The sequence below is a fragment of the Lacicoccus kunmingensis DSM 17847 genome (assembly GCF_059568765.1).
In genome coordinates, this window is record NZ_JCANUC010000002.1 from 172,400 (window position 1) to 230,070 (window position 57,671).

General features: G+C 42.2%; 58 protein-coding genes, 9 tRNA genes and 1 riboswitch (2 of these 68 running past the window's edge). Of the genes, 30 read left to right on the forward strand and 37 right to left on the reverse strand.

From position 1 onward, the window contains the following. Positions 1–445, reverse strand: the 5' portion of a protein-coding gene (locus BO48_RS03370) for an ABC transporter ATP-binding protein (protein ID WP_496366147.1). The gene continues 326 nt to the left of window position 1, outside the view; 445 of the gene's 771 nt are visible here — the first part of the coding sequence; the start codon lies at positions 443–445; its stop codon lies beyond the left edge, outside the window. Positions 446–548: 103 nt separating this feature from the next. Here BO48_RS03370 and mnmM point away from each other — a divergent pair, with 103 nt between their 5' ends. Continuing rightward, entirely contained in the window at positions 549–1,112 is a 564-nt protein-coding gene (gene mnmM, locus BO48_RS03375; protein WP_496366032.1) for a tRNA 5-(aminomethyl)-2-thiouridylate-methyltransferase MnmM, read from the forward strand. Between the two features lie 210 nt (positions 1,113–1,322). Here the strand turns inward: mnmM and BO48_RS03380 are convergent, their stop codons facing one another. Continuing rightward, the gene (locus BO48_RS03380; RefSeq protein ID WP_496366033.1) at positions 1,323–2,123 is read right to left on the reverse strand and encodes an alpha/beta fold hydrolase; all 801 of its coding nucleotides are present in this window, start codon (positions 2,121–2,123) and stop codon (positions 1,323–1,325) included. A gap of 82 nt (positions 2,124–2,205) precedes the next feature. Here BO48_RS03380 and BO48_RS03385 point away from each other — a divergent pair, with 82 nt between their 5' ends. Continuing rightward, positions 2,206–2,718, forward strand: coding sequence for a gamma carbonic anhydrase (locus tag BO48_RS03385; protein ID WP_496366034.1), 513 nt, complete (start codon positions 2,206–2,208; stop codon positions 2,716–2,718). A 102-nt stretch (positions 2,719–2,820) separates the two neighbouring features. Further along, positions 2,821–3,807, forward strand: coding sequence for a proline dehydrogenase family protein (locus BO48_RS03390; protein WP_496366035.1), 987 nt, complete (start codon positions 2,821–2,823; stop codon positions 3,805–3,807). Between the two features lie 48 nt (positions 3,808–3,855). On the opposite strand, the gene BO48_RS03395 is transcribed toward BO48_RS03390, so the two are convergent. Both BO48_RS03395 and BO48_RS03400 read right to left on the reverse strand, forming a co-directional pair. Then, entirely contained in the window at positions 3,856–5,265 is a 1,410-nt protein-coding gene (locus BO48_RS03395; protein ID WP_496366036.1) for an FAD/NAD(P)-binding protein, read from the reverse strand. A 98-nt stretch (positions 5,266–5,363) separates the two neighbouring features. Beyond that, positions 5,364–6,269, reverse strand: a complete 906-nt coding sequence (locus BO48_RS03400) for a nuclease-related domain-containing protein (protein ID WP_496366037.1) — start codon at positions 6,267–6,269, stop codon at positions 5,364–5,366. A gap of 360 nt (positions 6,270–6,629) precedes the next feature. Here BO48_RS03400 and BO48_RS03405 point away from each other — a divergent pair, with 360 nt between their 5' ends. Next, positions 6,630–6,872 (forward strand): hypothetical protein, encoded by a 243-nt coding sequence (locus BO48_RS03405; RefSeq protein ID WP_496366038.1) that lies wholly within the window; start codon positions 6,630–6,632, stop codon positions 6,870–6,872. Positions 6,873–6,935: 63 nt separating this feature from the next. Here the strand turns inward: BO48_RS03405 and metK are convergent, their stop codons facing one another. After that, positions 6,936–8,117, reverse strand: a complete 1,182-nt coding sequence (gene metK, locus BO48_RS03410; protein WP_496366039.1) for a methionine adenosyltransferase — start codon at positions 8,115–8,117, stop codon at positions 6,936–6,938. Positions 8,118–8,204: 87 nt separating this feature from the next. Then, a riboswitch (SAM riboswitch) is annotated at positions 8,205–8,307 on the reverse strand. A 76-nt stretch (positions 8,308–8,383) separates the two neighbouring features. After that, positions 8,384–9,181 (reverse strand): Ltp family lipoprotein, encoded by a 798-nt coding sequence (locus BO48_RS03415; RefSeq protein WP_496366040.1) that lies wholly within the window; start codon positions 9,179–9,181, stop codon positions 8,384–8,386. A gap of 318 nt (positions 9,182–9,499) precedes the next feature. Here BO48_RS03415 and pckA point away from each other — a divergent pair, with 318 nt between their 5' ends. The 5 genes from pckA (at position 9,500) to BO48_RS03440 (ending at position 16,319) form a co-directional block, all read left to right on the forward strand. Beyond that, positions 9,500–11,074, forward strand: coding sequence for a phosphoenolpyruvate carboxykinase (ATP) (pckA, locus tag BO48_RS03420; protein ID WP_496366041.1), 1,575 nt, complete (start codon positions 9,500–9,502; stop codon positions 11,072–11,074). A gap of 229 nt (positions 11,075–11,303) precedes the next feature. After that, positions 11,304–13,124: an oligopeptide ABC transporter substrate-binding protein gene (locus BO48_RS03425; protein WP_496366042.1), complete on the forward strand. Its 1,821-nt coding sequence runs from the start codon at positions 11,304–11,306 to the stop codon at positions 13,122–13,124. Positions 13,125–13,500: 376 nt separating this feature from the next. Beyond that, on the forward strand, positions 13,501–14,541 hold the full coding sequence (locus BO48_RS03430; protein WP_496366043.1) for a quaternary amine ABC transporter ATP-binding protein: 1,041 nt from the start codon (positions 13,501–13,503) through the stop codon (positions 14,539–14,541). Continuing rightward, positions 14,531–15,370, forward strand: a complete 840-nt coding sequence (locus BO48_RS03435) for an ABC transporter permease (protein ID WP_496366044.1) — start codon at positions 14,531–14,533, stop codon at positions 15,368–15,370. Before BO48_RS03430 ends, BO48_RS03435 begins: the two co-directional genes overlap by 11 nt. A 25-nt stretch (positions 15,371–15,395) precedes the next feature. Continuing rightward, positions 15,396–16,319: a glycine betaine ABC transporter substrate-binding protein gene (locus tag BO48_RS03440; RefSeq protein WP_496366045.1), complete on the forward strand. Its 924-nt coding sequence runs from the start codon at positions 15,396–15,398 to the stop codon at positions 16,317–16,319. Between the two features lie 386 nt (positions 16,320–16,705). Here BO48_RS03440 and BO48_RS03445 read toward each other — a convergent pair whose 3' ends face one another. Continuing rightward, positions 16,706–17,167 (reverse strand): NUDIX domain-containing protein, encoded by a 462-nt coding sequence (locus BO48_RS03445; RefSeq protein ID WP_496366046.1) that lies wholly within the window; start codon positions 17,165–17,167, stop codon positions 16,706–16,708. A gap of 78 nt (positions 17,168–17,245) precedes the next feature. Between BO48_RS03445 and yidD the strand changes: the two genes are divergently transcribed. After that, on the forward strand, positions 17,246–17,494 hold the full coding sequence (yidD, locus tag BO48_RS03450) for a membrane protein insertion efficiency factor YidD (RefSeq protein WP_496366047.1): 249 nt from the start codon (positions 17,246–17,248) through the stop codon (positions 17,492–17,494). 14 nt (positions 17,495–17,508) lie between these two features. Here the strand turns inward: yidD and menE are convergent, their stop codons facing one another. The 5 genes from menE to BO48_RS03475 are packed head-to-tail and all read right to left on the reverse strand — an operon-like array spanning position 17,509 to position 23,558. Beyond that, positions 17,509–18,888 carry an o-succinylbenzoate--CoA ligase gene (gene menE, locus BO48_RS03455; RefSeq protein WP_496366048.1) on the reverse strand — a complete coding sequence of 460 codons (1,380 nt, stop codon included), beginning with the start codon at positions 18,886–18,888 and terminating at the stop codon, positions 17,509–17,511. 42 nt (positions 18,889–18,930) lie between these two features. Further along, positions 18,931–19,752: a 1,4-dihydroxy-2-naphthoyl-CoA synthase gene (gene menB, locus BO48_RS03460; protein WP_496366148.1), complete on the reverse strand. Its 822-nt coding sequence runs from the start codon at positions 19,750–19,752 to the stop codon at positions 18,931–18,933. 11 nt (positions 19,753–19,763) lie between these two features. Further along, positions 19,764–20,537, reverse strand: coding sequence for a 2-succinyl-6-hydroxy-2,4-cyclohexadiene-1-carboxylate synthase (gene menH, locus BO48_RS03465; protein WP_496366049.1), 774 nt, complete (start codon positions 20,535–20,537; stop codon positions 19,764–19,766). Between the two features lies 1 nt (position 20,538). After that, a complete protein-coding gene (menD, locus tag BO48_RS03470; protein ID WP_496366149.1) occupies positions 20,539–22,158 on the reverse strand; it encodes a 2-succinyl-5-enolpyruvyl-6-hydroxy-3-cyclohexene-1-carboxylic-acid synthase in 1,620 nt (539 codons plus the stop codon). Positions 22,159–22,196: 38 nt separating this feature from the next. Beyond that, positions 22,197–23,558, reverse strand: coding sequence for an isochorismate synthase (locus BO48_RS03475; protein ID WP_496366050.1), 1,362 nt, complete (start codon positions 23,556–23,558; stop codon positions 22,197–22,199). Between the two features lie 127 nt (positions 23,559–23,685). Here BO48_RS03475 and BO48_RS03480 point away from each other — a divergent pair, with 127 nt between their 5' ends. The 3 genes from BO48_RS03480 to BO48_RS03490 all read left to right on the forward strand — a co-directional run bounded on the left by BO48_RS03480 (position 23,686) and on the right by BO48_RS03490 (position 25,913). After that, positions 23,686–24,609, forward strand: a complete 924-nt coding sequence (locus tag BO48_RS03480; RefSeq protein ID WP_496366051.1) for a 1,4-dihydroxy-2-naphthoate polyprenyltransferase — start codon at positions 23,686–23,688, stop codon at positions 24,607–24,609. Between the two features lie 209 nt (positions 24,610–24,818). Continuing rightward, the gene (locus tag BO48_RS03485) at positions 24,819–25,523 is read left to right on the forward strand and encodes a DUF5067 domain-containing protein (RefSeq protein ID WP_496366052.1); all 705 of its coding nucleotides are present in this window, start codon (positions 24,819–24,821) and stop codon (positions 25,521–25,523) included. 126 nt (positions 25,524–25,649) lie between these two features. After that, positions 25,650–25,913, forward strand: a complete 264-nt coding sequence (locus BO48_RS03490) for a hypothetical protein (protein ID WP_496366053.1) — start codon at positions 25,650–25,652, stop codon at positions 25,911–25,913. 75 nt (positions 25,914–25,988) lie between these two features. Here the strand turns inward: BO48_RS03490 and BO48_RS03495 are convergent, their stop codons facing one another. Both BO48_RS03495 and BO48_RS03500 read right to left on the reverse strand, forming a co-directional pair. After that, positions 25,989–26,465 (reverse strand): hypothetical protein, encoded by a 477-nt coding sequence (locus BO48_RS03495; RefSeq protein WP_496366054.1) that lies wholly within the window; start codon positions 26,463–26,465, stop codon positions 25,989–25,991. Positions 26,466–26,490: 25 nt separating this feature from the next. Then, positions 26,491–27,597, reverse strand: coding sequence for a D-TA family PLP-dependent enzyme (locus BO48_RS03500; protein WP_496366055.1), 1,107 nt, complete (start codon positions 27,595–27,597; stop codon positions 26,491–26,493). A 168-nt stretch (positions 27,598–27,765) separates the two neighbouring features. Between BO48_RS03500 and BO48_RS03505 the strand changes: the two genes are divergently transcribed. The 4 genes from BO48_RS03505 to BO48_RS03520 are packed head-to-tail and all read left to right on the forward strand — an operon-like array spanning position 27,766 to position 31,198. Continuing rightward, a complete protein-coding gene (locus tag BO48_RS03505) occupies positions 27,766–28,911 on the forward strand; it encodes a betaine/proline/choline family ABC transporter ATP-binding protein (RefSeq protein WP_496366056.1) in 1,146 nt (381 codons plus the stop codon). Next, positions 28,908–29,543 carry an ABC transporter permease gene (locus BO48_RS03510; RefSeq protein WP_496366057.1) on the forward strand — a complete coding sequence of 212 codons (636 nt, stop codon included), beginning with the start codon at positions 28,908–28,910 and terminating at the stop codon, positions 29,541–29,543. Before BO48_RS03505 ends, BO48_RS03510 begins: the two co-directional genes overlap by 4 nt. A 21-nt stretch (positions 29,544–29,564) precedes the next feature. Continuing rightward, the gene (locus BO48_RS03515) at positions 29,565–30,506 is read left to right on the forward strand and encodes an osmoprotectant ABC transporter substrate-binding protein (protein ID WP_496366058.1); all 942 of its coding nucleotides are present in this window, start codon (positions 29,565–29,567) and stop codon (positions 30,504–30,506) included. Next, entirely contained in the window at positions 30,503–31,198 is a 696-nt protein-coding gene (locus BO48_RS03520) for an ABC transporter permease (protein ID WP_496366059.1), read from the forward strand. Before BO48_RS03515 ends, BO48_RS03520 begins: the two co-directional genes overlap by 4 nt. Before the next feature lie 46 nt (positions 31,199–31,244). On the opposite strand, the gene BO48_RS03525 is transcribed toward BO48_RS03520, so the two are convergent. Next, on the reverse strand, positions 31,245–32,462 hold the full coding sequence (locus BO48_RS03525; RefSeq protein ID WP_496366060.1) for a thermonuclease family protein: 1,218 nt from the start codon (positions 32,460–32,462) through the stop codon (positions 31,245–31,247). 238 nt (positions 32,463–32,700) lie between these two features. Here BO48_RS03525 and BO48_RS03530 point away from each other — a divergent pair, with 238 nt between their 5' ends. The 5 genes from BO48_RS03530 (at position 32,701) to BO48_RS03550 (ending at position 36,661) form a co-directional block, all read left to right on the forward strand. Further along, entirely contained in the window at positions 32,701–33,321 is a 621-nt protein-coding gene (locus BO48_RS03530) for a flavodoxin family protein (protein ID WP_496366061.1), read from the forward strand. A 33-nt stretch (positions 33,322–33,354) separates the two neighbouring features. Further along, positions 33,355–34,314: a TIGR03571 family LLM class oxidoreductase gene (locus tag BO48_RS03535; RefSeq protein WP_496366062.1), complete on the forward strand. Its 960-nt coding sequence runs from the start codon at positions 33,355–33,357 to the stop codon at positions 34,312–34,314. An 86-nt stretch (positions 34,315–34,400) separates the two neighbouring features. Then, on the forward strand, positions 34,401–34,613 hold the full coding sequence (locus BO48_RS03540; RefSeq protein WP_092986582.1) for a hypothetical protein: 213 nt from the start codon (positions 34,401–34,403) through the stop codon (positions 34,611–34,613). A gap of 198 nt (positions 34,614–34,811) precedes the next feature. Beyond that, complete coding sequence (locus tag BO48_RS03545; protein WP_496366063.1) at positions 34,812–35,306, forward strand: helix-turn-helix domain-containing protein; 495 nt, start codon at positions 34,812–34,814, stop codon at positions 35,304–35,306. Between the two features lie 41 nt (positions 35,307–35,347). Then, a complete protein-coding gene (locus tag BO48_RS03550; protein ID WP_496366064.1) occupies positions 35,348–36,661 on the forward strand; it encodes an MFS transporter in 1,314 nt (437 codons plus the stop codon). A 65-nt stretch (positions 36,662–36,726) separates the two neighbouring features. Here BO48_RS03550 and BO48_RS03555 read toward each other — a convergent pair whose 3' ends face one another. The 5 genes from BO48_RS03555 to BO48_RS03575 all read right to left on the reverse strand — a co-directional run bounded on the left by BO48_RS03555 (position 36,727) and on the right by BO48_RS03575 (position 39,329). Beyond that, the gene (locus BO48_RS03555; RefSeq protein WP_496366065.1) at positions 36,727–36,945 is read right to left on the reverse strand and encodes a helix-turn-helix domain-containing protein; all 219 of its coding nucleotides are present in this window, start codon (positions 36,943–36,945) and stop codon (positions 36,727–36,729) included. 10 nt (positions 36,946–36,955) lie between these two features. Further along, positions 36,956–37,438, reverse strand: coding sequence for a DUF2975 domain-containing protein (locus BO48_RS03560; RefSeq protein ID WP_496366066.1), 483 nt, complete (start codon positions 37,436–37,438; stop codon positions 36,956–36,958). 130 nt (positions 37,439–37,568) lie between these two features. Further along, positions 37,569–37,639, reverse strand: a tRNA-Thr gene (locus BO48_RS03565). Between the two features lie 105 nt (positions 37,640–37,744). After that, positions 37,745–38,935, reverse strand: coding sequence for an MFS transporter (locus BO48_RS03570; RefSeq protein ID WP_496366067.1), 1,191 nt, complete (start codon positions 38,933–38,935; stop codon positions 37,745–37,747). A 7-nt stretch (positions 38,936–38,942) separates the two neighbouring features. Beyond that, complete coding sequence (locus BO48_RS03575; protein WP_496366068.1) at positions 38,943–39,329, reverse strand: MarR family winged helix-turn-helix transcriptional regulator; 387 nt, start codon at positions 39,327–39,329, stop codon at positions 38,943–38,945. Between BO48_RS03575 and BO48_RS03580 the strand changes: the two genes are divergently transcribed. Then, positions 39,309–39,680: a flavodoxin family protein gene (locus tag BO48_RS03580; protein ID WP_496366069.1), complete on the forward strand. Its 372-nt coding sequence runs from the start codon at positions 39,309–39,311 to the stop codon at positions 39,678–39,680. The genes BO48_RS03575 and BO48_RS03580 overlap by 21 nt on opposite strands. 114 nt (positions 39,681–39,794) lie before the next feature. On the opposite strand, the gene BO48_RS03585 is transcribed toward BO48_RS03580, so the two are convergent. The 13 genes from BO48_RS03585 to BO48_RS03645 form a co-directional block, all read right to left on the reverse strand. After that, entirely contained in the window at positions 39,795–40,979 is a 1,185-nt protein-coding gene (locus BO48_RS03585; RefSeq protein WP_496366070.1) for a thiolase family protein, read from the reverse strand. Positions 40,980–41,013: 34 nt separating this feature from the next. Continuing rightward, a complete protein-coding gene (gene fadB / locus BO48_RS03590; protein ID WP_496366072.1) occupies positions 41,014–43,272 on the reverse strand; it encodes a 3-hydroxyacyl-CoA dehydrogenase/crotonase FadB in 2,259 nt (752 codons plus the stop codon). 50 nt (positions 43,273–43,322) lie between these two features. Continuing rightward, positions 43,323–44,528 carry an acyl-CoA dehydrogenase FadE gene (gene fadE, locus BO48_RS03595; RefSeq protein ID WP_496366074.1) on the reverse strand — a complete coding sequence of 402 codons (1,206 nt, stop codon included), beginning with the start codon at positions 44,526–44,528 and terminating at the stop codon, positions 43,323–43,325. Positions 44,529–44,580: 52 nt separating this feature from the next. Further along, the gene (gene fadD, locus BO48_RS03600) at positions 44,581–46,092 is read right to left on the reverse strand and encodes a long-chain-fatty-acid--CoA ligase FadD (RefSeq protein WP_496366075.1); all 1,512 of its coding nucleotides are present in this window, start codon (positions 46,090–46,092) and stop codon (positions 44,581–44,583) included. Positions 46,093–46,116: 24 nt separating this feature from the next. After that, complete coding sequence (gene fadX, locus BO48_RS03605; RefSeq protein ID WP_496366077.1) at positions 46,117–47,676, reverse strand: fatty acid degradation protein FadX; 1,560 nt, start codon at positions 47,674–47,676, stop codon at positions 46,117–46,119. Between the two features lie 656 nt (positions 47,677–48,332). Further along, positions 48,333–48,420: transfer RNA gene (locus BO48_RS03610), tRNA-Ser, on the reverse strand. A gap of 39 nt (positions 48,421–48,459) precedes the next feature. Next, positions 48,460–48,531 (reverse strand) — tRNA-Glu (locus BO48_RS03615). Positions 48,532–48,536: 5 nt separating this feature from the next. Continuing rightward, a tRNA-Asn gene (locus tag BO48_RS03620) sits at positions 48,537–48,608 on the reverse strand. A gap of 12 nt (positions 48,609–48,620) precedes the next feature. Beyond that, positions 48,621–48,691, reverse strand: a tRNA-Gly gene (locus tag BO48_RS03625). A 14-nt stretch (positions 48,692–48,705) separates the two neighbouring features. Then, a tRNA-His gene (locus tag BO48_RS03630) sits at positions 48,706–48,778 on the reverse strand. A 15-nt stretch (positions 48,779–48,793) separates the two neighbouring features. Continuing rightward, positions 48,794–48,866 (reverse strand) — tRNA-Phe (locus BO48_RS03635). Positions 48,867–48,887: 21 nt separating this feature from the next. Continuing rightward, positions 48,888–48,963: transfer RNA gene (locus tag BO48_RS03640), tRNA-Asp, on the reverse strand. Between the two features lie 16 nt (positions 48,964–48,979). Further along, a tRNA-Met gene (locus BO48_RS03645) sits at positions 48,980–49,053 on the reverse strand. 240 nt (positions 49,054–49,293) lie between these two features. Here BO48_RS03645 and BO48_RS03650 point away from each other — a divergent pair. After that, positions 49,294–50,268, forward strand: a complete 975-nt coding sequence (locus BO48_RS03650; protein ID WP_496366078.1) for a tRNA dihydrouridine synthase — start codon at positions 49,294–49,296, stop codon at positions 50,266–50,268. A 19-nt stretch (positions 50,269–50,287) separates the two neighbouring features. After that, positions 50,288–50,830, forward strand: coding sequence for a DUF1697 domain-containing protein (locus BO48_RS03655; RefSeq protein WP_496366079.1), 543 nt, complete (start codon positions 50,288–50,290; stop codon positions 50,828–50,830). A 16-nt stretch (positions 50,831–50,846) separates the two neighbouring features. On the opposite strand, the gene BO48_RS03660 is transcribed toward BO48_RS03655, so the two are convergent. Next, positions 50,847–51,575 (reverse strand): MerR family transcriptional regulator, encoded by a 729-nt coding sequence (locus tag BO48_RS03660; protein WP_496366080.1) that lies wholly within the window; start codon positions 51,573–51,575, stop codon positions 50,847–50,849. 142 nt (positions 51,576–51,717) lie between these two features. Here BO48_RS03660 and BO48_RS03665 point away from each other — a divergent pair, with 142 nt between their 5' ends. The 4 genes from BO48_RS03665 (at position 51,718) to BO48_RS03680 (ending at position 54,359) form a co-directional block, all read left to right on the forward strand. Then, positions 51,718–52,302 carry a thermonuclease family protein gene (locus BO48_RS03665; RefSeq protein ID WP_496366081.1) on the forward strand — a complete coding sequence of 195 codons (585 nt, stop codon included), beginning with the start codon at positions 51,718–51,720 and terminating at the stop codon, positions 52,300–52,302. Positions 52,303–52,428: 126 nt separating this feature from the next. Continuing rightward, on the forward strand, positions 52,429–52,797 hold the full coding sequence (locus BO48_RS03670) for a GntR family transcriptional regulator (RefSeq protein ID WP_496366082.1): 369 nt from the start codon (positions 52,429–52,431) through the stop codon (positions 52,795–52,797). Further along, entirely contained in the window at positions 52,790–53,671 is an 882-nt protein-coding gene (locus tag BO48_RS03675; protein WP_496366083.1) for an ATP-binding cassette domain-containing protein, read from the forward strand. The genes BO48_RS03670 and BO48_RS03675 overlap by 8 nt, the downstream gene beginning before the upstream one ends. Then, a complete protein-coding gene (locus BO48_RS03680) occupies positions 53,658–54,359 on the forward strand; it encodes a hypothetical protein (protein WP_496366084.1) in 702 nt (233 codons plus the stop codon). Before BO48_RS03675 ends, BO48_RS03680 begins: the two co-directional genes overlap by 14 nt. A 174-nt stretch (positions 54,360–54,533) precedes the next feature. Here the strand turns inward: BO48_RS03680 and BO48_RS03685 are convergent, their stop codons facing one another. Further along, complete coding sequence (locus BO48_RS03685) at positions 54,534–54,875, reverse strand: winged helix-turn-helix transcriptional regulator (protein ID WP_496366085.1); 342 nt, start codon at positions 54,873–54,875, stop codon at positions 54,534–54,536. Positions 54,876–55,004: 129 nt separating this feature from the next. On the opposite strand from BO48_RS03685, the gene BO48_RS03690 reads away from it, so the two are divergent. Then, positions 55,005–55,850: a VOC family protein gene (locus BO48_RS03690; RefSeq protein WP_496366087.1), complete on the forward strand. Its 846-nt coding sequence runs from the start codon at positions 55,005–55,007 to the stop codon at positions 55,848–55,850. 265 nt (positions 55,851–56,115) lie between these two features. On the opposite strand, the gene BO48_RS03695 is transcribed toward BO48_RS03690, so the two are convergent. Beyond that, positions 56,116–57,543 carry a Na+/H+ antiporter NhaC family protein gene (locus tag BO48_RS03695; protein WP_496366088.1) on the reverse strand — a complete coding sequence of 476 codons (1,428 nt, stop codon included), beginning with the start codon at positions 57,541–57,543 and terminating at the stop codon, positions 56,116–56,118. Positions 57,544–57,659: 116 nt separating this feature from the next. Beyond that, on the reverse strand, positions 57,660–57,671 hold the 3' portion of the coding sequence (locus tag BO48_RS03700; RefSeq protein ID WP_197272174.1) for a hypothetical protein. The gene runs 144 nt beyond the window's last position; 12 of the gene's 156 nt are visible here — the last part of the coding sequence; the start codon falls outside the window, past its right edge — the gene reads right to left on this strand; it ends in the stop codon at positions 57,660–57,662.

Genomic DNA, 57,671 nt, shown 5'->3' on the forward strand with positions numbered 1-57,671 from the left:
GCATCAGAGCACCGGTAATTACAAGCTTCTGACGCATCCCGTGGGAATATTCCTCAACCAATGTACCGAGCGCGCCGCTTAAATCGAACAGTTCCAGCAACTCTTTAGATTTGTCCTCATAATTTTCCTGAGAGATTTGATAGACGCTCGCCACAAAATCCAGATATTCCTTGCCTGTCAGTTTCCCCATGATATCCGGCGTATCCGGAACAAAACTCAATTCCCTTTTTAGTGAAACACTGTTTACACCCGGCTGTTGCCCGAGTATTTCAATATCACCGGAAGATTTCTCAGTAAGACCCATCAGCATTTTTATCGTCGTCGATTTACCGGAACCGTTCGGTCCTAAAAAGGCAAACAGTTCACCCTCATTCACTTTGAAACTCAAATCGCGTACCGCATGTTTATAGCCGTATGTTTTCGTCAAATTGTGCACTTCAATCATATTCACGTTCAACTCCTAACCTATTATATAAAATGATATATCCCTTGTGTCCAATTCACAATGCATATGGTAAAATTCTTTTATAAAGAAGAGGTGCACCATTATGCTTAAAAGAATTCTGCCGAAGGCAAAATCCCTGATAGAAGAAATCACAGTAGAAAATGATAATTTGATAGATGCTACGTGCGGCAACGGTCATGACACTAAATTCTTGGCAGCACTCACAGGGCCTTCCGGGAAAGTGTACAGCTTTGATATTCAGGAAGAGGCAATTAATAATGCAAAAAAACTGACTCGGGGCTTGACCAACATACAATTCATACAAGATTCTCATGCCAATGCCGAAAACTACATAAGCAGCAATGTGAAGGCGGCAATGTTCAACCTCGGTTACCTGCCCAAGGGCGATAAATCCATTACGACCAAAAGTGAATCCACTTTAAAAGCGGTCTCCCGGATTTTTGGTTCACTCGTCCCCGGCGGCAGAATCGTGATTGTCGTCTATCACGGGCATCCAAACGGCAAAGAGGAAAAAGATGCGCTGTACGATTTCTTATCCGATCTGCCCCAGGACAAAGCGAAAGTGCTCGAATACCGCTTTATCAACCAGCAAAACAATGCCCCATTCATATTCTGTATAGAAAAAGCTCATACTGCCGAATCGTAAGCCGGCAGCATGAGCTCTTTATTTCTATCATAAATATAATTATTTGTGTTATATGAATTCTGATTTTAATGTTCCATTATGTACCTTCAATCACTTTTTAGTCAGAATTACTCACTGATTTCTGCAGATTCAAACTCCCATGCCATTTCTGAATCCATGTTCTGACTCAAAGGGGCTGCCCACATCAGATTGGATTACATGCCCATAATTTTATAATAAACCGATTCTGAAAAGTTGTGAATCAAAAAACTTTTCCAGATAATAGTACGGTATTTCGGTGTCTTCCCGCTGAAATACACTGTGATCTTCACTGTCCAGCATGATGACCTGGAGTTCTTTACTCATTAACTTTTTAATATAGTTTGAAGAGATGAAAGGTTCTATGATTTCATTTTCATTGCTGAAAATGGATAAGACCGGGACATCAGGAAGTTCATCTATATTTTCTGTTGTCGTTTTCATCTGGTTGATGACGGTCTTATACCAGTGATAACTCACTTTCTTTACGAGTAATTCATCATTTTCATAACGTTCAAGATAGTTTTTATCTGAAGTGAAATACTTCATTTTGATTCCCGGGTTAAACTTTGTCTCGTCACTGGTCGTCCTTACACTTGTCATCAACGTATTCTTTCTGTTCATGAATGACTGCTTGAACGACAGCAGCGGGTTCAACAGAATGACCCCGTCTATATTTATATTATGCTGTTTAATCAATTCAAGCGCAATCAGTCCGCCCAGTCCCTGGCCGATGACGAAAGTCGGCAAATGGTATTCTTTTGACATCTCAAACCATTCCATCACTCTGTCCACATACTGATAGAAGTCGGTAATATGCCCTTTGTGCACTCTTGTCGTCTGACCGTGTCCAGGAAGGTCACCGGTGATGACATGATAACTTGAACTTCTTAACTGACTGATTAAACCGTTGTAATACTCATGGTGTTCGAGCATATCGTGAATGACCACAACGACCCCTTTTGGCTCATATTCCGTTTCCCATTTCCACATTTAAGGCAAGTCTCCTTCAATCCTTTTGTAATTCTCTATGATACAATTATTATAACAACAAAATTGAGAAAGGATAGTGAAAATGAAACTGGATTACAAGGGAATTACGCCAGAGATACATGAAAGCGCTTTTGTAGCGCCGAATGCGACTGTCATAGGAGATGTAACCATTGATGAGTATGCATCAGTATGGTTCGGCAGTGTTCTACGCGGAGATATTGCACCCATTAAAATTGGTAAACATAGCAATATACAGGACTTGTCGATTTTACATGAAACACCTGACATGCCTCTTATTATAGAGGACTATGTAACTGTCGGGCATAAAGTGACGCTGCACAGCTGTACAATCAGAAATAATGCATTGATAGGAATGGATTCGACAATTTTAGACGGTGCCGAGATTGGTGAAGGTGCTTTTATCGGTGCAGGCAGCCTGGTCACACCCGGCACGAAAATACCGCCGAAGGCCCTTGCGTTTGGAAGACCGGCAAAAGTGGTAAGAGACTTAACGGAAGAGGATATTAAAGAAATGAAAAGAATTAATAACACTTATACGAATCACATTCCTCATTATAAAAATGATAACAACTAAAAAATTCAAATTATATCCATAATTTTCTAAAAGTGATTGTCCACCTTTTATATAAAAGGGTACAATATAAATGTTGAATATTATTAGAGTAGGAGAGGTTTTATGCCAGTATTAAGAGATATTTTCATACATCTTTCAGAGAACAAAATTTTAAATGACACTACTAAAAAAATAGGCTTGAGATTTGGCGCCGATAAAGTAGTCGGCGGTATTAAAGTGGAAGATACAATCGAGCGTATTAAAGACATTAACAATCAGGGTATGAGTGTCACATTTGATAACCTCGGTGAATTCATCACAGAGAAATCCGATGCACTATGGGAAAAAGGCAATATCATCGAAATGATCAAAGCAATCGACGAGAATAACCTGGATGCGCATGCATCGGTAAAATTATCTCAAATAGGACTGCATATCGATCATGATTTCTGTCTTGAAAACACACGTGAAATATTGACCGTGGCAAAGCAGGCAAATATGTTCGTCAATATCGATATGGAAAACTATGCTGCATATGACGATACAATCCGTCTGATTGACACAGTATTGGAAGAGTTCGATAATGTCGGGACTGTCATTCAGTCATACTTATTCAGCTCAAGAGAAGATGTCATCAAGTATAAAGACCAAAGACTTCGTCTTGTAAAAGGCGCATACAAAGAAGTACCGGAAGTTGCTTTTCAGGATAAAAGAGATATCGATGCTGCATATTTAAGATTAATAAAAACACATTTACTCGAAGGCAAAGGATTCACTTCCATCGCAACCCACGACCATAATATAATTGAAGAAACGATTGATTTCATCAAGGAAAACAATATTCCGAATGATCAATTTGAATTCCAGATGTTATACGGATTCAGAAAAGACTATCAGAGAAATCTGGTTCAACGCGGTTATAATACTGTTGTATATGTGCCATTCGGCTACGACTGGTACGCATACTTCATGAGACGTCTCGCTGAACGTCCTCAAAACCTCAACCTTGTTATCAAAGGCATCACAAAAGACAAACGTTTCCAGGCCGGCACTGCAATTGCCGCCGGTGCAGCTGTCTTGATTGGTGCTTATCAGCTGTTCAAGAAATAAAATTATCCCCTCCTGCCCGGCTCATTCCGGACGGGAGGGGGTTTTTAATTAATTCTCCATAATACTATCAACCATTAACTTTGTGTTTTTCACTAAAATATTTACCGTGTTCGACATGTAATCTGAACTGAAAGTCAAATGCCCGATTGCATACATATGTCTAAGAGTCCCGTATCTTGGACTGATTACTCTATGTTCTTTATCCACGATTAAACCGCCAAGTCCGCTCGATGCTATCAACATCCGGTCCACCAGATTCACTATTAAAGGCGCTGATTCTTTATTGATATCTTTCAAAGGGCCGGTTGCATTGATTAAATAATCCACTTTGAACGATTCATTACTTTCAGTCATCACTTCAAATTGTGCGTCCGCTTCCACTTTTTCTATGCCGTCGATGATGACCACCCTGCCCGCTTCAGCCCACTCTACGAGCTGACGGGCGACCTCGAGCGGCATCGGAGAATAATTTTTATCAATCAGTGGATGAATCTCTTTCATAAATCTGCGTTTATCCGATTTAGAAAAATACGGGAATACTCTGCTGAACAACGGATTTACTGCAATAATCAAATATTGGAGCTTTCCGACCTCATCAACATGATGGATGTCATATTTCAAATCATCCAGTGTACTTTCAGGATGGCGGTAGAACAGCTTTTCATCCACACCCTGTGCCGACATTTCCTTCCTGAACAGTTCTATAATCTTATCAAGGGAAATCAGGTCATTTTCTATGTAAGCATCCACCGCTTCTTCAGTGAAATATTGTATTTTCAGATTATAACTCGTCCCTCTGACTGACGGCATATCACCGCTTCTTGAAAAAAGGCGGACACCATCAATCGACTGCTCCATTATCAAGTATCTGACACAATCGATGGCGGAAAGACCGGTACCGATCACCCCGACCGAATCATCAATTTCTCTAAGATTATGATTCAGTGGATAAGGGTTATGAAAATAATTCTGAATTCCTTTCAACTGATAAGGATCACCATAGCTTAACTGCCCAACGGTCAGGAACACAGCATCATATTCCTCTGTCTTATATTCGGATGTGACTGCATAGCTTTCAATCGCTTCATTATATACAACGTCTGTCACTTTATCATTTATCAACTGTACATTGGAATGCATTCCTGCAGTCCTTCTGAGCATATCCGCTGCATAATCACCAAAATGCTTCCGTGAATTGTAATTATGAACAGGTATATTCTCAGACTTCAGCCATTCGATAAAACTGTATGGCGCATTAGTAATCGACATTTCCTCTGAGGGAATATTCAGCAGCAGCACTTCACTGTCATCGATATACGGTTTCCCGCGGCCCATACGCTCATTTGAATCGAAAATATCAATTCTGAGTGATGCATCAAATTCGGGGTGGCTGACCACATGGTGCAAGATGGCATTGCCGCCGATCCCCCCGCCAATAATCGCTATTCTCTTCTTCATTACTCCGCCTCCGATATTCTTCCAGTGCTGGATTTTTATAAAATAAAACCCCATACATTAAGTATAGGGTCATAAAAATGAATCTACAAAGTATAAGTCTAAGGGTTAAGTGTCAAAATAGCATCTTCGATTTCAGCCAGGTCTTTGACCGTGTACTGGAATCTGCCGTGGAAAATATATTTCAGGAAAAACTCTTCCAGTTCATCTTTGCCGACCAGTACTTTGATATTATCATCTGAATAGTTGGCAATGGAGTAATTTCCGCCATCTTTAGGATTGAAATATATAAGAGGCACAACATCATATTGTAACTTCAGTATATTCTTCAATTTCTCCGCAGATAATTTTGTCTCATCAATAATCGGATTGTAGTGGTTTACTGAGATATTTTCAGAATCAGACTTATCGAATATAAGTGTCTGTTCCTGTGTCTTATCCAAGTTTAACAGTTCGAAGAAAGATTCGATATATGGCAGTTCTTCAAAATTATTTTCGTTAATACCGTGAAGTATATGACCGCTCCAGTATTTCGAGTCGATCAGGTACATACCCGTTCGTGTCAGTACTAAATGATCAATTTTTCTGGTATTTGTAAAGTTACGGCTTGGAAGATATACATTCGACAATATCAACATATCAGAATCACGAATTTTTCCTTCATCGACAAGCTTTTCCTTGAGTTGAATCAAAGCCAGATCTGTTAAATACTCTCCCTTATCGACAGTGAACTGATGTAAGCTGGAAAGCTTATTGTTCAGTAGATTAGTATCATTATGATATTTTTCATTGAGAGACGAAACTTCCTTCTTATGAGTGAGATGTTCCTCTTCCCGTTCATTCTCATATTTATCAATCAGGCTTTGTTTCTCTTCATTATATGAGTTTTCAACTTTTTTGACATCATTACGATGTCTAAAATAATACACTAGAAATACAATAACCAGAATTAATAATACAGCTGCTACAGCTATAAAAATCGGATTTGTAAAAATATCTGTGTTCATACGCATATCTCCTATTCCGTTTGTATTTTCGATATCTTTCTCCTTTAATATTATAACAAGACTGTGAAAAGTTATCGATGAAAAAGAAAAATTAATTTCAGCAAAATTTTCCCTTTAAGTATTTATAATCAACGGCAAAGCACAACCCCCTGACTAGACAGCATCCCATCCTTATCGAGTAAATATTTACACTTTTTTATTTCTTATATTTATGCCTTATCGTTTAAAATTTTTAAGTATATATGTTTTAATGACACACATATGGGTAAGGTAAGTGTAACTTGCTAGATAGATATAAAGCGTTAGCAGGTGTTACCCATTAATATTATATTAGGAAATTAAATTTAGGAGGCTTTTACTATGGAACTGAAAAAATATCTATTAGCAGGCGGCCTTGCATCCGTAATGGTACTTGGTGCATGCGGCGGCGAAACAGAAGAAGATCCAGCAGCAGAAGATCCGGCAATGGAAGAAGGCGCTGAAGATCCAGCAATGGAAGATCCAGCTGCTGACGAAGAAGAAGAGGAAGAAGAAGAGGATCCAGCAATGGAAGAGGATCCAGCAGATGATGAAGAAGAAGAGGAAGACGACGCAGGAGCGTAACTTTCAACCCCAATTTAATAACAAAACCCGGAGCAATTGCTCCGGGTTTATTTTTGTCTGATTTTATCGATTTAAAAATGTTTTAATCTGATCCACCTTATCCAATGCTTCCCAAGGCAGGTTGATATCTTCACGTCCAAAGTGTCCGTAGCTTGCTGTGTCTTTATAAATCGGACGCTTTAAATCCAGCATTTTGATAATACCGTCCGGAGACAGGTCGAATAATTCTCTGATGGCCTCTACTACCTTGTGTTCTTCAACTTCTGATGTTCCGAATGTGTCCACAGAAATTGAAACGGGCTGGCTGACACCGATCGCATAGGCGAGCTGAATTTCACATTTATCCGAAATGCCGCTTGCAACGATGTTTTTTGCGATATATCTCGCAGCATATGCAGCGGAACGGTCCACTTTAGTCGGATCTTTACCGCTGAATGCACCGCCACCGTGTCTTGCATAGCCGCCGTAAGTATCAACTATGATTTTTCTGCCTGTCAAACCTGCATCACCCTGAGGTCCGCCAATGACAAAACGCCCCGTCGGGTTAATGAAGTATCTCGTCTCCGCATCCAGCAGTTCTGCCGGTACAACCGCTTCAATCACATGTTCAAGCAGATCATCGTAAATCTGTTGTGTAGAGACGTCTTCGCTGTGCTGGGTGGAAACGACTATAGTATCCACCCTCTTCACTTTATTATTCTCATCATATTCAACAGTGACCTGTGTTTTACCGTCAGGTCTCAAATAATTCAACGTATCATTTTTTCTGACTTCCGAAAGACGGCGTGACAGTTTATGCGCAAGTGATATCGGCAGAGGCATTAATTCAGGTGTTTCGTTGGAAGCAAAACCGAACATCAATCCCTGGTCCCCTGCACCTGTTGTAATTTCATCTGTTGTTCTCGTCTCTATAGCATTATCCACCCCGACTGCAATATCTTCAGATTGTTCATCTATTCCGGTCAAGACGGACATTGTTTTATAATCATAACCGTATTTTGCATCGATGTAGCCGATGCCTTTAACCGTTTCTCTGACAATTTTAGGGATGTCTACATAAGTTTCTGTGCTGATTTCACCGACAATCATTGCAAGTCCTGTATTCACTACAGTTTCACAGGCAACGCGTGCATCTTCATCCTGTTTGATGATTTCATCCAGGATGGCGTCTGAAATCTGGTCTGCGATTTTATCTGGATGTCCTTCTGTCACCGACTCTGATGTAAATAAATTCTTCTCACTCATTCTTTATATATCTCCTTTAAGTTATTTGCTATCTCTTAAAACAAAATAAAGCCTTCTCTCTGACATAGAGAAAAGGCTTCGCTCTTCCCCTTATCGCTCAGAATAATCTGCATTCTTTAGCACCTTTCTTTAATAAAAGAGGTTGCTGGGCTTCGACGGGTTTGGTCCCTCCACCAACTCAAGATAAGAGATAACTTAAATTTAAATATACTAGACTCCCGGTGACAATTCAAGATGTTAATGACTGAGTTTCAGCCTTTTCCCTCTTAATCCAGATTATCGACCGCATACTGTGCTTCTTCAGCTGTAAATTGCTCACCATATTCGGACACCAGCTGATCATAAACCGCGGCGTTCGACATACTCATCATATCTCGGTAGGTCTCTGCAGATTCAAGTGCATTGGCCTTCCAATCCCACTCTATATTATCCACTGCATATTGCGCCGCTTCAGGCGGGAAGTTTTCTCCATACTCGGAAACAAGCTGGTCGTAGATTCCTGCTTTAGACATCGACATGATTTCTGCATATGTGTAGGCACTATCCAGTGCCAGCTCCCACTCTCTCGGGATGTCCCCATTGTCAGCAGTATCCGCCTCTGCTTCATTAACATCCTCTTTTGCAGTACCTTCTTCCTCATCAATATTTTCTTCAGCGGTATCTGCTTCCGCTGTCTGTTCTTCAGATTCCGTTTCAATGGAGGACAGTTCTTTCTCCATGTCTGAAACCTGATTGTTCAAATCTTCATTCTCATTTTTGACCTCATTGTTTTCCTCTTCCAGCGTTTCAATTTCAGATTGCAAGGCCTCATTTTCTTCCTTCATACTTTCTATTTCCAGTTCGAGTTCCTCTGCAACATCTCCATTGCTTTTTTGTGACTCTAATGCCCCATTTTCTTCCTTTAAATAATTAACTTCTTCTTCCAGTTGCTCTTTATCGGATTCAAGCTGTGAAACTTGTTCCGATAATTCATCTGATGACACAGCATCAGATTCCTCTTCTCCGCCGCACGCACCGACAACCAGCACTAAAGTAAAAATAACAGCAACCAATAGTCTCTTCATTATACTTACTCCCCTTCTATATATTTACATATGATTATATATGATTTTCATGTAAACATAAGATAATAGACTACAATTTTGATAATATTTCACATTTGATATATGAATCGTTTATAATCGGGGTAACTTCCGGTTTTTCATGATGATTTTTAATGTGTAAATTAACCCGTTTAACAAAGACGGACCTTAACATTTTAAAAATCAGATAGTATCATTATATTAAAGTAAAATTGTATTGATTTAATGTGTTACCTTATTTCTTAATGTGTTATACTATTTGCAATTAGTACATTAAAATAAATCCCTGGAGGCATTCAAATGGTCAACCATTCCGATTTAATCTCAAATTTAGTATCCAAAGATACAACAGAAGTACAGCTTTCTGCTCCACAGCTTGTTACGGCTTCACTTAGAAGAGGAGAAGGCGCTCTGACAGATACAGGCGCTCTAAGAGCAGAAACCGGCAAATACACAGGACGCAGTCCAAAAGACCGCTTCATAGTGGAAGATAACGTATCCAGTCATAAAATTCACTGGAGCGATGTAAATCAGCCGATTTCAGAAGAGATCTTTGATAATCTTTTTGAAAAAGTGATTGATCATTTAAATTCTAAAGATGAGACCTTTGTGTTCAAAGGTTATGCCGGCGCTGACGAATCCACACGCCTGGACTTGCAGGTTGTCAATGAGTTCAGCTGGCACAATCTTTTCGTTCAAAACCTGTTCATCCGCCCGGAAACTAAAAAAGAGGCGCTTGGCATTGACCCGCAGTTCACTATCGTATCCGCACCTACATTTAAAGCTGATCCTGCAGTTGACGGAACGAACTCCGAGGCATTTGTCATCGTTTCACTGAAAAAAGGAGTCATTTTAATCGGCGGTACAGAATATGCGGGAGAAATGAAGAAGTCCATTTTCTCCATTATGAACTACCTGCTGCCTGAAAAAGGTGTAATGAGCATGCACTGTTCCGCAAACGTCGGCGAAAATAAAGACGTTGCTTTATTCTTCGGTCTGTCAGGTACAGGAAAAACAACTTTATCAGCAGATCCGCACCGTGACCTTATCGGTGATGATGAGCACGGCTGGAACGATGATGGTGTTTTTAACATCGAAGGCGGATGCTATGCGAAAACGATTGATTTATCTTCAGAGAAGGAGCCTGAAATCTTCAGTGCCATTAAATTTGGAACAGTACTTGAGAACGTCGTTCTGGATGAAGAAGGTACACCTGACTACGAAGATAAATCACTCACTGAAAACACTCGTGCTGCCTACCCGCTTCATCATATTGATAATGCACGTATTCCTTCAGTGGCAGGACACCCTAAAACGATTGTATTCCTTACAGCAGATGCGTTCGGCGTTCTTCCGCCAATCAGTAAATTGGACAAGGACCAGTCCATGTACCACTTCCTGAGCGGCTTTACATCGAAGCTTGCCGGTACGGAAAGAGGCGTTACAGAACCGCAGCCTGTATTCTCTTCATGTTTCGGTTCACCGTTCCTTCCATTGGATGCAACGGTATACGCTAAAATGCTCGGCCGTCTGATTGATAAGCATGATGTCAACGTTTACCTTGTTAATACAGGGTGGACCGGCGGCGGATACGGTGTCGGCAAACGCATGGACCTGACACATACACGAACGATGATCCGTCGTGCAATCAGCGGTGAATTGGAGCTTGGTGAATTTGAAAAGGATGATACATTCGGACTGAATGTTCCAGTTTCCGTGACAGGTGTACCTGATGACCTGCTGATGCCTAAAAACACATGGCTCGATAAAGACGGTTATGATGAGAAGGCGAATAACCTGAAAGAGCTGTTCAAGGAAAACTTTAGTAAGTTCGGTGAACAATCTGCAGAGATTGCTCAAAAAGGCGGATTCTAATAGTTTAATAATTACAATCAACCTTCCATTTAATCTTATTTAAATGGAAGGTTTTCCTTTCTTACTGCCCAGAAATAGGATTCTCCAATAAGATATCAAAGTCTTATAAGCTTTCACCCCCTATTTTTATCTCTTTAAAATTATTAGAAAATTTGAAATAATAGTGTACTTTACATGATTTTGTGATAACATTTATATGAAAGCGATTTCAAAACAAGGGGAGAATTACATGAAACAAGGATTCAGTATTAGAATGCTGCTTTTATTTTTTACAATGAGCCTGCTTCTTACAGCATGTGGTGACGATCCGCCTGAGCCTGAGACTGGTGATAATGCCGCCGCTGACGATGAGACTGTAGAAAACGATGAATCGGATGGGAATGAACTGTTTGACTATGAGGACTTTCCGCAGACTGTGTCGAATACCGGGGATCCCACAGGTGAAGGTACACTCAATATCGGTTATTCATCCAGTACACCTTTTGAAGGTACGCTGAATTATAATTTTTATACTGGTACACCAGACATGACTATGCTTGGGTTCTTTGATGAATCAGTGTTCACTTCAGATGAAAATATGCAATTTACAAATGAAGGTGCGATTCATTTTGATATGAATGAAGAAGACAGCACTGTAACCTTCACCGTTGCCGAAGACGTATACTGGCATGATGGAGAGCCTTTGACCATCCAGGATTATGTCGCTTCGTACGAAGTAATAGGTCATCCTGATTATGACGGTGTAAGAGGAACAACAGACGGGTTCACTCTTATTGAAGGATATGACGAATATAAATCCGGTGACGCGGATGAAATCTCAGGAATAGAAGTGATTGATGATGACACCGCTGTGTTTACATATAAGGAACTTGCACCATCCCTCACTTCGGGTGGTTTCTGGTTTTATGCTTTCCCGGAACACCACTATGAAGGTGTCGATATTGAAGATATGGCTTCAGCACCTGAAACAAGGAAAAATCCAATCGGTCTCGGACCGTATAAAGTGGATTCAATCGTGACAGGAGAAACGATATCACTGACCAAATTTGAAGATTACTGGAGAGGTGAACCACAGCTTGACGGTATGGAAGTCAGTGTGATTCCGCCCTCCTCCATTGCCAATGCGATGGAAAGTGGTGAAATTGATGTCGCTGCCTCATTTCCTTCAACACAATTTCCTGATGTACATGACATGGAAGGTGTCGAATGGCTGATGCAGCTTCAGAACTCTTATGGATACATCGGTTTCAAACTCGGAGAATGGGATGAAGAAAATGGACAGGTGGATTATAAACCGGATGAGATGAAAATGGGAGATGTCAATCTCAGACGTGCCATGTGGCATGCGATTGAACTTGATGCCATGGGAGAAAATTTCTTCAACGGACTTGCTTGGAAAGCATCTTCAGTAATGTCACCTGTTCACAAAGGATTCCATAAAGATGATCTTGATGTTCCAGAATACGATCCTGATGAAGCAAACCGTATTTTGGATGAAGCCGGCTATGAAGACATAGACGATGACGGATTCAGGGAGACACCTGACGGAGAACCGCTTGAAATCAGCTATCTTGCAATGTCAGGCGGTGATGTCGCAGAACCATTTGCAAACTATTTGATGCAGTCCTGGAGAGCTGTAGGCCTCCATGTCAGACTTGTCGATAACCGGTTGACAGAATTCAACACTTTTTATGATATGGTGGAAAACGACGATTCAGATATCGATATTTACGAAGCATCATGGAATGTCGGTACTGACGTAAACCCTGACCAGTTCTACGGTGCCGATGCCCCATTCAATTACACACGCTATGAATCAGACGAAAGTACAGAACTTTTGACTCAGGGTAACTCACAGGAAGCACTGGATATAGATAGACGGATTGAAATTTATGATGAGTGGCAGGAACTGATGATAGAAGAAATTCCGGTGATACCAACGCTGAATTTCTCATACGTCACACCCGTGAGTGAGGATGTAATGAATTGGAGTGAAGAAACAGGATTTGATGAGGAAACACACTTATACAGAGTAGGATTCAGTGAATAGGAATAAATCATACTTTCCTAACATAACTGAACCGCTGCCCTTCAAGTAGACACTAAAATAATAAAACAATTATGCAACAGCCTGTACCCGAAATCATACCGGTGCCAGGCTGTTTAATTGTTGTAATCGTTTGTGGTTATAGAAGTCAATATACTGCGCGAAATCATAACAGCATTAAATGGAAAATTTTTTATAATAAGTAACCACATTTGCACGGTTACTTTTAAATAATAATATATAAATGTTAACTAACAATTTTTTACTAAGCTCGTTTGATTTATGTATTTCACTGTGTTACGTTAAATAAGGTCAAGAATTAATCACAATATATGTTCATTGCACATAAATCTAATCATCAAGTAAGGAATGAGTAATTTTGAGTGTTATTGAAATTAAGGATGTTACGAAGGTCTTTGGGCCTTACACCAAAGAAGTTGAAGAACTGTTACATAAAAATAAATCTAAAGATGAAATCTTAAATGAAACCGGCTCGACTGTCGCAGTAAAGTCAGCAAATCTGACGATTGAAAAAAGTGAAGTTTTCGTTGTTATGGGACTTTCAGGCAGTGGGAAATCTACCTTGATACGTTTAATCAACCGCCTGATAAATCCAACGGACGGTGACTTGATGGTTAAAGGGAAAAACGTTTCAAAGCTTAGTAAGACTGAATTAAGAGAATTCAGAAGAGAAAACTTCAGCATGGTTTTCCAAAGTTTTGCCCTCTTCCCTTTCAAAAGTGTATTGGATAATACCGCTTTCGGTCTCGAAGTCAGAAACGTTCCAAAGAAGAATAGAATGGAAAAAGCTGAGCATGCGCTGAAACTGGTCGGACTGGATGGCTATAAAAATCAAAAGCCAAGCCAGCTTTCCGGCGGTATGCAGCAGCGGGTCGGCCTTGCCCGGGCGCTTGCCAATGATACGGATATTCTGCTGATGGATGAAGCCTTCTCTGCACTTGATCCTCTAATCAGAAAAGAGATGCAGGATGAACTGCTTCAGCTGCAGCAGAAAATGCAGAAAACGATTGTCTTCATCACTCACGACCTGGATGAGGCGCTGAGTATCGGCGACCGCATCGCTTTGATGAAAGACGGAGAAATCGCACAGGTCGGTACGCCGGAAGAAATCGTTACAAATCCTGCAAACGACTACGTTAAAGCATTCGTTAAAGATATCGACCGCTCGAAAGTACTGAAAGTGAAACATATTATGCGGCCGGCAAATCCCCAGGAAAACACCGATGCCAACCCTGCGATTGATTCTGAAGATCTTTTATACAAGTCATATGAATCATTTAAAAACGGCATCACAGAATTAACAGTGAAGGAAAATGACGAAGTTGTCGGGATAGTGGAGTTTAATAAAGTATTCGAAGTTCTTGCTGTTGGAAATGAGGTGGAAGAAGATGTTAGATAACATACCTCGCCTGCCTTTGTCCGAATGGACTTCAGACTTTGTCAGATGGGTTACAAGTGCGTTCAGTTTCATCTTCGACCCGATCAATAATTATCTGGGCACTTTAATGAATTGGATAATCAGTGGACTGGAGTTTATTCCGCCTGTACTTTTCATTCTCATCATCATGGCACTGTCAGCAATTTTCATGAAGAAAAGAGTGCTCTCCCCTATTCTTATCGGTATTGGACTATTGTTCATATATAACCAGGGATTATGGGAAAATCTGATTGATACGATGACGCTCGTCATCATTGCCGGGTTGATTTCAATCATCATCGGTGTGCCGCTTGGAATTTTAATGTCCAGGAGCAATACTTTTGAGATGATTATGAAACCCATACTCGACTTGATGCAGACGATGCCTGCTTTCGTATACTTAATACCGGCAGTGGCATTTTTCGGTATCGGTATGGTGCCGGGTGTATTCGCATCTGTTATTTTCGCATCGCCGCCGACCATCCGTTTGACAAATCTGGGTATCAGACAGATTTCGGAAGAATTGATTGAAGCCAGTAATTCATTCGGTACAACACCGATGCAGAAATTACTTAAAGTACAGCTTCCTCTTGCCAGGCCGTCAATTATGGCAGGAATTAACCAGACGATCATGCTTGCACTTTCCATGGTTGTCATTGCATCAATGATCGGTGCGCCAGGACTGGGCACTGAAGTATTGAGTTCACTACAGAGAGCTCAAGTAGGACCGGGATTTGTTGCCGGACTGGGAATAGTTATCTTGGCAATTATCATAGATAGATTTACCCAGACCAGCAATTCAAATAAATAATATATTTTATAGGAGGAGTTTATTTATGAAGAAATGGCATCTATTATTTTTAACGGCCGTTCTTTCACTTGTGCTGGCTGCTTGCGGCGGCGCAGACGAATCTGACAGTGGTGAAGAAGGCACTGATGAAAGTGCTGAGTCTACAGAGGAAAATGGTTCAGAAGGCAGCAGTGACTTAGGTGAAGAAGACATCACTCTATCTTACGTTGAATGGGATACAGAAATTGCTTCCACTCACGTAATGCAGAAAGTATTGGAAGACGAAGGGTATAACGTTGAAATTACACCGCTTGATAATGCTGTAATGTGGCAGTCAGTTGCGACTGACGAAGCAGACGGCATGGTGGCAGCCTGGTTGCCGCTTACACATGGTGATCTTTATGAAGAGTACGAAGATCAGATTTTAGACCTTGGTCCAAACCTTGAAGGTGCAGCAATCGGTATGGTCGTCCCTGAAGATTTCCCTGTTGATTCAATCGCTGACTTAAGCGATGAAGCAAACCAGACAGTTACGGGTATCGAGCCAGGTGCTGGTGTGGTTCAGGCAGCTGAACGTGCTGTAGGTGAAGATTACGATAACCTCAGCGATTGGGAAGTTCAAACTTCATCATCAGGTGCTATGGCGACAGAGCTCCGCTCTGCAGTAGAGAATGGCGAAGAGATCGTTGTAACAGGTTGGTCACCCCACTGGAAATTCCAGGAGTTCGACCTAAAATACCTTGAAGATCCGGAAGGTTCTTTCGGTGAAGCTGAAACAATCAACACTGTCGTCAGACAGGATTTAGAGGCAGACAGCCCACATGCTTACAGCGTTCTTGATAACTTCTTCTGGGAAACAGAACAAATGGAAGAAGTAATGCTTGAAATCGAACAAGGTGCTTCACCTCAGGAAGCAGCAGAAACTTGGGTTGAAGATAACCAGGATGTAGTGTCAGAGTGGACTGAATAATTCAGTTATCACCGGTAATATTAGTCTTAACAGACTTTTATTACCGGTTTTTTATGCCTTTTATTGCAGTGTATCGCTTACAAAAAAGCACCTCTCATATTAAATGATGAGAGGTGCTTTTTTGATTGTATATTTCGATTTGTGTGGCGGTTTTACAGCACTCAAATCGTTTTTTGATTGGCTTTTCGATTTGCATCTCCAATTCTGCAGCTTCAAATCGTTCCCCACACCCTATTCCGATTTGAACATCGATTTCAGAGGGAACAAATCGGATTCCAGGTCCTTATCCGATTTAGGGATGGGTTTCGTCATGCTGAAATCGTTTTGTGACTGGCCTCTCAATTTGCAGCTTGATTTAAACCAGTCCAAATCGAAATCATACTCTGCTACCCACTAAAAAACTCATCTGTCTTGCTCATCTCATACAAATAGTGGATACACTCATCATCAAGCAGTACACTTCTGTCTTCTTCGGGTATTTTTTCAGCATCATCAAACACTTCAGGGCCGTGTGTTTCGAGATACTCACATTTAAAGAACAGATCTTTCACATCTATATAAAAGACCGCTTTGCTAAATGGTTTTTCTGCATGGACGGTGTACGTTCCGACAAATTTCAGACGTTCGGCAGAAGCACCTGTCTCTTCAAACAGTTCTCTCTGTACCGCTTGTTCCAAGGTTTCATCAGCTTCCACTTTACCGCCGGGAAATTCGATCCCCCGTATTTTATGACGGGTAAATAAGTATTGATGATTAAACTTTGGAATTGCCAGCACATGTTTTGTATTTTCTATATGGTCTTTTTCAAATGTCACTTTTCTGCCTTCGAAATCCGTAAACTCTTTCATTTCATCAACATCCTTTGTTTGCTTAATCTCAATTTACCCGATATCATATGTGTAAATTAATTAAAACTTGGTGAAATTATGAAAAAGATCTTAATATTATTATTCCGCTTCTATCAAAAAGTCATCTCTCCGATGTTCCCGCCTTCATGCAGATTCAATCCGACATGCAGCAATTACGGCATCGAAGCAGTCCAGGAACACGGCGGGTTAAAAGGCGGCTGGATGGCGATAAAACGTATACTTAAATGTCATCCGTTCCATCCGGGCGGCTATGATCCTGTGCCTTTGAACCCTAAAAACTATACGGATGAAAATAAAGAACAATAGCTCACATTGCTGGGCTATTTTTCTTTTATATAATACTCAAAGTTCTGTTGCCTGGACACCTTCCCGGTCGAGGTCATTATGATATCTTCGACAAAGTGGACGGCTTTCGGCATTTTATACCGTGCAAGTGTCCGGTTCAGATGATTCAATATCTCTGCTTCAATATTTTCATCCCCCTGCACAAGAAGCACGGGCGCCTCACCCCACTTCGAATCTTTCACTTTAACCACCACACAGCCCTCGACACCGGCGACTTCGTGTACCCTGTCTTCAATCTCTTTCGGATAAATATTTTCACCGCCGCTGATTATCAAGTCTTTGCGACGATCCAATATATATAAATATCCTTCTTCATCGATATGTGCAAGGTCGCCGGTTTTAAAGTAACCATCCAACTTCTCCATCGGTGCATTTAAATAGCCCGGCGTCACATTATCCGCCTTAACCAGCAGTTCATCATCACCATCGACTTTTATATTCACATTTTTCAATGCTTTACCGACCGTGCCATCCAATATCTTTTTATCCAGATATGAAATGGAGACAATCTGTGAGCACGTTTCTGTCATGCCGAATGAATTATATACAGGCAGCCGGTGATCCAGCGCTTCCTTCAATACCTTTTTCGTCACACCGGCACCACCGAGTAGAATGCCTTTCAGATGACTGCCGAAATCATTGCTGACGGCGAGCAGCCTCTCGAGCATGATCGGTACCAGACTCGTATGTGTGACACCATTCTTTTTTAATAAAATAAAGATCTCTTCTTCATCGAATTTATCCACCAGTATATTCGTACATTGTGCAATCACTGTTCTGAGTACAATTGACAGGCCGGAAATATGAAATATCGGATTGATCTGCAGCCACACACTGTGCGTATCATATCCAAATCTGCTTTCACAGCCTTTAGCGGATGCGTAATGGTTCAAATATGTTTGTTTGACGGCCTTTGCACGGCCGGTCGTCCCTGAAGTGAACATGATGGACAAAGTATCATCCTCTTCGACAGGACCAGTTTCAAAATCCACAGGTTCCAGCTGATCAAGTGCATCAAATCCTATGACTCGAAAGCCCTCGATGTCCAATGGTTTTGTTGCAATGATCGTTGAGACCCCGACATCTTCCAGCTGCACGGTGATTTCACGACGCGTCAGCCTTGTATTGATGAAGACGATTTCCACCTGCGCCTGCATGAGCGCATGAATCAGCTTCAATGATTCGGGCGAGTTGTAAATAAAGACCCCGGCCCGCCTCAGTCCCAGGGTCTTTATTTTCCCGGCAAGAGTATATGCCTCTTCATACAGCGTTTTATATGTAATTATTTCCTCACCGTATTTTACCGCTGTCTTTTCAGGCACTTCCTCATAAGCTTTCTTCAGCCAGTTTTCCATGTTCTACACCTCAAAAAACCCATCCGGAAGATGGGTTTGATATTATGGGAATTTCGGGAATTGATCGAAATCCGGTTTTCTTTTCTCTTTGAATGCATCGCGGCCTTCTTTTGCTTCGTCCGTTGTATAGTAAAGGAGTGTTGCGTCCCCTGCCATCTGCTGAAGACCTGCAAGTCCGTCCGTATCAGCGTTCATCGCTGCTTTTAAGAAACGGAGCGCTGTCGGTGAGTGTTCCATCATTTCCTCACACCACTGAACTGTTTCGTCTTCCAGCTTTTCCAGTGGTACCACTGTATTTACAAGACCCATTTCTTCTGCTTCTTTTGCGTCATACTGACGGCATAAGTACCAGATTTCACGCGCTTTTTTGTGGCCCACGATGCGTGCGAGGTAGCCGGAACCGTATCCTGCATCGAATGAACCGACTTTAGGTCCAGTCTGTCCAAATCTCGCATTATCAGCAGCGATAGTCAAATCACACACGACATGCAGTACGTGTCCTCCGCCGATCGCGTAGCCTGCGACCATCGCAACAACCGGTTTAGGAATGACACGGATCAGACGCTGAAGATCCAGAACGTTCAATCTTGGAATCTCGTCTTCTCCGACATAACCGCCATGTCCGCGTACAGACTGGTCGCCGCCTGAACAGAATGCAAGGTCTCCCTCGCCCGTCAATACGATGACGTTGATATCCTGATTATCACGGGCACGCGTAAATGCATCGATCATTTCTGCCACTGTACGCGGTGTAAATGCGTTTCTTACTTCCGGACGGTTGATTGTAATCTTACCGATACCATTGTAAAATTCATACTTGATTTCTTTATATTCCTTCAGTGTTTCCCACTCTCTAGCCATAATTAGACTGCCTCCTATTTTAAGAACTCTGTTATTATTATATCAAACTTTTCTGCTGACTCTAAATGAATATTATGCCCGGCATCTTCCACTATTTTCAATTGCGCATTTTCGATTCCACCGGCCATCTTTTTATTGATTTCGACAAACTTCTGATCGTCCCTGCCGACAATGAGAAGCACCGGCATTTTAAGGTTTTTCAGGCTGGACCAGTACGATGGTTGGACACCTGTGCCATACTTGAGCAGGCTGTCAGCCACTTCTTCCGGCTGCTGTGCTTCCCGCATTTCCCTCTGCTCAGTGAATGCCTCCGCAGAGAGGGTCTGCTGGCTTTTAAACAGTCCCATACTTTCCCATTCTTCAAGGAATTTCGGATAGTCCGCCGTAATTTTTCCGGCCCTCTTTTTATCAATGGCCAGACGGTCCGCTCTTTCATCACTGCCTGAAATACCGGGTGAGGCACTTTCAAGTATCAATGAAAGGACTTGTTTTGGATAAAGTATGCCGAACGACAGGGCAGTTCTGCCGCCCATCGAGTAACCGAGCACATGCACCGTCCCGAGCTTCAACCGTTTTAGTATCCTGCTGATACATTCCGAGACATCTGCCATACCGTAGTCATACTTCCTGCTCCGTGACCCGCCGAAACCCGGCAGGTCCACATAAAGTATGTTGTATGAATCATTTAATCTGTTACCAATACTTCTCATGCTTGCCGAGTCGGACATGAATCCATGCAGCAGAAGCACAGTTTCAGAACGGTCTTTATTTTCAAAATAAAAGTTCATATCAAGTGTCAAAGTGCTTCACCAACTGAGCAACTTCCGCTTTCAATTTCTGATGTGAATCCAGATTGTCTGTCCGGTCTGTGATGATTTCGATGATGTGTCTGCCTGAATCCGGCATTTCAAAATCATTCAGATCGTCCATCGATTCTATTTTTGAATAGGTGAAGTCGTAAAGCTTTGCGCTGTATTCAAAATTCAGATCGAGCGGTGTGCCGAACAATCGTTCAAAGTGATCTTTATTTTCATATTGCGGCAGAAAATTGAAAATTCCGCCGCCATCATTGTTAAAGACTACAACGTTGATATCAATATCGTTCAGCTTCGACATGATCAGTCCGTTCATATCGTGATAAAGTGCAATATCCCCGATGACGAGCGTCACTTTGTCTTTTGTAGCCATGGCAATTGCTGTCGAAACCACGCCGTCTATACCATTGGCGCCGCGGTTCGCATACACCCGTTTCACAGGCAGTGTGTCATAGCGCTCGACATCACGGATCGGCATGCTGCTGGATGCAAAGATGATGTCGTCGCCGGTGCGTCTGAGCACTTCATACATGAAGCGCCCTTCGTCGTTGTAGGCATCAATATTTTCATCTATATAACTTCTGACTTCTTTATCCAGTTTGATGAACCAGTCTTTCAAATTGTCTTCATCACCGCTGCCGACCAAATCTTTCAATGTTAAAGCGATGTCACCGATATATGCTTCATCCGGTGATACAGGGAATGTCTTGATCACTTCAAATTCACTGAGCAATACTTGTTTGGCCGGTGAATTGCCTAAAAACCGGTTCGTCAGTTTGGACGTCAGCGGCTCGCCCACCCGGATGATGTAATCGAGGTTTTTATTGATGAAATTCTGCTGCTCATCTGTCAGACATGAAAAGATCAGGTCATGTGCGGTAATTACATTTTCACTGTTAATACGGACATGTTGGCGCGGATCAGCGATAACGATGACATTCGGCTGGCTGAATAGATCGTCCAGGTGATCGAGTGAAGCATCCGTCTCGCCTAAAATGATCAGTATATTTCCGTTAAGCGGCTGGACATCATAATGGATGGTCGCCTCTTTCACTTCAACTCTTTCTCTTGTGAATAAATCCGTACGTGACAAGTCCGGCATTAACGGTTCACGGATCGGTATATTGAAATGGACCGGGCCGAGGCTTGTGCCGGTGAAATATTGTCTGGCCTGCTTCACTTTTGCACCGATCAGACCTGTATAGTCCTGGGTCCCTTCAGCGACCGGCAGTTCCGTATAGTAAGAAACGTAGTTCCGGTACATATTCCCCTGATCTATTGCCTGGGGCGCACCGATGTTTCTGAGTTCCGCCGGTCTGTCGGAAGTCATTATTATTAAAGGGATGTGACTGAGTCCCGCTTCCGCCACTGCAGGTGTGTAGTTCGCCGCCGCTGTTCCGGAAGTACATATGAGCCCGACCGGTCTTTTATCCTTCTTGCTCAAGCCGAGTCCGAAGAAGGCGGCACTTCTCTCGTCAGGATGAACATATGTTTTTATATGCGGATGGATTTCAGCCGCAAGTGCAAGCGGTGTCGACCGCGACCCCGGTGAAATGACCACTTCATCCATGCCCTTTTCATACAGACTGTCCATCAGAGTGAATACTTGAATCGTCAGTGCTTCTTGGTGATTCACGATTCCACCTCCAGAACATTCATCATTGGCGTAAATTTGACATCCGTCTCTAAAAATTCCTTATCGGATGAAGAGCCTTTGACGATGCCGCATCCTGCAAACAGCGTCGCACTTGTCCTTGACAACAGCATCGAGCGCAGACTCACCACAAATTCAGAGTCATTATTTTCATGAATCAGTCCGATCGGCGCAGCATAGAGGCCGCGTGTACCGTATTCTTGCTCTTTAATATAGTTTTTCGCAATTTGCTTAGGCAGGCCGCCGACCGCCGGTGTCGGATGTATGGCCTTCAATATTTCGAAAATCTCTATATCATCATTCAGTCTCATCTCAATCGGCGTGTGCAAATGATAAATATATTTGTTCTGTAGAATTTCAGGGACGTTATCATATTTGATGACTGAGCTGTAAGGCTTCAGGTCTTCCACTATCGACTGTCTGACAAGCTCGTGTTCATAACGGTTTTTCTCATCATTCAACAAAAAGTCCTGCTGATACATATTCTCCGCTTCATCCAGTGTACGCGGCGCCGAGCCCGCAATCGCATTCGTCCACAGGTAATCATCCCTGATTTCAAACAGACGCTCGGGCGATTTGGAAATAAAGGCACTGCTGCCTTTTTCATAATAAATCGTATAAGTGCCTGTCTCATCTTTCAGACGTTCGAGCAGATATAAAGGGTCCAGTGATGATTTGAATGTGATCAGACGCTGTCTTGCCAGCACCACTTTCATGAATGTCTCATCATCGAGTACTTCCACTGCTTCGTCTACAAGTTTTTTCCATTCTTCCGGAAAAATATCTTTGATGATATTGACCTGTGCACCTTCGTAGGTATCCGGTTCTGTATCCGACAATGCACTGAGCGTTTCAAGCAGTTCTTGAAACATTTCTGATAATTTCTGTGAATTTTGAGGAATCGTATAAAACAATTCCTGTCTGACCAGGTCAAACTGAAATACAGGCAGATGGAATTCCGCCATTGAAAAGTCAGACCATTCATCGGTAGTATCCTTATCGTCAAACTTCACTCCGCCGAACAGGCTCAGACGTGCAGTCAGATCTGCTGTCAAAGCCACTGTCTGGATGTTGTCATATAGGTTTTTCTTTTCGTCACTCAACAGTTCCACTTTAAACCGGTCACGAGCGATGCTTGCCCTGTATCCGATACCGACGTTATCAAATTTATTATCTTTGGACTGGAACCAGTAGCGCTGCCCCAGATAATCTTTAAAATAAGTGAATATTTTTGCATGACTGATATCATATTCACTGATCGGTATATGTAGTGTTATGTATTTTTTATCAGAATCGATGATCACTTCATCGATTGTTTTTTGATATTCTGTCAAACTCATTGATTTACACTTCTTTCTACATAGATACTCATATTTTATCATTTATTCGCGATACTGTGTATCTTGAGTTATCAATTCCCCCATCAAATATGATAAAATTAATGAGTCAATATAAAGTTAAAGGAAGATGATTGTGCAAGGTCCAGATACTCATACAGGCTTTAAAAAATATATCAGCTTGACCAGACCCCATACATTGACGGCAAGTTTCGTTCCCGTACTCGTCGGAACGTTCAGTGTTCTGCTGTTTGCCCCGATACGGTGGGATATGTTCATTGCCATGCTGATTGCCACATTACTGATTCAATCTGCTACAAATATGTTCAATGAATACTTTGATCATAAAAGAGGACTCGACACCCATGATTCAGTCGGCATCGCCGGGGCCATCGTGCGTAATGGCATGTCACCGCAGTCCGTCTTTAATTTCGCAGTCACATTTTATGTCATTGCGGCACTGATCGGATTGTACATCGCTTTCAACTCATCATTATGGATACTCCTCATAGGGATTATATCAATGGCAGTCGGTTATTTATATACCGGCGGGCCATTTCCCATATCGTGGACGCCGTTCGGCGAAATATTTGCAGGATTATTCATGGGCACCGTCATCGTCATGATCACATTTTTCATCCATACCGGTACACTGCACTACTTTCCGCTTCTGATGTCTGTACCTGTTGCGATCACGATCGGACTGCTCAATATGGCAAACAACATCCGTGACCGGAAAAAAGATAAAGAAAGCGGCCGGAAAACTTTTGTGATCATGGTCGGAAAACCTGTGGCCGTCATGACCTCAGCGGTACTGCTCGCATTCTGTTATTTATTTTTAATATGGATTACATTTTTTGAATCGATCGGCTCGATCTTTTTACTGCTGCCGCTGTTATCTGCACCGGTCGCTTATAAGACAGTCGTAAAATGGAAAAAAGGCGACACACCGATTGACCTGATTCCCGCCATGGCTTCCATGGGCAAATTGAATACGATGTTCGGCATGCTGTTATCCATGGGACTTCTTATCTATGGACTGACAGGCATATGATTACCGGCTCCTCTCTTATACAGAGGGGTCTTTTTTATAAATGTAACAAATAATATGGCTTTATCATATGTAAAAGGAATGTTTTAGTGTATATAATAAAAAATGTAGAATATTAATACTTTTTACTTCAAATTCCGAAATAAAAATTGATTATTTGTCAAAATATTATTATAATTGTGATGTATCTATATAATTAGGGGGAACTACAAATGAGTTTAAAGAAATATTTACTTGCAGGTGGACTTTCTACAGTTCTGCTTCTTGGAGCGTGTAACGGGGATGACACTTCTACAGAAGAAGAAACTGATGATGCTGCCACAGAAGAAACTGATGACGCGGCAACTGATGATGCGGCAGATGATGAAGAGGAAGAAGAGGAAGATGGCACTGATGATGGAAGTGCTGATGGAGAAAGCAGCGATGGCGAAATTACATATTCAGGTGAATATGGTGACTTCACATTCGCTTCATTCGAACAGTACACTTTAGAACCGGAAGAAGCTGAAGAAGAAGAAGAGGAAGAGGAGGAAGAGGAAGAGGCGGAACCGACCGAACTTGTATTGATTGAATATGAGTACACGAACAACGGTGACGTTCCGACAACTCCTGAAGAAGCATTCGGACTTGACCTTGCAGTCAGACAAATGGCTGAAACCGGAGAAAGCACACTGGAAAACCTGACTATGGATCTGCCTGACGATCACGAAAGTGCCGACCTGGCAGCACAGTCTATAGAACTGGTTGAACCGGGTGAATCCGCAACTGCCCTAGTCGCATACGGTCCGTTGGATACTTCACTTGAAACAGCACTTCAAAGCCGTAACGACGAAGAGCTGAATGAAACAATCGAGCTCGAAGGCGGCGACGAAGCAGCGGATGATGAAGAGGAAGAAGAAGAAGATTCTGAAAAATAATTTAACTACAGATACATGTCCGGGCCCGGGTTTTAACATCCGGGCCCTTTTTACATTACCATTCTGCTTGCTTTCACTCCCCTGTCTCTTGTTATAATAAATGTAGACCTAAATGGAGGGGTAAATATGCTGGATATTAATCTTAAAACTATTGATGCATCTGAAGAAGAAGTTGTAGTAAAAAACCACTCATTTCAAGATGTCGGACAAGCCCAGGAATTGTATGATAAATTGACAGAAGAATATGCTGAGCAGTCAGTACCATTCTTTGATAATGACGAAAAGATAATTAAATTGGAATTAAGTAAAGATGGAAAAGATGAAATGGAATCTGAATGTTATTTGGAATACAGCGAAGAATTGTTGAACAGCTTATATAACAGACTTTAAAAAGAGTAAAGGACAGTGACTTGATAAAAGTCCCTGCCCTTTTTTAATGCTTGAAATAAAGTTCATCCGGCCCAATCAGAACTTCGGAGTCAACATTATATCAATGGCCTCATTTTCTCTCACCGTAACTTTGATCTCATCCGGCGCCGCGTCTAAATAATAAGAGTATGTCATCTCTTCATCATGCTGCACGACGGTCGTGCCGAGAAAGTTTGCACTGAGCAGATCACTGATATCACGGACCCGTTTGGAATCAATCTCCACTACATCCCCGTCCAATTGTTCAGGCGCTTTGAAGCCAGGATGGTGGTCATTATCAAAAATCTCCCTGCCGCTTGAATATAAGTGTATGGACTCGATGACGACCGACTTATCCGAATCATTCAAAATGGAAAAGTGGTATAATTTTTCATCATCAAAGTCATCTGTGATTATATTTTCATTTTTCACTTCAAGCTTTACTTTCGGTCTCTGACTCACTCTCAGCATCTGCACGGCAATACTGATGATTATTAATGCAATGATGATTAGAATGATTGTTAATATATCCATAATCACTGACTTCCTTTTAAACAGACTATTGTAACTTCCCTCTTGCCGACACTTCAATCTCTTCAAGCACTTCTTTATTTTCCACCAGATAAGCTTTTTCATATAAATTGGACACAGGACATATATGATTCATGATGATTTCAACCTTATCACCGATGTTCACCTGGTCTCTGAAACGCTTATTATAAATGATAGCATGTTCGTCGAATACCCCGTCGATATGCACATCATCAAAACCGGTAATTTTACCGAGCCCTTCAGTCGCAGTCAGTCCGAATTTTCTGTGCTGCTGTGTAATGCCTTTGGCGCCGACATCTGTAATCACACGTTCACTGGTCGGCTTGCTGATGACTGTGGTAAGCACCGTCGCAGCACATGTATCATTTGTACCAATAACATTCGCCTGTGAGCCGTCCATCAGTATATAAGTTCCCGGACGTATTTCAGTGATACCTTCAGGTAAATCGAAACCTAAGACAAATGGCGGTGTTGAACCGATGCTCACCACTTCGCATGCCATCCCATGATTCTGCGCAATATCGGCGAAGTGCAGCGTCCGTGTTGAACTTTCATTGTAGAGTTCTTTAAGTTCATCAATCGTTGCCGCCTTATAAGTATGCCCGTCATGTGAGAACACCCCTTTAAAGCTCACATTCATACTGTTTTTTATCGCATCGAGCAGTTCGATGAAATCATGTTCTTCTATAATACCCGAGCGCTTCTCCCCGACTTCGATTTCAATGAGCACTTCAGCTTTTTTCTCCGAATCTTCAAATACTTCATCTATTTCTTCGACACTGTAAACACTGTCCACGCCAAATGAAATATTGATGGATTCCGATAACTTTCTTATGCGTTCCACTTTGGGTCTGCCGATGATCTGATTGGCGATGAAAATATCATCCAATCCGGCTTCAGCCATTACTTCCGCTTCTCCTGTCTTTGCGACAGTGATGCCGATGGCTCCCGCCTCTTTTTGCCTTTTCGCCAGCGCCGGCATTTTATGTGTTTTGGTATGCGGGCGTAAAGCCACTTTATGCTCACCTGCATATTGTTGCATGGAATCGATATTACGGTTTAAAATCGTGTTGTCAATTAACAGTGCCGGCGTATCAATTTGTTTATAACTCATAACATTCTCTCCCTGTGCTGTGTTTTCATTTCTAATCCTACTATATTATTTCCTGTGTGAAAAATATATTTTGTCCGTTCATCAGTTTCAGACTGAAGTTTTATTGCCCATCAAGTCTGATATAATAGTGTCAGTGGAATATTACAAAACTGATAAAGGAGATACTCTATGCTAAGTATTAAAGGTTTAACCAAAATCTACCAGGGGACGACAAAGGCTGTGGATGATGTCACCATAGATATCCAGGATGGTGAGTTCGTGGCCTTTATCGGAACTTCCGGAAGCGGTAAGACGACTGCGCTCAGAATGCTTAACAGAATGATTGAACCGACGTCGGGTACGATTACCATCGATGGGAAAGACGTCAGCAAAATGAACCCTGTCGAACTGCGCCGAAGTATCGGCTACGTACTTCAGCAGATCGGCCTCCTGCCGCACATGACCATAAAAGAAAATATCGTCCTTGTGCCGAAACTTCTCAAATGGTCGGAAGAGAAAAAAGACCAGAAGGCTCGTGAGCTGCTTGAACTTGTCGATCTGCCCGAATCTTATCTTGACCGGTACCCATCGGAACTGTCAGGCGGTCAGCAGCAGCGTATCGGCGTTGTCCGTGCCCTGGCCGCTGAACAGAATATCATCCTGATGGATGAACCGTTCGGCGCGCTCGACCCGATTACGCGGGATACGCTCCAGGACCTTGTTAAGGAACTGCAGCAGAAGCTGAACAAGACTTTCATTTTCGTTACACACGACATGGACGAAGCGATTAAACTTGCGGATAAAATCTGTATCATGTCCGGCGGTAAAGTGCTCCAGTTTGATACACCGGATAACATTTTACGCGCACCGGCCAATGATTTCGTCAGGGATTTCATCGGTGAAAACAGACTGCTTCAGGACCGTCCGAATATCCGTACGGTTAAAGAAGTGATGAAGACGCCGATTACGGTCAAGGTGGACGAGACATTGAACAATGCTGTTAAAATCATGCGTGAAAATCGTATTGATACCATCTTCGTCATAAACAATGAGCAAAAACTGCTCGGATATCTGGATATTGAAGATATTCAGGAAGGCGTACGCAAAAACACGGAAATGATCGACATCATGGAACGGGATGTTTACAAAGTATCACTGGATACGAAACTCCAGGACTCGATCAGAACCATCTTGAAAAGAAACGTGCGTCACATACCTGTGGTTGATGAGAACAATATACTTAAAGGTCTGATTACCCGTTCCAATTTAGTCGATATCGTTTATGAATCCATATGGGGAGAAGATGAAGTGCCGGCTGGAGCTGATAGCCGATGATGGATTTCATATCAGAAAACAGAGCAGAACTGCTCGAAAAGACAATGGAGCATTTCTTCATTTCAATCATCGCACTTTCAATCGGCATATTGATCGCGGTGCCGCTCGGCATATTCATTTCGAAAAATAAAAGGCTGTCCGGCACCATTTTGACGACGGCCGGCGTACTCCAGACGATACCGACACTGGCACTTTTAGCACTGATGATTCCATTATTCGGCGTCGGAAAAACACCGGCGATCATCGCACTTGCTGCGTATATTCTTCTGCCGATGCTGAATAACACCATCATCGGGGTGCAGAGCATTTCAGGGGAAGTAAAGGAAGCTGCAAAAAGTATGGGCATGACCAATATGCAACTGATGCGTTCGGTCGATTTCCCGCTCGCCCTGCCCTATATTATGTCAGGCGTACGGCTTTCAAGCGTTTACGTCATCAGCTGGGCGACACTGGCGAGCTACATCGGTGCTGGCGGACTCGGAGACTTTGTTTTCCAGGGACTGAATTTATATGAACCGATGATGATCATCGTTGCCGCAGTACTCGTTACGACCATTGCTCTTGTCACTGATCTGATTTTATCTTTTGTCGAAAAATGGTCAGTGCCAAAAGGACTGAAAGTATCCAGATAAAAGGAAGGAGTTTAACTTACAATGAAACAATTTAAAAAAATGTTCATCGTGATGCTGACTTCTTTATTGTTGTTGTCTGGATGCAGTCTGCCGGGTCTCGGCGGCGGTTCAGATGATCCGATAAGAATCACATCACTCGATACAAGTGAATCACAGATTATGGCTCACATCGTGAGACTAATGATCGAACACGACTCTGATGGCTATTTGAATCCGACCATCATTAATAACCTCGGTGCTTCAACACTGCAGCACCAGGCAGTATTGAACGGGGACGCCAATATGTCAGCAGTCAGATATTCCGGTACTGAAATGACCGGGCCGCTTGAACAGGAGCCGATTACCGATCCCGAAGTGGCAATGCAGACTGCAAAAGACATTTTCTATGACACATTCGATCAAATATACTTTGACTCATACGGCTTTGATAACTCGTATGCATTCATGGTGACAAAGGAAACAGCAGAAGAGTACGACCTTGAAACGACTTCAGACCTTGAGGAATATCAGGATGACTTCCGTTTCGGTGTGGATACGACATGGCTGCAGCGGCCGGGTGACGGTTATGAAGGATTTACAGAACATTACGGTTTTTCATTCAGCAGTATCAGCCCGATGCAGATCGGTCTCGTCTATGATGCGCTCGACACAGGCAGCCTCGAAGTTGCACTCGGCTACACTACAGACGGCCGGATTGCCGCATATGATCTGGTAGTTCTGGAAGACGATATGCAGTTCTTCCCGCCGTATGATGCTGCACCGCTTGTGACTGAAGAATTGATGAATGAGTATCCGGAGCTTGAAGGCACAATGGAAAAACTGGATGGTATCATCACCACCGATATGATGCAGCAGCTGAACTATGAAGCAGATGGCCAGGGCAAGGAACCCGCAGTCGTCGCTGAAGAATTTCTTGAAGAGAATAATTACTTTGAAGACACAGAAAGCGGGGATCAGTCATGACTGGAAATGTTATCACAGACTTTTTTAATTACTTTATTGTAAATGGCGGCTACATTTTTGAACTGTTCTTCAATCACCTGCTGATGTCGATCTACGGTGTAATTTTCGCTTCGGCAGTCGGTATCCCGATTGGGATTTTGATCGCACGTTTTTCCAAATTATCAGGGGTGATCATCACACTGACGAATATCATCCAGACGATTCCGGTCATTGCGATGCTGGCGATTATGATGCTCGTCATGGGTCTCGGCAATACGACAGTCGTCGTGACGGTATTCTTCTATGCTCTTCTGCCAATCGTTAAAAATACTTATACAGGTATCTCAAACGTGGACTCCAACATCAAAGATGCAGGTAAAAGTATGGGGATGACACGCAACCAGGTGCTGACGATGATAGAACTGCCGCTGGCACTATCCGTCATTATCGGCGGCCTTAGAATCGCACTCGTTGTTGCAATCGGTGTTGTTGCCGTTGGTTCATTCATCGGCGCGACGACACTTTCAGATATCATCATCCGCGGAACCAACGCTTCAGAAGGTACGGTCTTCATACTGGCCGGTGCGGTACCGATCGCAATCATAGCGGTTCTGGTAGATATCGGTCTCAGACTGCTTGAGAGAAGACTTGACCCGACGAGAAGAAAGAAAGCAAAAAGTGAAACCAATCCACGTGTACAGACCATCAACTAAAATAAAGACTGCAGCATCCGATTATTACGGATGCTGCAGTCTTTTTCTATTCACAAGCATGATTGTCTTTATCTCTGTCCATCTTTGGCTGATATGCCGGATGATCCGACGGCACCCCGTCAGGAAACACTTCCTTCAATTCGATACAGTTCGCAAAGTTATACGATTCAGACGCACTGGTGCCGGTTCCCGAACCCGCATTGTTTGATGAAGTGTCCGCGGCAGGTTGTGAAGCGGTCTCTTCTTCCTCATAATTGAACCCTTCGCTACCTTCATTGACATATCCCGGGATTGACCATATACCAAGCTGATTATCTTTCGCATATTGTTCGGCAGCCCTAAATTCTTCCAGGTAGCGCTGCTGCTCATATATAAAACCGACCCTCGCCAGTCCCTCTTCAAGTAATACTTCGTGGACACTGACATCATCTGTATACAGATAAACAAGGTCTCTCATATAATGATCTTGCTTTTCTCCCTCATCATATTCAATATATAACTGGTTTGCATTGTTTAAGAGCTCCGTCAGTCGTGCTGCGGCTTCCTTGCCATATGGCTGAACCGGCTCATTTGGATGAACCGTTTCAGGCGTATCTATCAACAATAATCTTAAATTTAAATTATTACCATTTTCATCAACAACATGGACAGTATCTCCATCAACAACACGATAAAGATCGACAGGAATCAAACCGTCTTTAACAGTTTTCTTCTCAGCTTCAGCCTCTTCTGCTGCTTTTTCTTCCTCGGCCTTCTTCTCAGCTTCAGCCTCTTCCGCTGCCTTTTCTTCTATCTCTTTCTCGGTTTCAGAAACCGCTTCAGATTCTTTTTCCTCATTGACTTCATCAATGGTTGCCTCAACCACTTCTGTATTTATATCATTCTCAATTTCTTCTGTCTCAGTAGAAAGTCCGACAAACAGAAAAGATAGTATAAGCATACCGATCGTAATTCCGGTGGTAAGATTAAACTTTCCTCTTTCGTTATGTTTATTTTTGTAAATTTTATTGAATAAAAGAGACAGGACAAGCCCGCCGGTGGATAATAAAAATACAATGAGGAAAATATCTGACAGTCCGACACTAATGCTTACAACCCCATATACGAGCATTAAAAATAATGTGGCCGATACACTGAGTAATGTGCCTGTCCATAACTTTTTCTGTAACTTACCCTCCACACTCCTGCTGTAAAGTGCACTCAAGTATAATCCAAAACTGAACAACAGCCCGACGATTATCATTGGTATAAAAATAAAGCCCACTTCAATCCACTCCTAATATATGTTACTTATATTAGTATACGACAAACAAAAGGAATATTAATGAATAATATGTAATATATATGACAAATTCACACATTTTATGCGCATAATTAATATATTGGTAAATATTTTTACTGTACACCGCCTTTTTATATGTAAATTACATTCATTTAGTTTACCCTCACCACTCTCGGGAACAAGACAAGTAAGTATATATTTCGAAAGGAGTTTATTTTTTATGAGTATTAAAGCTCTTTATTTAAATACATCTCTTAAAACTGGAGAAGAGACATCCAATACTGAAGCTCTGATGCAGAAATCGATGGATATTCTTGAAAATGAGGATGTTGAAACGGAACTGTTAAGAATTGCAGACTATAATATCATTCCCGGAATGAGTGCAGATATGGGCGGCGGTGATGAATGGCCGGAAATCTTCCGTAAAATAAACGGCTCTGACATCATTGTGATCGGTACACCGATTTGGAACGGTCATAAAAGCAGTCTCGCAACAACCGTGATGGAACGTATTTATGCGCAGAGTTCAGAAACCGCTGATAATGGACAATCCAAATATTATAACAAAGTGTTTGGTACAGTAGTGACAGGTAATGAAGACGGCGCCAAGGAAGCAGGTGGATCAATTCTCTCGCGGATGGCAAACCTCGGTTTTACAATCCCGCCCAATACAAATGCATATTGGGTCGGTGAAGCCGGTCCCGGCCCGTCTTATATAGATGCTGGCCAGGAGAACGAATTTACTAAAAATCAAATACAGATGATGAGTTATAATCTGATTCACTTTGCACGGATGTTTAAAGACAACCCCATCCCTGCAGAAGGCAATCTTCTTGAATAAAACTCATTATAAACTGACTGAAGGAGCATCATATTGACACAAAAAAATAACCATAATAAATTTTCCGACCATCCGGGTTTCAGCAATGTATTCAAACCCGGCAAACTGACTTTGGGTCTGATGGCCCCTTTTAAAGGCTATACAGACGGCATACCCGATCTTGAAGGCTTTGGCGAGCTCGCCGAGATAGCGGACAACAGTAATATCGCCGCACTATGGATTCGTGATGTACCCGCATTCGATCCTAAATTCGGCGATGCGGCTCAAATTTATGACCCATCCACTTCACTTGGTTATCTTGCTGCCAAAACTGAAAATATCACTCTCGGCTCGGGGGGCCATATCGCTACGCTCCGTCATCCGATTCATATCGCAAAGGAAGCTGCCAGTCTGGATAAGTTAAGTAACGGACGATTCATTTTAGGTCTTGCTTCAGGCGACCGTAAGAAGGAGTATCCTGCTTTCAATGAAGATTATGATAACCGCAGCGAAAGATACAGAGTAGCTTTTGACCTGATTCGAAAATTGCATACTGAAAGTTATCCGACAGGCAGTTCAGACCATTATGGCACATTGTCAGGAGAGATTGATTTCCTTCCTAAACCTGATGGTGAGATTCCGATTGTTTCAATTGGACGTGCAGAACAGATGCCGGAATGGACATCCAATCATCCGGATGCATGGATCTGGCACGGACTGAATCCGAAAGACAGCGGAAAAATCGTCCGGGAAATAGATAAACTGAATGCAACCGGTAACTGGAAACCTTTCGGCTATGCTAATGCTGTGCACCTGCTTGAAGACCCGGACGCACCCCTTGAAATCAAAAGCAATATGCATTTGAGCGGCGGATCGAAAAGTATCGTCGAACATTTCAAAGGTCAAGAAGAGATGGGGCTTTCACATATCTCCATCAACCTTCATCCAAATAATGACCGCCCCGCTAAAGAAGTACTGCACCAGTTTATAGAAGAAATTGCCATTCACTTCTGACATTGTCAATTGAAAATAAAACATGCTTTTAACATTCATCACAACGGGTATAGTATCACTACATCTATTAAATGGAGGATGTTAATATGAACTTTAAAAAGTATCTACTGGCCGGCGGCCTCGCTTCAGTACTCGTTTTAGGCGCCTGCGGAGGCGACGAAGACAGTGCGGAAGACACTGGCGGTGAAGGCGCCGGCGATACAGAAGAAACCAGCGGTGTCGAAGATGAAGAATCATCAGACAGTGCCGGGGAAACGATTGAAGAATCCGGTGAAGAACCTGACAGCTCAGAACAATAAAGATGGATAAACGATAAAATAATGATGACAAAAAGACTGTTATGAAAGTTCCCACTTCATAACGGTCTTTTTTATTTTGAAATCACTTTACTTTTTACAATCCTGATGTATACTATAAATACAATCTAATTTATTAGTTCGACTAATAATAACAGTTCGTACTGTTTAAACAGGTCGGAAAAAGAGGAGAAACAGTCAATGTCAAAAAACGAGAACAAGTCCCTGCCAATATCAGTAGAACAGGCAAAATTACTAGGAAGCGCGCTTAGAATAAAGATCATCGCAGCGATTGAAAACGTCCCGAAAACTTCAAAGCAGGTTGCTGTTGAAATCAACGAGTCACCCGGAAATGTCCACTACCACATGAAAAAGCTGTATGAAGGTGACCTTATAGAACTGGTCGAAGAAAAACAAGTCGGCGGTGTCGTTCAAAAATATTATCTGGCCAGAGCGACGACATTCAGCAGTGATCACGAAGTATACCCGGAGCTCCAGTCGGGTTCAAAAGCAGAGTCAAAAGGCTCCCTCAGCGCGGCACTTTTGCTGAAAGAAGAAGACCAGCAGGAATTACTGGATGAATTCCGTGATCTGATTGCCAAATGGGTCAAAAAGACGAATGGAAAAGATGTTCAGAATGTTGAAGAGTTTGTCATTGGGATCAAGCTCTTCCAAAGAGACGGAAATACGAAGTAATTAAAATCTACTTTTAAAGTAGAAACACGGAGGAAATTTTCATGTTATTGAACAAAGAGGTGCCTTATACTGAAAAGTTGAATTTCATTATTTATCTTCTCAGCCGGCTCATGACCAATCTGGGGAATATTGTTTATATGTTCGCAGTTTCATACTCTATTCTGTATACAACGGGTTCTGCTTTTTATTTTTCAATCAACCTTGCATTAATGACACTTGTATCCCTGCTGCTCCTTCCCTTCTCCGGGTGGTTGAGCGACGTATGGGATAAAAGGACTTTGATCATTTCCGGAGAGATTATGATGACCATCATTATCGGGGGACTTTTGGTCTATTCATATTTCTATGGGTTCAATCTGATTGCCATCTATATGACGACAGTTTTGACTTCATTCATCAACCCGTTCATCTCGAATGCTTTCCAGGCAGTGATGACTGAAATGTTCCATGCAGACAGAATTCAGAAAGTAATGGGCTACACTTCCTCCATCATGTCTTCTGCTGTCATTCTAGGCCCTGCGATTGGCGGTGTGCTTTTCGGGTTATTCGATTTCTATGTGATGATTCTGGTGTTCTTCATCGCCTACTTCATTTCAGCAGTACTCGACTTCTTCGTCAAATTCAAACTGTATTATGATGAGAAAAACTATGAGTCAGAAGATGAGTTGGGTGAAGCGGCCTTGTCAAAAACAGCAAAATTCAAGAAAGATATTTCAAAAGGTTTCGTCTATATATGGGATTCAACTATATTGAAAAGGGTATTCATCATGGCTGCCATCATCAATTTCTTTACCGCCCTGCTTGCGATCTATCCTGAAAAAGTGATGATTGTGGAACTCGGTTTCAATCCTGAAGCTGTCGGTGTCATCAATGCATTCGACGGCGTCGGTGCCCTTGTTGCAGGGGCTGTGCTCGGCACAATCAAACAGATAAACAGTCCGATCAGAGTAATGAAAGCCGGACTTCAGCTGTTATCTCTAATGTTTTTACTATATCTATTGCCTATCTATGTCGATATGCCACAGCTCGCTATGATGATATTCTTCGCAGCTATGGGATTCAGTATTGCAGTACTTGTCCAGGTGATCAATGTTCCTTTCCTCACCTATATGCAGGTCATTACACCACAGAACATCAAGGGCCGTGTATTTTCTGTCATCAGCATTTTTGCGATGAGTATTCAGCCGCTGGGCACTTTATTATACGGAATACTTTATGACTTCATGCCCTACTGGATCATACATGTCGTGAGCTTTATATTACTGCTTGCCGCCGTTGTCATTTCGATAAGAGAAGATACAATAGAAGGTGCAAAGCAGCAGTTTATCGCTAAGACTGCTGAATTGGAATCTTGACCTGTCTGTATTTGAAATAAAGCGGTGACTAATGAGTCACCGCTTTATCATCTCTATATTCAAATTTAATTTTCTTCAGAATCTTTTTCATACTCCATAATATCGCCCGGCTGACAGTCCAATGCTTTGCATATGCCTTCCAGAGTAGAAAAGCGTATGGCCTTCGCCTTGCCGTTTTTTAATATCGAAAGGTTCGCCATAGTAATACCGACTTTATCCGACAGCTCGGTCACACTCATTTTCCTTTTTGCCAATATAACATCAATATTTATAATAATCGCCATGTATTACACCTCACACTGTAAGATCATTTTCCGTTTTTATACTGATCACTTCCTGCAGCAGCCTTTCAAGCAGTGCTGCAAAAACAGTAATGACCAGAGGTGCAAATATGAACACCATGCCGACAAGAATGACTCCCGGTGCATCATCCAGTTCAGCAAAAACATACATTAAGGGCAGATTCAAAATATATAATACTGTAATGGCCATTGCACAACGTTTTATCTTTTTCAATGCACCGACAGAGCGCTCAGAGAAAGCTGTATTGGCATCGATAAAACTTAGCAATTTGAACGCCTGAAACAATGCCATATAAAACGGAATTGCTGTTAAATACAGAACTGAGAACACCCCGAGCATCAGGAAATCCCATCCTTCAATACCATCACTGACATTTCTTATTATCATTGGAATCAATGCCAAACAAATCGAAATCACCGGTAATCCGATAATGATTACCGCAAATTTTAAAAATAATGTTGATCGTCTCTTCATAAATTTCACCTCATATTTTTATTTTTAAATTATATTCTATTATTTATCGATAATCAATAAATAATGATTGAATTTCAATATTAAAATGCAAAAAAACAGCTCTGAATATTAATTCAGAGCTGTTTCAAAGAGCCGACAGCGAGAATCGAACTCGCATTTCAGCCTTACCATGGCTGCGTTCTACCATTAAACTATGTCGGCAATTAAAAATATGTATTTCAGAACATACTTTTATATTATAGCAGATTACTTCCAAATCTGAAAGCCCCGCCGGATAATAATTTTAAACCGGCGGAATCATAATATTTAACTGTCTATCAATTTCTTATCGACCCTGCCGTGCATGAAGTGATATAACACCATGCCTGCTAAAATGACGATGACAAGCAGCAGATACATGCCTCTGTAACCGGATATCGGTATGAGATAACCGAGCAAAAGCGGCCCCAGTCCGAGACCCAGATCCAATGCGATAAAATACGTAGAGTTTGCAAGCCCCATATTTTCACGTGGTGTCATCTTAATGGCCAGCGCCTGGATAATAGACTGTATATTACCGTAGCCCAGACCGAGCAACGCCGCTGCAATCAAAAGAACAATGCCGGCATATGCCTGGCTGATGACAATCATCCCGAACGCAAATGAAATAATTGCCGGATATATGACAACATTTGCGCCCTTTTTATCCATCAGTGGTCCTGTAATCGGTCGGGATAATAGAACGGTGACACCGTACACCAGGAAGAACAGACTTCCTGCCTGAACCAGATTGATTTCCTGAGCATATCCCGTCACAAATGAGAGTATGCTCGAATATGCAAATGCCATGACAAACATGATGGTTGAAACCGGTAACGCACGTTTTTCATAGTAGTCTGACAAGCTGAAAGATGCATTTTTAGGTTTCTCCGATTTTTTCACTTTCGGCGGTCTGAGCGTCAGGCTCAGCAGCAGACTGATCGCAGACATGACAAATGAGAATACAAATACGCTTGTGAAACCGATATTCGTTATAAGCATGACACCAATCAATGGCCCGATTGCCGTGGCCATGACTACCGACATGCTGAAGTAGCCGATGCCTTCACCACTCCGGCTTGCCGGAATGACCTGGGCAACTATTGTACCTGTCGCTGTAGTCGCCACCCCTATCATCACACCGTGCAGAAAACGGATAATTATCAGTCCATAAAGACCGAGCGGCAGAAAATATAAAAACGTGACGATAAAAACTAAAGTTGCACCGATCAGAAGCATTTTTTTGCCTCCGGTATAGGCAACATGCTTACCCGCGTATATTCTGCCCACCAGTGCGCCGATGACAAATATACTGGCAACAAACCCTGCCATACTCATCGAAGCATCATATTCATTCATCGCATAAATCGCCATTGTCACAAGTAATAGGTACATGGACAATGTCAGTGCGAGATTTACGATAGATGTACTTATAAAATCTTTGGTCCAAAATTTTTCTTTATAATTACTATTACTCAATTGATTATTATCTTCCTTTATATTCTTTTATTCGGAGGGATATTTTCTGCATCAGCCCAGTCAACTCTTCAATTTCTTCTGACTTTATTTCCTGCAGTGCATACTCATAAAATATATCCGTCTTATCCCTGATTTTCTCATAAACCTGCTGCCCTTCTTCAGTAATATTTATAATACGCACCAGTCTGTCTTCACCCGGTGTGCTTTTAAGAAACCCTATATCAATCAATTTCATGACCAAACGCGTGATGGTCGGCTTCTCCACACTGTTGTACCCGGCAATTTCACTGATCGTATGCGGACCGTAATTTTTTAAATAGACCATAATACGCCATTGTGAACTGTACAGGTTAAATTCCGATAACAACAGATATTGGAAAAATTTTTGGACCATGATATATACATTTTTGTCACTCCGTTATATTGGTTCGGCATGTCAGCTCAGTTAAAAATATTTTTTGACCGCTGGAGCCAGTACAAAGATGATGAGCGTTGGAATTTCAAAGAACGGATTGCAGATAAGGATCTCTATGTCATTACTGCAGCCAACGATGAACCGTTGAAAGAAGTCACATTGCCACTGATCAACCAGTTTAAAATGATATGTGAGTATATCCGGCTGAATTATAAAGGTGAGGCCATCGGAAAAGGCAGCAGACCTTTAGATGTCAAAAATGATGATAATGCTTTGCTACAAGTAGAAAAACTGAAAGAAGAAATCAAGAAAATAAAAGAACTTGAATGATGGTTTATATGATTGCTGCTCCGGGTCGGACCCGGGTCGCTCATACTTAAAAACCCATAGCCACTCAGGCTATGGGTTGAAATGAATCACATATATATTCTAAAATTTCACTTCTTATCTTACATACTCAAATATTCCTGCTGCACCCATACCGACACCGATACACATCGTCACCATGCCGTATTTGGAATCCGGTCTCCGCTTCATTTCTGAAAGCAGCCTTGCAGTCAGCATTGCACCTGATGCTCCGAGTGGATGGCCGAGTGATATGGCTCCCCCGTTCACATTCGTCTTCTCAATATCGAGACCTGCTTTTCTGATTGACGCGACTGTCTGTGAAGCGAATGCTTCATTCAGTTCGATCAGATCCATATCATCGACGGTTAAACCGGATTGTTCCAGCACTTCCGGTATCGCATATGCCGGGCCGATTCCCATAATTTTTGGATCAACACCGACCGCTTTAAATCCGACAAAGCGGGCGATCGGTGTGACACCGAGTTCTTTAACCTTATCCCCCGACATTACAACAACAAATCCTGCACCATCCGTCAGCGGTGCTGAAGTCCCTGCCGTCACTGTACCGTCAGCCTTGAAGACTGTTTTCAGCTTCGCCAGCCCTTCCATATTTGTATCCGGTCGGATGTGTTCATCTGTTTTAAATTGCTTTTTCGTCACTACCGGTCCCTGTTCATTATATGATACGTCATTTACATCCACCGGTATGATTTCATCCTCAAATCTGCCTGCTTCAAGTGCTGCCTTGGCTCGCTGATGACTTTGTACCGCATAAGCGTCCTGGTTTTCTCTCGAAACTTCAAACTCTTCAGCGACCATTTCAGCCGTCAGACCCATCGGATAAGATACACCCGAGTCTTTATCCTGCAGTACAGGGCTGTTTGTCGGCTCATTACCGCCCATCGGCACAGCACTCATCAGTTCAACACCGCCTGCAACCAGAACATCGGCCTGTTCTGCCTTAATCTGGTTTGCTGCGAGTGCAATCGTCTGAAGTCCCGAGGAACAATAACGGTTGACCGTCTGTCCCGGCACTTCATCCGGCATACCTGCCAAAAGTGCGATTGAACGAGCGATGTTCTGCCCCTGCAACCCTTCTGGAAATGAGTTTCCGACGATCACATCTTCTACAATATTCGGACTGAATTTACCGTCAACACGATCCAGTACACCTTTAAGCACCTGCGCTGCCACCTCGTCCGGTCTGTCGTGGAACATTGCGCCGCCTTTTGCCCGTCCGGCAGCGGAACGTCCGTATGCTACTATATATGCATCCTGCATTTAACTTCATCCTTTCTATGTTCGTGCATTCATTTTAATTGCGTAGCGGCTTGCCTGTGTCAAGCATGTAACTGATTCTTTCGTATGTCTTCTCTGTCTGCAACAGCTCTAAAAACCTTTCTCTTTCAAGCTTTTGCAAATACCTCTGATTGACATATGTGTTACGCGGCAGATCTCCGCCCGATAATACTTCTGCAATTTTCAACGTAATATCGTAATCATGGTCACTGATAAAGTTACCGAGACGCTGAGCATCAAGCGTTCCCTGGGCCAGTGCTTTAAAGTCACTGCCAAGAGCAATGTACTTGCCTTTCGGTTTTGGAATATAGTTCATTTCAGATTCAAGGCGCGCTTTATTTAACGCGGCTTCCACCCGCTTCTCCATATTCAGAATGATTGAATCGGTATCGCGTAAATAACCGTATCGCTTTGCTTCATAGGCATTCGTCGAAACTTTTGCCATACCGATATTGGTCAGCACTTCTGTCATGGACTTCTGCTTATCATCATGTTTATGCGTCGTACTTAATATACGGTCTGACATTTCAGCAAGTCCGCCGCCGCTTGGTAAGAGGCCGACACCCGCTTCAACCATACCGGTGTATGTTTCACTCGCCGCAACAACAAATGGCGAATGAAGGATGAGTTCACATCCGCCGCCGAGGGCTTTCCCCTGCACAGCAGTGACAATCGGCTTTAATGCGTACTTCATTCTGTTGAAACTTTCATGTAGCTGATCGATTGCCGGGCCGACCAGGTCATCCACCTTTTTCATTTCATGCGCTTTTTTCATCATATACAGGTTCGCACCGACACTGAAGTTTCTGCCGTCCGCATACAAAACCATGCTTGAATAATCTTCAGTTTCCAGCAGATCAACCGCTTCAATCAGATCCTTCGCAAAGCCGTCGGAAATAATATTATTCTGACTCTGCAGCTTCAGGAGCAGCTGGTCTTTATTTGCCACAGATAAATTAGAATCTTCACGATTCCAGATTTCACTGTCGATAAATTCTTTGACAGGCGTCACGCGCTCCAGTGACTCATCAGAATCATAAAAAGGCCCACGGCGGTCTTCTATCCACTCCGGAAGTTCACCAAGCTCTTCTTTCATACGTTCTTTTACACGTTCGAAGCCCATCATGTCCCACAGCTGGAACGGACCTTTTTTCCAGTTGAAGCCCCAGACGACTGCACGATCTATATCTTTATAATCAGATGCAGCTTTCGGTACATTCAACGCGGAATAATAGAAGTTGTTTCTCAACGTTTTCCACATGAATAATCCTGCTTTATCATCGGCATTAAAAATGATATCCATATTCGCTTTTAAATCTTTGCCGAATTTACTAAGAATTTCAAATGCCGGCTGTGACTGCTCGACATATTCGTTGGTTTCGGGGTCAAAGACTAGGATGCCTTTCTTTTCTTTCTTATAAAATCCCTGTTTGGTCTTTCTGCCCAAAGCACCGTTTTCCATCAGTTTTTCAGCAAGCTTTGTATCGTGGAAAAATTCTTTCTCGTCCGGTACCTGCTGCAGTCCTTTTGCCACTGTCACTGCAATATCGAGGCCGACCAGATCGACCAGTCCGTACGTGCCAAGGCTCGGTCGTCCGATACTGCGGCCGGTCAATGCATCCGTTTCAGTAATTGACAGTCCCTCTTTTTCAGCTCTGTACATCACTTCATTCATCGTCTGTGTGCCGACACGGTTTGCGACAAACCCGGGTACATCGTTCGCAACGACCACTCCTTTACCGAGCTTCTCTTCAGCAAAGTCCTGAGCAGCATTCACAACCGCTTCATCCGTATCCTTAAGCGGGATGATTTCAACCAGCTTCATAATACGCGGCGGGTTGAAGAAATGCATTCCGAAAAATCTCTGACGTTCATCATCGCTGAACACTTTAGAGATGTATTCGATTGGAATACCCGACGTGTTTGTCGCAAATAATGCATCGTCCTTTGCGACTGCCTTCACTTTATTCCACACGCTGTGTTTAATATCCAGTTCTTCTTTTACCGCTTCGATGTATATATCTGCATCATCCTGCTCCTTTAGATCCTCTTCGAAGTTGCCGTATGTCAGATTCGGTGCAAAATCCAAATCAAACAGCTGCGGTCGTTTTTTATCAGTAATCATCTCATAAGATTTTCTTGAAATCTTATTCGGATCTTTTTCATCTATCGCTATATCCAGTAATCTCACTTTTAAACCTGCGTTAACGAGCAGGGCAGCAATTTGACTGCCCATAACGCCTGCGCCAAGCACAGTTGCTTTTCTTATCGTCATGAAAAACCCTCCAAATTATATTATCTGTCATGCTGAATGCCGGTCGTGTACTATAGGAATGCAGAATCTCCGGTCAATGCACGTCCGATGACGAGCGCATTGATTTCATGCGTACCTTCATAAGTGTAGACCGCTTCAGCATCGGAGAAGAATCTCGCAATATCATACTCCGCAAGAATACCGTTTCCTCCGGTGATGCCGCGTCCCATCGATACGGACTCACGCAGTCTGAGAGCATTCATCATTTTCGCCGTCGATGTTGCGACTTCATCATATTCACCGTTCTCCTGCATGCGTGCCAGCTGTGCCGATAACGTCATCGCATGCGACAGGTTTCCCTGCATCATTGCGAGTTTTTCCTGAATCAGCTGATATTTGCTGATTTCTTTACCGAACTGCTTGCGCTGTGTGACATAATCAAGCGTTGCACGCAGTGCACCCGCCATGGCACCAGTCGCCATGTAAGCAACGCCTGCACGTGTAGAGTAAAGAATCTTCGCAATATCTTTGAAGCTGTTAATATTCTTCAGACGGTCTTCTTCCTTTACGGCAACATCTTTCAAATGGATATTCGTATTCGGTATGATCCTGAGTGCGATCTTATTTTCAATCACATCGATATCCACGCCGTCCTGCTCCGGCCGGATGATAAATCCTTTCGGTTTTCCCGTATCCACATCTACGGCAAATAAAGGAATCACATCCGATACATTGGCACCACCGATCCATTTTTTCGTCCCGTTGATGATCCACTGATCACCGTCACGTTTTGCGGTTGTTTCCAGCCCGCCTGCGACGTCAGAACCATGCTCCGGCTCAGTCAGTGCAAAACATGTTCTCAGTTCATGCGACTGCAGCTTCGGTATATAATGTGCTACCTGTTCTTTCGAACCGCCGAACAGAAATGCATTATGGCCGAGGCCCTGGTGCACACCGAGTACAGTAACTAAAGACACGTCGAATCGTGCCACAGTATATGACATGAAGAACTGGAACAGCTGGCTCGGTGTTTTCGCCCCTTCACGTCCTTCAAACAACAATGGGTTTCTGAAATAGTTCAGCTTCCCCATATCATCAAAAAAGTCTTCCGGCACTGTGGCATTCACCCAGTGGTCGTTGATTGAATCACGGTACTTTGTTTCCAGCAGATCATCCAGCTGTTTTAAAAATTCAACTTCCCCTTCAGTTAATTCTTTTGATACATTCAACAGATCTTCCGGATATAATTCTTTCAATACTTTATCTTTTTCAGTCATAATGTCCCCTCCGCATTTATGATAACGCTTACAATCATGTTTAGAAATTTCATTAATTCATTTCTTTTTCTTTAGCTTTTTCATTCATCATTCTCTGGATTTCCATCCTGTCCGGCTTCGCCGTAGAGTTTAATGGAATATCTTTCATCTCAAGATAAAGTCTTGGAATTTTATATCCCGCCACTCTTTCTCTTATATGTGCATCCAGAATCTCTTCGTAGTTCTCAGTTTCTTCAGCAAGAACAATCGCAGCAGATACAGATTCCCCGTATTCAGGGTTGTCATAACCGACGACAATCGCTGTTCTTACTATTGGATGTTCTGAAAGTGCAGCTTCAACTTCAGAAGGCAGTACGTTTTCTCCGCCGGTAATGATCAGCTCTTTTTTACGGTTGACGATAAAGATGTCCCCTTCTCCATCTTTTTTTGCAAGGTCTCCGGTTAAGAAATAACCGTCGCGGAATGATTTGGCAGTCATTTCCGGTTTGTTCCAGTACCCTGCCGTGACGTTTTTACCTTTAACCCCAAGTTCACCGATTTCTCCGTCTTCTGTTTCACTGCCGTCATCGTTGAACAGTTTCATATCAACGTACATGATCGGCTTTCCGATTGTCATCGGCTTCACTTTTGAATTGTGCGGTGTATTGACCATCGCAAGCGGTGCTTCTGTCAGGCCGTAACCATTGATCAGCGTAAGCCCCATGCTTTCAAATTTCTTCTGGACAGCCGGCAGCGGTGCCGATCCGCCCTGTATCAGATATTCGATATTCTCGAAGTTTTTCGGATTGAAATTCTCCGCAGCAAGCATGCCGTAAAACATCGTCGGAATCATGATTAAGTAATCCGGTTTGAATTTCGCCATCAGATTATTAATTTCAGCGCCGTCGAAGTATCTGTGAAGAACGAGCGTCCCGCCTGACATAATGAGCGGCAGTGCAGTATCGTTCAGGCCGAGGACATGGAACATCGGTGTCGAAATGATAGACGTCTGGTTGGCGTTTGTTTTATATGTCAGTGCTGCATTGATGACGTTCGAAACATATGATTCATATGTGAACATGACCCCTTTAGGCAGTCCCGTCGTCCCGCTCGTATACATCAGAGATGCCAGATCGTCGCTTTCGACATCAGCCGTTTCAAACGGGCGGTGATTTTCCGGGCTGCATATTTCATCATATTCCGCTGAATCGATATCCATGTGCAGCAGTTCTTCAGGTGTACCTGTCAGACTCTCTTTATGTCGCAGTGAATAGAAAATCATCTTCACACCGGAATCTTCGATGATGCTCTGGATTTCCATAGGCTTTAAGCGCCAGTTGATCGGCAAAAATACAACACCCATTTTAAATGATGCAAACAGTAGATCGAATATCGCTACGTCGTTCGGCGCAAAAATCCCGACAACGTCACCACGTTTGATGCCCTGATCCTTCAAATGATTCGCCAGGTTTTCCGCACGAATATTCATCTCCTGATATGACCACTCAGTCCCCTTCTGAGGGTCAATGACCGCTGCTTTCACTTCATCGTAATCCGATCTTGTTTTAATCCAATCATAATTCATTTGAATCTTCCCCTTTGTTAATAATTATTCTTTGATCGATTGTGCAAGTTTCCCCCATGTTTCATGAAAAATGCCTTTGTCGATGACTTTCAGATTTTCAGATATGACAGGCTTGAAATCCATCTGTGACAGAACATCACGTTCCAACTCAAGCCCCGGTGCGATTTCAATCATTTCCAAACCTTCATCAGTCAGCTGGAAGACTGCGCGTTCCGTAACATAATAGACGGTCTGTCCAAGTTCTCTGGAATGAGCAGCATTAAAGTCCAGACTTTTAACATGATCTACAAACTTCTTCGAAAACCCCTCTTCTTCAATCTGCAATTCATTATTTTCACAGGCCGACTTCGCCCCCACGACCATCGTCCCTGAAAATATCAATGTTTTAATCGTCTGACTGATATCTATAAATCCACCGCTGCCATTCATTCTGTCCCCGAACTTCGATACGTTGACATTGCCCGAACCGTCGATTTCAGCAAAACTCAGAAACGCAATATCCAGACCACCATTAAAAATAAAGTCCCATGTCATATCATGCCGCATTCTGGCATCAAGATTGTAATTCATGCCGAAGTGATTCCCGCTGCCGATCATACCGCCGAAAATTCCCGTATCGATATTCAATCTGACAAGATCATCAGCACGTTCTTCTCTTAAGACATTGCTCAGTTCATTATTGATGCCGTAGCCGACGCTGACAGCATCCCCCTTTTTTAAAAACTGCGATGAACGTCTTAATATGATTTTTCTGGCACTGAAGTCCAAATATTTCTCTTTCGATTTTACAATTCTGTGGTGGCCGGACAGAGCCGGATCATAATAAGTCTGAATGACCTGTTTATGATATTTCGGATTTTTATTTACAACGACATAGTCGACAAGCTCCCCCGGTATAAAGACCTCATTCGGATTATATCTTCCGCTTTCAATGACCTCTTTGACCTGCACGATGACTTTGCCGTTGTTCTGCCGCGCAGCCGAAGCAGCACTGAACCCTTCACCGAGATGAGATTCATGGGTCATAAAAATATTCCCTTTCTCATCCGCATAAGTACCTCTTAACAACGTCACATCAATGGCGGGAAAATTATAATGAAGATATTCTTCATCATTAATTTCAAGCAATGAAACCAGATCCTCCTCAGTGACATCGTTCATTTTACCGCCTGAATGTCTCGGATCCACAACCGTGTTTAATCCGATTTTGGAAATCATTCCCGGCAAAGATGATGAATGATGTCTGTAATGTGTCGCAATAACGCCCTGAGGCAGAAAATAACCCTCAATCTCATTATTCTTGATCGCTTCGATTGTAAACGGTGACGCTATAATTAAACTGGAAATGATTCTTTTCACCATACCCCTTGATACAAAAGAATCGAAATCGAAACCGTCATCAAAGTCACTGATATCATTTGAAACGATAAAAGTCAGATCATCAGGCGTCCCGTCTTCATCATGCTGTTCCGCCAGGTGCTTTAATATTTCCATCGGCAGATTGCCGGTGGATAAGGCAGCAACAGCAATAACATCTCCGTTTTTAACAATATTTTTTAAATCTCTGTATGAAATAATCTCCATATCCCAATCTCCCGACATTTAATAAAATTTTCTAATTATAAACATCCCTTTGTTTTCCTCCTTTTCACATTAATAAATGTAACACCACATTTCTTAAATGTAAACGATTTCATTTCAAATAATTCAATATTTTTAAAATTTAAATTTCACACCTAATACTAAGACTTGGTCCTAATAATCAGTGGTCAAACCACTGTCATTGTCGTTACATCAAGGTTTATGGTTAATTTCACCTTTTGAAACTTTTGAAATATATTATTTAATTATAATGAAATAAATAAAAATTGACTTTTAACTCAAAAAATGTCCAAGTACATAAAAAAATCACCAGGGACTCACCTGATAATTAAATAATCGGCTTACTATTCTTCCATTACTTCAGATTTTTCATTAAATTTTTACACATATTCCAAAACTCATTCCCAGTCATCTTAAATCGATCATTCTTTGAAATATTTAAAAGGCAATAAAATCAATTGTTTCAAAATCTCCATGTCCTTTAAGTAAGCCACCTGAAAAATTGACACCCCCTCCCCCTTCTTCACCACACATCTGATACGGAACAAACGGATGACTTGTGTTTATTCACTCCATCGTTTTTCAGCCAAATAAAAAATACCCTTGTCAAACCGAAGTTTGACAAGGGTATTAAGTAACGGACAGTTAGGGATTTGAACCCTAGAAACGGGAAAACCGTTTACACGCGTTCCAGGCGTGCGCCTTAAGCCGCTCGGCCAACTGTCCACAATAAAAATAGAAGTGCAATGAGTACACTTCTAATTATGACCCGTACGGGACTCGAACCCGTGTTACCGCCGTGAAAGGGCGGTGTCTTAACCGCTTGACCAACGGGCCAGAAGCTCCACAGGTAGGATTCGAACCTACGACCGATCGGTTAACAGCCGATAGCTCTACCACTGAGCTACTGTGGAATAATAAGTAAAAGCGGGTGATCGGAATCGAACCGACAACATCAGCTTGGAAGGCTGAGGTTATACCATTTAACTACACCCGCATCAAAATATAAAGGGCGGCTGATGGGGTTCGAACCCACGCATGCCGGAACCACAATCCGGTGTGTTAACCACTTCACCACAACCGCCATAAAGGTGCTAAATGGTCCAGGACGGAATCGAACCGCCGACACAAGGATTTTCAATCCTTTGCTCTACCGACTGAGCTACTGGACCTGCATATGTAATTAAAACAAATGGCGGTCCCGACGGGAATTGAACCCGCGATCTCCTGCGTGACAGGCAGGCATGTTAACCGCTACACCACGGGACCACTTCAAATAAAAAAATTGCGGGAGTTGGATTCGAACCAACGACCTCCGGGTTATGAGCCCGACGAGCTACCGAACTGCTCCATCCCGCGGCAATATTATTAGAGCGTTTTAACGCCTGAATATTATATTATCCTTTTTCCTGAATCTTTTCAAGTATTTTTTACTATATTTTAATGTTAAATTTACACCTTCTTAATGAATAGTGACGATTATCATCCAATTACTATATTTCAACCTACTTTTAATTCTGATATATTCTGGTATAATATACATGTTATTTTAAGACTCATATATCGTTATATATGAAGTCATTGAGAGGATTGTATTTTATGAAAGAAAATTTTTGGCAGGATCTGCCCCGCCCTTTTTTCGTGCTGGCACCAATGGAAGATGTGACTGATGTGGTGTTCCGCCATGTAGTCGCTGAAGCAGCAGCGCCTGATGTGTATTTTACAGAGTTTACAAACTCGGACAGCTACTGCCACCCGGACGGGAAAGCCAGTGTACGCGGCCGGCTGTCTTTTACAGAAGATGAACAGCCGATTGTTGCTCATATTTGGGGAGATAAACCCGAACATTTCCGGGAAATGAGCATCGGCATGGCGGAAGCCGGATTCAAGGGTCTCGATATCAACATGGGATGTCCGGTCGCCAATGTGGTCGGCAACGGCAAGGGATGCGGTCTGATCCAACGTCCCGAAGTGGCGGCCGAACTGATACAGGCAGCAAAGGCAGGCGGTCTTCCCGTCAGTGTCAAAACCCGTCTCGGCATGCTTAAAGTGGATGAATGGCACGACTGGCTGAAGCATATTTTGGAACAGGATATTGCGAACCTTTCCATCCACCTCCGTACAAGAAAAGAGATGAGTAAAGTGGATGCACACTGGGAACTGATCCCGGAAATCAAAAAACTTCGTGATGAAATCGCACCGGATACTCTCCTTACAATCAATGGTGACATCCCCGACCGTAAAACAGGTCTGGAACTCGTTGAACAATATGGTGTGGACGGCGTGATGATCGGCCGTGGCATATTTAAAAACCCGTTTGCGTTCGAAGTGGATCAAAAGGAACACACCAGTGATGAATACCTCGAACTGCTGCGTCTGCACCTTGATCTTTTTGATAAATATTCAGAAATCGTAGAAAGAAGATATATTACACTTCACCGCTTCTTCAAAATATACGTCAAAGGATTCAGAGGCGCCGGAGAACTCAGGAATAACTTGATGAACACAAAGTCCACTGATGAGGCACGTTCATTACTGGATGCATTTGCGCTGCAGTATGAGATAGCAAGATAAGGCCAAGGGAGTGGTTACTATGATGTATGTCGCTTTACTCCGCGGTATCAATATCGGCGGCAGAAACAAGGTCGATATGAAAATTCTTAAAAAGTCATTTGAAACAGCCGGCATGACGGACGTGGTCACTTATATCAATTCAGGCAACATCATTTTTACAAATAAAGACCCTAATACTTTCAAATTGGCAGAAACGCTTGAAGCAGTCATTCTTAAAGATTTCGAACTGGATATAAAAGTCCTGCTCAGAAGTAAAGATGAGATCGAAAATATCATACATTTTCTGCCGGAAAACTGGAAGAATGATAATGACATGAAGAGCGATGTCATGTTTTTATGGGACGAGATCGATGATGAATCCATACTGGAAAATTTAAAAATCCGACCTGATATCGACAATGTCATGTACAGACCCGGCGCCGTCCTCTGGTCAGTAGATAAGGTAAATGCTTCTAAAAGCGGAATTTCCAAAATCGTCGGCACAAAAATTTATAAAAAGATGACAGTCAGAAACGTCAACACCGTCCGAAAAATCCACAGCCTGATGCAGGAAGCAGAATAACCCCCTTATTCGGGGGTTATTTATTTTGTTCATAATATTCGTTCATCGCACTTTGCATGAATTCAGAAAGACCATCTCCAAATTCATCGATATTTTTTGTAAACCTCTCATCTTCCACATACATATCGCCAAGACTTTTGAAGGCAGCCAGGGAGTATTCTCCCATTTCATTCAGAAATACAAACCATTTATTGATTTCGGACTGCGCCTCTTCACTTGAAGGGTCGGTATGCCTGATTTCTGCAAGGTCTGTTAATATTTCCCTGAATTTCGTTTCCACTTCTTCTGTGCCCATCTGTCTCATTTTTCTATTGGATTCATCAACTGCCGCATCACCCCACCGTTCTCTCGCTTCCTGCTCGTATGGGTTATTGCTGAAATCTATGCCACTAAATTTATCTTCATTTGTCATTTCTATCTCTCCATTCATGTTTTGAATTGTTAAATCAATTGTGTTTACCATTGCTGAAATCCGGCTTTTTTCTTCCAGCAGCATCTTTTTTTGCATTAAAAGCGCTTCTTTTTGATCGTAATCCGGATCTGAAACAATCTTTTGGATATTGGCAAGTTTGAAACCGAGCTTCCTGAAAAATAACACCTGCTGTAATTTTGCCAGATCATCACTCGTGTATACTCTGTACTCATTATTTTCATGCCTGTCCGGGCTGATCAGACCGATTTCATCATAATGATGCAGTGTTCTGATACTCACGCCGACAAGATCAGCGACTTCTTTCGTTTTCATGATCTCACTTCCTCTATATTTATAATTTAGTCCATCACGTTACGTTATGGTCAAGAGCTTTATTCATATATTAATTGATATGTATAATTTTCAAAAACTATAATATAATATATGAAACGAACTATACATAAAGGATGTTTATATGAGTCGCAAACGAAATTTTGACCTTAATCAGCTGAATAACCGCCGAAACAGAAGGATGATCAAAAAACTCGGCTGGCCGGGCGTGTTGCTGGTCGTTGTCCTTGTCGCCGTCACCTATTTCTTTTCAGGGGAAGATTTAGATTCAACCGGGGGCTCCGGAGAATATACGCTTGGGGAGTTTCATGAAGTGACCGTGAACCAATTAATTGATGGAGATACCACACGGTTCAATTTCGAGGGACAGAGCGAAAGTTTCAGATATCTGATCATCGATACACCTGAAGTGAATACAGACTCCGGCACTCCCGAACCGTATGCCGTGGAAGCAGCAGACAGGGTCGAGGAATTACTGATAGAGGCAGACACGATCGAAGTGGAGTTCGATGTCGGCCCCACTACAGATGACTATGACAGGTTCCTCGTCTATGTATATGCTGATGGCGAAATGATCAATGAAGTGTTGCTCCGTGAAGGACTCGCTACAGTACGTTACGCCAACCCTCCGAATACCAGTTATCTGGAACAGTTCGAAGAGGCGGAAGAACAGGCGAAGAATGACAATGCGGGAATGTGGTCTGAATAGAAAACCTTGAATGACAATTTGAATGTCATTCAAGGTTTTTTTATTTTACCATTTACAAAATACACCTCAGACTGTATAGTTGATTACACAACTAATCAACCAATCATGACAGGCGGTGTTTATTTTGTGAAAACTGTACTTGATGAATCGAGACCAATATTCCAACAGATATATGAAATGATCGAAGACGACATAATCGAAGGCGCTCTTGAAGAAGGCGACCAGATTCCTTCGACTACTGAGCTGTCAAAATTTTATCAGATCAACCGGGCAACAGCCCAAAAAGGCCTGGCGATGCTGATTGAAGATGGAAACGCATATAAACAGAGAGGCGTCGGTATTTTCGTCTCTGAAGGTGCAACACAAAATCTTATAGAGAAAAGAAAAAAAGATTTTCAGCTGCAGTTCATCAAACCGATGCTTGAAGAATCGAAGAGACTTCGCATGTCAAAAGAAGAAGTCATTAAATTTATAGAGGAGGACAAAGATGATTAATATAAAAAATCTATTTTTTGCTTATGACAATAAGAACATATTGAAAGATGTGAACTTGACTGAAACGGAACCGGTGATCGTCGGACTTTGGGGACGGAACGGTTCCGGCAAAACAACACTGATGAAAATATTATCAGGCTTGGAGAAGCCCGGGAGCGGCATTGTGGAAGTCGATGGCGTAGCACCCTACAACAATATTGAAGCGATGCACCACGTATCTTTCATGCAGGAAGACCACCCCTACTCTGATTTGTGGGACGTCAATGATGCCATGAATTTCGCGAGTGATTTCAACCGCAACTGGGATCAGACGCTCGCTGACGAGCTGGTGGATATTTTCCAGCTGCCGAGAAACCAGAAAATACGCAAGTTTTCCAAAGGGATGAAAACGATGATTACGATTGTTATCGGACTTGCGAGCAAATCTCCCATTACGATTTTTGATGAGCCTTCAAATGGCCTGGATGCGCATATGAGAAAACATTTTTATGATGTGCTGCTAGATTCCTATGAAGAACATCCACGTTTAATTTTACTTTCATCGCATCATATCGAAGAAGTTCAGCCATTATGTGAAAAGATAGCGATTATCAACAACAATACTTTGATGAAATATGAAGAAACTGATGTTTTCAAAAATAACGGCGTATATATCAGCGGACCCGCTGATGCAGTCCAATCATTCATCGTTGATATGACGGTGCTGGAAAAGCGCAAACTCGGTAAACAGTTGAAAGTTATGGTCGATGAATCGTTCACAGAAGATTTTAAAGCTCGCGCAGAGGCATCCGGACTCACTATTGAAAAGGCGCCGTTCCAAGATTATCTCGTAAATTTAACTAAAAAGGAGTCGAATGATCATGAATTCGCTTAAAGGCCCTTTGAAAATTGTTTCTAAAGAAATGGGCATCACTCTTTACATTAATATTGGGTTGACAATCGCCCTGTTCGCACTTTTTCTCTTCCTGAGTTTCAGAGCGGATTCCAATGAAATGCTTGGTATCATCTTCGGACCATTTTATGCGATATTTCTTGCTTATCCGTTCATATTCTTCAAAAGTTACAATTTTATACTTGCTCTTGGCGGTACCAGAAAACAATTCATCGTCTCATCATTTTTATCAACACTGGCTTTTATTATCATATGTACCATCATATTAAACGCACTTTATCTGATCAGTGGGATGACATTTCAAAATGGCTTCATTTTCCACATGGCAGATATACTGAATAATCCCAGTCCTGCAATGTACTTCTGGATCGACTTTCTGTGGCTGATCATTTTATTCGGCATCGGCATGTTCGCGCAGACAATTAACTTTAATCTTGGTACTATCCGAACGCTCAGCCTCGGAGGAATTTTGATTCTTGCAGCAATCACTGCATATTTCTTCCTTGATCTGACATCATTATTCGAATTCATAATTATGGACCACTTGTTATTTGTCCTTATACTTGCACTGGCCTCATTGATAATGTTGCTTTTGTCAGCATTCATGATGAATAACGCTCCGTTGGAACGTGGAGACAGAAAAATTTTCAGCACCACTGCGACGAATTAAACGATTATTACTGCGTACACGAAACATTTCGTGTACATTTTTTGTTAATGGACCTTAAATGCCGCTTTGAAACAAAAATACTCTCCCCAAAGCAGTCACTTTCAAAGTGTCTGTCTCAGGGAGAGCTTTTAAATTATCTTTTACAGCTTTTTAGAGTGTTCAGTGTTAAGATTGTTACTTAACCTCTTCTTTGAAATCCGGGTGTTCAATCCAATCTGCAGACCAATTTTCTATATCCCTTAATACTGGTTCGAGTGACTCACCTTTTTTCGTCAGTGAGTATTCGATGACCACCGGGGTCTCGGGATACACATCTCTTTTGATTAAACCCTCTTGCTCCATATTTTTCAATCTATCTGAAAGCACTTTGCCACTGACTCCAATCGCAGATTGAATTTCACCAAATCTTTTCGGAGAATCCAACATTTGATATATGACAAGCGCAGTCCAGCGCTGACTTAAAATATTAACAGCTTTTTCAAACCGAGGGCACATTTCACCTTGCTTTTGCCTCATAGCTATCACTTCCTTTTTAAGTATTATATCATAAGTGCCTATCTTTTAAAAGATAAACTTATTACTTGATTAAATTAGTTGGCTAATGTATACTCGATTACAAATAGTAAGTTTATAAGGAGAATCATTATGAATTTTCATAAATCACCAGTAAATAACGTATCAGAAGTAACTATAAATGTAAGTAACTTAAAAACATCTTTGGACTTCTATCAGGAAGTCATCGGTTTTAAAGTAATATCCCAGGTCGGCAATGAAGCTGAACTTTCTGCTGACGGAAAGACTACTCTTCTCAGATTGGTCAAACCTTCCAATCCTATGAATCAGCATAGAACAAGCGGCCTATACCACTTTGCTCTTCTATTGCCGAAACGTTCAGACCTTGCAGCTTTCATCAAACATCTTTCTACTAAAGATATCAGACTCGGTGCATCCGACCATGCTGTCAGTGAAGCATTGTATTTGGATGATCCGGACGGCAACGGCATTGAAGTATACCGCGACCGCTCTCATGAAGAATGGATCTGGAATGACAACCAGATTCATATGGTCACGGAACCGTTGAATGTAGAAGAGATTATGGCAACTTATACGGGTGAGCCTTTTAACGGTCTGCCTGAAGACACAGTCATGGGGCACCTCCACCTGCATGTGGCAAGTATAGAAGAAGCAGTGCATTTCTATACAGAAGGACTTGGACTCGATTTAATTTTAAAATTCGGTCCGCAGGCGGCGTTTTTAGGTTTCGATAAGTACCATCACCATATTGCTGTGAATGTCTGGAACGGTGTTGGCGCACCAAGACCGGATAAAAATAACACAGGATTGAATTACTACGTGATGAAGTATCATACAACAGAAGCAGTTGAAAAAACAGTAAACAACCTAAGAGAACTCGGCTATGAAGTCGAAGACGCTCCAGAAGGATATTTCTCGGAAGACCCTTCAGGCAACAGGGTTTTAATCAGTGAATAATTTTTTTATTAAATAAGGTCAGAATTTAATTGACAACGATTCTCATTTAGAATATAATTCTAATTGAAAATGATTATCAGTTACAATTTATTGGCCCCCCAAAAATTAGTACACATGAGTACTTTCTATTATAGAATCATTTTCAACTACAATAAATTATATTCGAAATATTAAGGTTGGATAAAACCTTAAATATTCAAAAAGAGGAAGCAAATCTTGAAAACAAGATCGGCTTCCTCTTTTTTTAGTTTATTTTAAAAATGAATCAATACCCTGCCCAATTGATGTTTGCAAGATAATATAAAATGACCGAACCGGCAATCACCCATAATATGAACAGTGGCATCATAAATTTAAACCAGGAACCAAAATTCGCCTTTGCCAGTGCAATGGCACCCACCGTCGCCCCGAGCGTAGGTGTAATCAAATTACCAAGTCCGCCGCCAAATCCTATAGCGCTGATCAATACCTGCTGGGTCAGACCAAGTACATCTGCGACCGGCTCCAATATCGGTACCATTACTCCCATTAAACCAGAGCCTGAAGGTACAAGGAAGTTAAAGATAAGATTGATGATAAAAATAACTATGGCAGAAATGCCAAGCGGCAGATCATCCAACTGATCCGTCATCATAAAGACGATCGTATTCAATATCTGTCCTTCTGTCAGGATGACACTGATTGTCGTCGCCAATATGATGACGATTGCCACAATCACCATATCCTGAACCCCTTTTGTAAATGAAGAGATCATTTCATCCACCGTTTTTCGCTTGACCAGGAAACTTAATAGAAATGCTATGAAGAATACTGTAATGAAAGTGCTGTTGCCGTATACTTCGGACCAGCCGAGCACCGTATTGCCTATCGCAAGAATAATCGGGGCAATAATCATGATCATCAGTACTGTAACATCCTGCCAGGAAACACTGACTGCTTGAACAGTCGCTACGTTATCAGTTTCATTATCGAGTTCTTCCAGCCATTGATTGCTGCTCATGAGGCTTTTGGCTGGATCATTCTCAACTCTTTTCGTATACCATGCCACATACAGGCCGGTGATGATTAAGAAAATGATGAATATTACCGTTCTCATGCCATAGCCTGAATACAGGGGTGTATCACTCGCAAAAATCTGGCCCAGCATTGACATACCTGACGGTCCGACTGAAAAGCCCATAAACAGCGGCAGAAACGTCATCGCAAGTGCCGAAATCGGATCGAGTCGCAACTGTCTTGACATAATCACACCGAGCGTGACAAAGACAATCATCATATCTCCACCGATAAAGAATCCGATGAATCCCATCAAAGTGAATAAACCAAGAGACAGTGCCATCGCACCGATATTCTTATATTTGTAAACAAGATAGTTAATAATATTAGGAATTGAATCTAATTGGAATATTGCTCCAAAGAAACCGCCCATGAACAGTAACAGAACAATGACCGTACTCGCCTGCACGCCCCCGTCAAGTATAAGGTTCAACGCATCTACGGGGTTGACCGGGTCCTGTTCTATCGATCCATAAGTACCCGGAATCGGATTACCGTCTTCGTTCGTGTCAAACTGCCCTGCAGGAACTATGTAAGTGAATAAGCAGGCTGCCAATATAAGAAATAACATGATGACGATAACATTGGGCATCTTGAACTTTTTTTTCTCAGGTTTTTCCTCTTCTGTCTGACTCATTAATGATACCTCCCTTTAATCCCTACCAAATAAGTAGGATAAAAGTTATGGTATCATATAAGTTTCTTAATTAAAATAAAAAGAGACCGCTGAAATTTATTATTAACAGCTGAATGTTACCTTGTTAA

Bases quoted from the DNA above. Each gene is read 5' to 3' on its own strand.
- mnmM (WP_496366032.1), top strand. From the start codon at position 549: ATGCTTAAAAGAATTCTGCCGAAGGCAAAATCCCTGATAGAAGAAATC.
- BO48_RS03380 (WP_496366033.1), bottom strand. From the start codon at position 2,123: ATGTGGAAATGGGAAACGGAATATGAGCCAAAAGGGGTCGTTGTGGTC.
- BO48_RS03385 (WP_496366034.1), top strand. From the start codon at position 2,206: ATGAAACTGGATTACAAGGGAATTACGCCAGAGATACATGAAAGCGCT.
- BO48_RS03390 (WP_496366035.1), top strand. From the start codon at position 2,821: ATGCCAGTATTAAGAGATATTTTCATACATCTTTCAGAGAACAAAATT.
- BO48_RS03395 (WP_496366036.1), bottom strand. From the start codon at position 5,265: ATGAAGAAGAGAATAGCGATTATTGGCGGGGGGATCGGCGGCAATGCC.
- BO48_RS03400 (WP_496366037.1), bottom strand. From the start codon at position 6,269: ATGAACACAGATATTTTTACAAATCCGATTTTTATAGCTGTAGCAGCT.
- BO48_RS03405 (WP_496366038.1), top strand. From the start codon at position 6,630: ATGGAACTGAAAAAATATCTATTAGCAGGCGGCCTTGCATCCGTAATG.
- metK (WP_496366039.1), bottom strand. From the start codon at position 8,117: ATGAGTGAGAAGAATTTATTTACATCAGAGTCGGTGACAGAAGGACAT.
- BO48_RS03415 (WP_496366040.1), bottom strand. From the start codon at position 9,181: ATGAAGAGACTATTGGTTGCTGTTATTTTTACTTTAGTGCTGGTTGTC.
- pckA (WP_496366041.1), top strand. From the start codon at position 9,500: ATGGTCAACCATTCCGATTTAATCTCAAATTTAGTATCCAAAGATACA.
- BO48_RS03425 (WP_496366042.1), top strand. From the start codon at position 11,304: ATGAAACAAGGATTCAGTATTAGAATGCTGCTTTTATTTTTTACAATG.
- BO48_RS03435 (WP_496366044.1), top strand. From the start codon at position 14,531: ATGTTAGATAACATACCTCGCCTGCCTTTGTCCGAATGGACTTCAGAC.
- BO48_RS03440 (WP_496366045.1), top strand. From the start codon at position 15,396: ATGAAGAAATGGCATCTATTATTTTTAACGGCCGTTCTTTCACTTGTG.
- BO48_RS03445 (WP_496366046.1), bottom strand. From the start codon at position 17,167: ATGAAAGAGTTTACGGATTTCGAAGGCAGAAAAGTGACATTTGAAAAA.
- yidD (WP_496366047.1), top strand. From the start codon at position 17,246: ATGAAAAAGATCTTAATATTATTATTCCGCTTCTATCAAAAAGTCATC.
- menE (WP_496366048.1), bottom strand. From the start codon at position 18,888: ATGGAAAACTGGCTGAAGAAAGCTTATGAGGAAGTGCCTGAAAAGACA.
- menH (WP_496366049.1), bottom strand. From the start codon at position 20,537: ATGAACTTTTATTTTGAAAATAAAGACCGTTCTGAAACTGTGCTTCTG.
- menD (WP_496366149.1), bottom strand. From the start codon at position 22,158: ATGGACAGTCTGTATGAAAAGGGCATGGATGAAGTGGTCATTTCACCG.
- BO48_RS03475 (WP_496366050.1), bottom strand. From the start codon at position 23,558: ATGAGTTTGACAGAATATCAAAAAACAATCGATGAAGTGATCATCGAT.
- BO48_RS03480 (WP_496366051.1), top strand. From the start codon at position 23,686: ATGATTGTGCAAGGTCCAGATACTCATACAGGCTTTAAAAAATATATC.
- BO48_RS03485 (WP_496366052.1), top strand. From the start codon at position 24,819: ATGAGTTTAAAGAAATATTTACTTGCAGGTGGACTTTCTACAGTTCTG.
- BO48_RS03490 (WP_496366053.1), top strand. From the start codon at position 25,650: ATGCTGGATATTAATCTTAAAACTATTGATGCATCTGAAGAAGAAGTT.
- BO48_RS03495 (WP_496366054.1), bottom strand. From the start codon at position 26,465: ATGGATATATTAACAATCATTCTAATCATCATTGCATTAATAATCATC.
- BO48_RS03500 (WP_496366055.1), bottom strand. From the start codon at position 27,597: ATGAGTTATAAACAAATTGATACGCCGGCACTGTTAATTGACAACACG.
- BO48_RS03505 (WP_496366056.1), top strand. From the start codon at position 27,766: ATGCTAAGTATTAAAGGTTTAACCAAAATCTACCAGGGGACGACAAAG.
- BO48_RS03510 (WP_496366057.1), top strand. From the start codon at position 28,908: ATGATGGATTTCATATCAGAAAACAGAGCAGAACTGCTCGAAAAGACA.
- BO48_RS03515 (WP_496366058.1), top strand. From the start codon at position 29,565: ATGAAACAATTTAAAAAAATGTTCATCGTGATGCTGACTTCTTTATTG.
- BO48_RS03520 (WP_496366059.1), top strand. From the start codon at position 30,503: ATGACTGGAAATGTTATCACAGACTTTTTTAATTACTTTATTGTAAAT.
- BO48_RS03530 (WP_496366061.1), top strand. From the start codon at position 32,701: ATGAGTATTAAAGCTCTTTATTTAAATACATCTCTTAAAACTGGAGAA.
- BO48_RS03540 (WP_092986582.1), top strand. From the start codon at position 34,401: ATGAACTTTAAAAAGTATCTACTGGCCGGCGGCCTCGCTTCAGTACTC.
- BO48_RS03545 (WP_496366063.1), top strand. From the start codon at position 34,812: ATGTCAAAAAACGAGAACAAGTCCCTGCCAATATCAGTAGAACAGGCA.
- BO48_RS03550 (WP_496366064.1), top strand. From the start codon at position 35,348: ATGTTATTGAACAAAGAGGTGCCTTATACTGAAAAGTTGAATTTCATT.
- BO48_RS03555 (WP_496366065.1), bottom strand. From the start codon at position 36,945: ATGGCGATTATTATAAATATTGATGTTATATTGGCAAAAAGGAAAATG.
- BO48_RS03560 (WP_496366066.1), bottom strand. From the start codon at position 37,438: ATGAAGAGACGATCAACATTATTTTTAAAATTTGCGGTAATCATTATC.
- BO48_RS03575 (WP_496366068.1), bottom strand. From the start codon at position 39,329: ATGGTCCAAAAATTTTTCCAATATCTGTTGTTATCGGAATTTAACCTG.
- BO48_RS03585 (WP_496366070.1), bottom strand. From the start codon at position 40,979: ATGCAGGATGCATATATAGTAGCATACGGACGTTCCGCTGCCGGACGG.
- fadB (WP_496366072.1), bottom strand. From the start codon at position 43,272: ATGACGATAAGAAAAGCAACTGTGCTTGGCGCAGGCGTTATGGGCAGT.
- fadE (WP_496366074.1), bottom strand. From the start codon at position 44,528: ATGACTGAAAAAGATAAAGTATTGAAAGAATTATATCCGGAAGATCTG.
- fadD (WP_496366075.1), bottom strand. From the start codon at position 46,092: ATGAATTATGATTGGATTAAAACAAGATCGGATTACGATGAAGTGAAA.
- fadX (WP_496366077.1), bottom strand. From the start codon at position 47,676: ATGGAGATTATTTCATACAGAGATTTAAAAAATATTGTTAAAAACGGA.
- BO48_RS03650 (WP_496366078.1), top strand. From the start codon at position 49,294: ATGAAAGAAAATTTTTGGCAGGATCTGCCCCGCCCTTTTTTCGTGCTG.
- BO48_RS03655 (WP_496366079.1), top strand. From the start codon at position 50,288: ATGATGTATGTCGCTTTACTCCGCGGTATCAATATCGGCGGCAGAAAC.
- BO48_RS03660 (WP_496366080.1), bottom strand. From the start codon at position 51,575: ATGAAAACGAAAGAAGTCGCTGATCTTGTCGGCGTGAGTATCAGAACA.
- BO48_RS03665 (WP_496366081.1), top strand. From the start codon at position 51,718: ATGAGTCGCAAACGAAATTTTGACCTTAATCAGCTGAATAACCGCCGA.
- BO48_RS03675 (WP_496366083.1), top strand. From the start codon at position 52,790: ATGATTAATATAAAAAATCTATTTTTTGCTTATGACAATAAGAACATA.
- BO48_RS03680 (WP_496366084.1), top strand. From the start codon at position 53,658: ATGAATTCGCTTAAAGGCCCTTTGAAAATTGTTTCTAAAGAAATGGGC.
- BO48_RS03685 (WP_496366085.1), bottom strand. From the start codon at position 54,875: ATGAGGCAAAAGCAAGGTGAAATGTGCCCTCGGTTTGAAAAAGCTGTT.
- BO48_RS03690 (WP_496366087.1), top strand. From the start codon at position 55,005: ATGAATTTTCATAAATCACCAGTAAATAACGTATCAGAAGTAACTATA.
- BO48_RS03695 (WP_496366088.1), bottom strand. From the start codon at position 57,543: ATGAGTCAGACAGAAGAGGAAAAACCTGAGAAAAAAAAGTTCAAGATG.